Here is a 57,671-nt window from a genome sequence, read left to right on the forward strand (position 1 = left end):
CACTTAGATCTCTGATTTTGTATTTGTCTGTTGTCGAGTGCCTAATGCCTTGGCAACAGATTTCCTCTGTATTTATGAAGTAGTGCTTCACCTCATCTGTGGTGATGACATCGTTTATATATAAAAAGGCAAAATCATGAATTGGATTACTGAAAACAAACTTCCTCTAGGGAGCTGGATGGAAGCGTTTGTTGACTGGCTGACTTTCAATGCAGCGGGTTTCTTTGATGCTGTTTCAGTTTCTTTGGAGTGGATGATTATCTCTATGGTAGAGATATTCCAGTGGTTTCCTCCCTTTGTACCTATGGCTATGACCGCCGCGATTGCTTGGTGGTTGCATCGCAGTATTCCACTAGTCATTTTTGTAGTCGCCGCTTTGTTATTGATTCTTAATCTTGGTTATTGGCAGGAAATGCTGGAGACTTTTGTACTCGTATTAGCGGCTACAACACTGTCGGTTGCTATGGGTATCCCAATTGGAATCGTGGCAGCCCACAAGCCTTGGGTTTACACTATTTTGCGGCCGATTCTTGATTTAATGCAGACTATACCTACATTTGTGTATCTTATCCCGACCCTCGTTTTGTTTGGTCTGGGTGTTGTTCCTGGTTTGATATCAACCATCATATTTGCGGTCGCTGCTCCCATTCGCTTGACCTATCTCGGTATTAGCCGTGTCCCTGACGATTTAATTGAGGCCGGCAAGGCATTTGGAGCGACACCATTCAAGTTGCTTTATAAAGTTGAGTTGCCTGCTGCGATGCCAAATATTATGGCGGGTGTGACCCAGTGTATTATGTTATCTCTTTCTATGGTGGTAATCGCTGCACTTGTGGGCGCTGATGGTTTAGGAAAACCAGTAATTCGCGCATTGAATACGGTCAATATTTCTCAAGGCTTTGAGGCAGGTCTGGCTATCGTGCTGGTGGCTATTATTCTTGATCGCATCTGCAAAGCGCCCGGCGCTAAAGAGGAAGGTTAATCATGGCAGCAATTAGTATTCGTAATGTAGATGTCGTATTTGGCGATTCTATTAAGCAAAGCTTGGCGTTGCTTGATAAGGGCAGTACTCGACAAGAAATCATTGATACTACCGGCGATGTTGTGGGTGTGGATAATGCGTGTATTGAAGTTCAAGAAGGTGAAATTTGTGTATTAATGGGATTGTCTGGCTCTGGTAAGTCCAGCCTTTTACGTGCGGTGAATGGTTTAAACTCAGTGAGCCGAGGAGAGCTGTTGGTGCAAGATGGCGATCAAATGGTGGATATTGCCACTTGCGATGCCGACAAGTTGCGACATATGCGCACCAGTAAAGTATCGATGGTCTTCCAGAATTTTGCTTTAATGCCGTGGATGAGCGTGGTAGATAATGTTGCTTTTGGCTTAGATATGAAAGGCATGGGTAAGCAAGAGCGCCGTGCCAAAGCGATGGAGAAGCTAGAGATGGTGGGCTTATCTGAATGGAAGGATAAGCTCCCGCACGAATTGTCTGGAGGTATGAGGCAGCGTGTAGGTCTTGCACGTGCGTTTGCGATGGATAGCGATATATTGCTGATGGATGAGCCTTTTTCGGCGCTCGATCCGTTAATTCGTAGTCAGCTTCAAGATGAGCTAATTGAACTGCAGCAGCGTTTGAATAAAACCATTTTGTTCGTTAGTCACGATTTAGATGAGGCGCTTAAAATCGGTACTCATATAGCGATTATGGAATCAGCCAAAATTATTCAACACGGTAAACCAGAAGAGATAGTTCTGAATCCAAAAACACCTTATGTTGCTGACTTTGTGGCTCATACTAATCCTTTGAATGTGCTGTGTGGTCGCTCTTTGATGTCGGATAGTAGTGATCTAGAGGTCTCGGGTGATCAGTGGGTGCTGAACCAACACGACAACACGTTTATTAGTCTTGATAACGAAGGGAAAGTGGCCAGCGCTTCTCGTCAAGAGTTACCCCTGACGCTACATCATTGGCATGAAGGTGAGAATATAGAACAGCTAGCAGAGGGATTGCTAGTGATGGCGTCACCGGATGTTTCAATGCGCTCTGCAATTGAAATCCGCTATAAAACAGGCTTGCCATTACTCCTTGAAGAAAACGGGCGCTTGGTGGGTATGTTGTCAGATAAAGATTTTTACCATGCGTTGTTAGGGAGGCACTTCACGGTTGATGAGGCCTGAAGCATTAGAGTACTTTGTAAGAGCCTGGTGTAGCTTGGCTCTTACATTTTGTGGTTGCTAGATTGGTTGTTGTTAGATCGATGTTTAGCAATAACCTCTGCAGGAAGCTGCTGCTCTAAATAATCGATAATCAAGCGCTGCGCCAAATTGCTATCAATGCCTGTAGGTGTTAGCGCGCCTCGTAGCCAGATGCCATCAATAAGAGCGGCGATACTTTGCGCTACAATCAAGGCTCTATCGGCGGGTAACACTTGTTTTAACTCGAGAATCAAGTGCGACAATAGCCTTTTTTCGTTGACGCGTTGTAAACGATAGAGCGCCGGGTCATGCATCGCTAAAGACCAGAACGCCAGCCAGGTTTTAACAACTTTAGGCTCTAGCTGTCGGGGGTCAAAGTTTCCGCCGACAATTGCTTTAATTCGACCCACAACATCATCTTTTGGGGCTTCTTGTAAGCGGATTTTAACGCCGTGAGAAAGCTGCTGAAGTACTGAGCGCATTGTTGCTTCGAGTAAGCCGTTTTTACCGCCGAAGTAATGGTTAATAATCGCAGGAGACACCCCTGCATAACTGCTAATCATCGCGACACTGGCTTTATGTAACCCAACAGAGTTGATTGCCTCCATTGTGGCATTAATCAGCTGTGGCTTTCTTATTTCTGGCATTCCAACTTTAGGCATTAGCATTTTTCTCGCTTAATCTTGAAGGGGAATTTGCCTTTCACATGGTTTACTGTCAAGTGCGATGTCTTGGATAGTCAATAAAAGAGTGAAAGTAGGTCGTTTAAGCAAACTGAAATATGTAGTGATGTTAGCCCCTATTATAGGTTGCTTTCCTTCACACGAAGCATAATCATAAGCCGAGTAATAACCTTGCGCTGCGGGTGTTTTTTTACGGTCGATGTACTAGAATAAGCGCGCGTTAAGGATAATGAATATATAGGGAGTCGCAACGTGCGATTAATAACATCAAGTAAGCTACGTCGTACAATGTTGAGTACGATAGTTATATTAACTGCATTATCTGCTGTTGGTTGTACATCTTCACAACAAAAAACTGAGTACTCGTTATCCACCTCACAAGAACACCTGCTAATTCCGGCAGACATCGCGGAGTTTCTTAGTCATTCCGCAACGGATAGTAGCGCTGCCTTTGCGCGCTCGCCTTGGGGTGACAATATTACCCTTTCTGCGCAAGCTCCTTATTTTTCTGCCAGTGGTGCTGAATGCCGTCAGCTTATAGTTGAAAAAGCTATTAGTAGTACTGGGCTTGCCTGCACGCAGAACAATCAAGATTGGTATAAATCACGCGCCCTAACGGCAGGCGTTACGCAGTAATCTGATCGGCTTTGATCAGTTTTAATGTCATTAGAAAAGTGAAAAATTATGCATTCAACGGCGTTGTATTTAAAAGTTTCCGCATCACGTCTTTTTAAAAAGCACCATCTTTTAAGTGGTGTATTAGCCACGCTATTGCTCACTACAGCCCCTGTTAATGTTGCGCAGGCTATCTCGATCAATACGGGCACTGGCGGGCTGGATACAGAAGAGCAAGCCGCTGCCATTTCTGCAGTAGTCGTCGATACTCCAAATACTAATTGGAAAACAGGTACTTACGGCCATAATCGAAGGGGCCGCGATTCTGAAAGTGATTCGGTACTGCCTTATGGCGAACACCTTTTTACGGGTGGCTTTCGTGGTGTGCGGGCCGACGGCCTTAATCCAGATTATAAAATTGCCCCTGGAGATTTGATAACACTACGTTTATGGGGTGCTATTGAAGTTGAAAGAGTATTACCGGTTGATGCTCAAGGTTATATTTTTATACCTTCGGTTGGCCCGGTTAAAGTACAAGGCGCTTCCCAGAAGAGCTTGAATAGCCGAGTTAAGTCTTCGGTACAGTCTATCTATCCTGAAAACGTAAATGTGTACACTAATTTGCAAGGTGTGCAGCCGGTAGCGGTGTTTGTTACGGGTGAAGTTCAAAACCCTGGCCGCTATGCAGGAACACCCAATGACTCTGTTCTGTATTTTTTGGATCAGGCCGGTGGAATTGATGCGCAGCTAGGTAGTTTTCGCTCTATCCGCGTTATTCGTAATAAGAAAACCATTAAAACAGCAGACCTGTACCGCTTTATGAAAGAAGGGCAGCTGCCTACATTGCAGTTTCACGATGGAGATACGGTTGTTGTAGGGCGTCGACAAGCAGCAGTAACAGTGGCGGGCGATGTTGAACGAGAACTGCAGTACGAGTTAACCCGCAAAGAAAATACGGGTAAGAGCTTACTTCAATACGCGAGAACCAAACCGGGTATTACCCATGTATTGGTTCGTGGTGTTCGCAATGATGGGCTTTTAGCAAAATATTACACATTAGCTGCTTTTGAAACAGCACGTTTAAAAAATGGCGATGAAGTACTGTTTAGCGCAGATCAGCAGGATGAAACGATTGTTATACAGGTAGAGGGTAGTTATTACGGTCCTTCGCGTTATGCCGTACCTAACGATGCTACATTGACTCAATTATTGAATAACATCCAAGTACCTAAGGCGCTCACTGATACTAGTAGTATATCTCTCCGGCGTTTAAGTGTTGCCGCTAGGCAAAAAGCCTCTTTAGAAGAAAGCCTGCGCCGCCTAGAAACAACATACTTGGGTGCGCCTTCGTCAACCCCGGATGAGGCTTCTATCCGTGTAAAAGAAGCAGAACTAATATCCAGCTTTGTAAAACGTGCTGCCTTGATCGAGCCTAATGGACGTATGGTGGTTGCTAATGATGGCTCAGTCGCTGATATTCGCTTACAAGATGGCGATGTAATTACTATCCCAGAAATGTCTGACTCGCTGCTAATTAGTGGCGAGGTATTAGTTCCTCAAGCAACTGTTTATCATGCCAGCAATGACGTAATGGATTACATCGAGCGCTCGGGTGGCTTTACTCAGCATGCAGACAGAAATAACATTCTTGTTGTACGTCTCAACGGTGAAGTTCGCAAAGCAGCCGATGTGGACTTGCAAGCCGGTGATGAAATTTTGGTATTGCCGGCGGTACCCACCAAAAATTTACAGTTAGCAACCAGCTTGACGCAAATCATTTACCAGTTAGCGATTGCTGCTAAAGTCGCGATAGATTTGTAGATGAACAGTTCATACCAGCGTAGATCTACATGGCAAGTGACATGCAGCGTATGGCATGCACTTTTTTTACGCGAGGCTCTTGCTAGGACAATGTCAGACAGAATGGCATGGTTTTGGATACTTGCTGAGCCAGCTGCTATGGTCTTGATAATGATAGTTATACGTACTGTTATATTAGGAAGAAACACACATATAGCAGGCGCTGAGTACATTCCTTGGTTTATTGTTGGATTATTTGGCTTTTATTTGTTTCGAGAGAATATGATGCGTTTATTGAACGCTATTACGGCAAATAAAGCTCTATTTGCTTATAGGCAAGTAAAACCAATAGATACTGTTTTAGTAAGGTCTTGCTTAGAAAGCTTAATAAGAACTGTAGTATTTATCATTTTTATTGTTTTAGGAGGAGTTATTGGTTTTGGTTTAATACCAGAGGAACCAATTATGGCTATTGGCTATTGGCTGTTGCTTTGGGTGTTAGGTTTGGGTGTTGGACTGATAGGATCAGTTGTTTCAGTTCTAGTCCCGGAAATTGGTCGAGTTATAAAAATCATGTCATTTCCTCTTTTAATGGTTTCAGGTGTTCTCTTTCCAATAAACTATTTGCCTTATGAGCTGCAACAATATTTATTATTTAATCCAATCGTGCATGGAATTGAGTTGTTACGATCTGCTTTTTTCGATTCCTATAAAGTTTTGCCAAACGTGAGTGTTTTATATTTATCACTATGGAATTTGTCGCTGTTATTAATTGGATTGGTTTTACATATTAAATTTGAACTGAAGCTTAAAGCAAAATGATAATAGTTAAGAATTTATCTAAGCGCTATCACAACCATCATGGTAGTAAATGGGTTTTAAAGGATGTGAATTTCACAATACCAAGTAATGTCAGTGTCGGTCTTATTGGCGGTAACGGTGCTGGGAAGTCAACCTTGTTAAGAATTATATCTGGCATGGACTCTCCGGATAAAGGGGAAGTAATACGTGAATGCAAAGTATCTTGGCCTATTGGGTTATCCGGCGGCTTTCAGGGTTCGATGACAGGGCGTCAAAATGTAAAATTTGTTGCCAGGGTGCATGGTTGTGATGACATAGGAGCTTTGATTAGCAAAGTTCAGAGTTTTGCTGAGATAGGAGAGTCGTTTGATGAACCTGTTAAAACCTACTCCTCTGGAATGAAGTCTCGGTTAGCATTTGGGTTGTCGTTAGCATTTGATTTCGATGTTTTTCTTTCCGATGAAGCGACTTCCGTAGGTGATCAAGCTTTCAGGAAAAAGGCGTCAGACACATTCAAAAGTAAAGTTGGGGAATCAAGCATAATTATTGTGTCTCATGCCGAAGATATATTAAGAGAGTTATGTAGTGCAGGGATTTGGCTGAAGGAAGGGCAGGCGATATGGTTTGACGATATTAATACCGCTATAGATGAGTACAATGTTTATTCGGGCATTCCGCCGATTGAAGTAAGAAGAGAGCTCAGGCGAGCAGCTAGGCGTAATAAGTTATAATAAACTAACCTTGTATAATTTTTGAGTTACAAATGAAAAAAACATTTAAAAAGAATTTTATTTTATCAATTTGCGTATTGAGCTCATTATTAGTAGCTATTTATTGGTCATTTATCGCGAGTGATATTTATATATCTAAAGCAAATATTGTACTGGAAACACCTAGTGTGAGTATTGGCGAATCTGTGAGTTTTCAGTCGTTGCTTTCTGGAAGTAGTAATAAAAGCAGCGATATGCTAATGCTCAAAGAGTATATTTTATCTGTTGATATGATGAGGAAAGTTGAGGAAGAGTTTGGCTTTAGAGAGCATTACTCGAATAAAAATATAGATTTTTTTAGTCGTTTGAAGCATAAGATAGGAACAATCGAAGAAGATCATGAGTATTATAAAAAAAGAATATCTGTGAATTTAGATGACTACTCTCAAGTTTTACGGATTGAAGTAGAAGGATTTGAGCCTGAGTATGCCTATGAAATAGCAAATTTTATAATAAAAAATGGCGAGTATAAGATTAACAGCTTGGGGCAGGTATTGGCAGAAGAACAGGTAGCATTTCTTGAAAAGCAGGTCTTTGGTTTAAATAAAAAAATGGAGAATGCAAGATCAGATTTGCTTGCATATCAAAATATCCATGGGCTAGTTTCACCTATTGGCGCAATCAATAATATTAATACAATAATTGTAGGACTTGAATCAGCGTTATCGAATCTAGAAGCTGAGCTGAAAGCCTTAATGACTTATCAAAGCTCTAAATCAAGTGAAGTTATTTTTCTTAAAAATAAGATATCTGCATTAAGTGAGCAAATTAACCTTGAGAAAAATAAAATTGTAAAAAATAATGAAAATGCACTTAATTTCATATCATCTGAATATCAAAACTTAGAGTTGAAATTTAATTTTTCCAGAGATACTTATGGGGCCGCGCTTGTCGCTTTAGAAAGCACAAGGATAGAGTCAGTAAGAAAGCTTAAACAGTTATATGTTTTGCAAACACCAACGTATCCTGAGTACCCTATAAAACCAATGCGTCTATATAATACTTTTATGTATATATTAGTGACGTTACTGTTTTATTTTATTGTTCAAATGTTGTTTATGATAATAAGAGATCATAATGACTGATAATTTATTTTTGTAGAGTCGAAGAGGATCTTCGATTTATAGAAATGTCTGTACTATCAAAGAAAAAACGAGAAAGCGATAAGAAATAATTTTTAGATGCGTTGTTATATGGTCTGATTTTTTAATTAGTGATTTTTAATTAAATGGAAAAGGTGAATGTTGTGGAGTTTAATTTAATTACTGTTATGGGGCTTGGGTATATTGGTTTGCCCACAGCTGCTATGTTTGCTTCTCGAAAAAAAGAAGTGATTGGCGTGGATATTAATGAGCATGCAGTTAATACGATTAATAGCGGTAAAATACATATAGTGGAACCTGAATTAGATATGGTTGTACACGCCGCGGTAACCGAAGGGTATTTAAAAGCTACAACTAAGCCTTCGGAATCTGACGCATTCTTAATCGCTGTGCCTACTCCTTTCAAAGGTGATCATGAACCTGATCTTAGTTATATTAAAGCTGCTAGTAAAGCGATAGCGCCGGCTTTAAAAAAAGATTGTTTAGTTATACTTGAATCAACATCACCAGTTGGTACTACAGAAAAAATGGCTGCTTGGTTAGCAGAAGCTAGACCTGATCTAACGTTTCCTTTAGGTGGTGATGAGAATTCAGATGTTTTGATTGCCTACTGTCCCGAAAGAGTCCTACCTGGACATGTCATGAGGGAATTAATAGAGAACGATAGGATAATAGGTGGCCTTTCGAAAAAATCTTCTACTGCTGCTGTTGATCTTTATAAAACATTTGTAGATGGCGAGTGTATTGTCACTAATGCAAGAACAGCAGAAATGTGTAAACTGACAGAGAATAGTTTTCGAGATGTGAATATCGCATTTGCAAATGAACTTTCGATGATTTGTGATAAACAGGATGTCAATGTTTGGGAATTAATTGCGTTAGCAAATAGACACCCGAGAGTAGATATACTACAACCTGGTTGCGGGGTTGGCGGCCACTGTATTGCTGTAGATCCATGGTTTATAGTGAGTTCTTCTCCTGAAGATGCCAATATCATACGAATGGCACGTGAAATAAATGATAAAAAACCAAAATGGGTTGTAGAGAAAGCAAACGAAATAGTTAAAAACAAACTAATTGAAAACCCTGCATTGAAGACTGAAGATATAGTTATCGCTTGTTTAGGTCTTGCTTTTAAACCTGATATAGATGATTTAAGAGAAAGTCCAGCCTTAATGATAACGAAGGAAATAATTGAAAAACATGCAGGAAAAGTCATTATAGTAGAGCCAAATATCACTAAGCTACCTCAAGATTTAGAGGGTAAATGTGAGTTGTATGAACTGGTACCTGCCCTTGCTGAATCAGATATAGTGGTCTTGCTCGTTGATCACAAAGGTTTTAAAAATCTAGATAAAAGCATGTATAGTGATGTTAAAGTGCTAGATACCAGAGGGATTTGGTAGGTTGTAAGCTTTTAGCCCATATGAAATTTTATATGGGCACTTAATATTTATAATTGAAGTGGCATTATGTTTTTTGAAAAATTCAAATCTGCATTAAAAAAATTATATTGGAAGTATAATAAACTCAGCAAAGGCACTGGCTTACTTAGACTAAATACTAAGCAACGTGACTTATCTTTAAAACATCTTAGTTTTAATATTAAACGGCTTCAAAAAGGTGAGTCTTATAGGATTGTAGGGGTTGTTTTTGTAGAGGGGGTAGCTATAGAGAAAGCTGCTATATTGTCGGTTTCCTTTTTTGACAAAAATGGAACTTTTATATCTATGGGGGAGAAGAGTATTGGTTTTAAACCATCCCCAAAGTACGGTAACTACAAGTATTTGCAAGGATCAGATGGTGGGGAGCCTTATGATATTATTATTCCAGTACCTGATTTATCAGTTCAATGTAAGATAAAAATAATCTCTAAAAGTGGCATTAAATCTTTTTTAAAGCCCGGTGCATATATTGAGAAAATTGAGTTAAAACATAGAAGGGCACTCACTAAGTTAGTTTCTATTATTGATGAAAATGTCGTTTCTGGTAGTCCAATAAATATATCTACTATCTCATCTTTGTTAGAACCTGTCTTAAAGGATAAAGATAGAGGTTTTATCTTGGTCAAAAGTTTTGAGTATTATATGACGACACGCCCAGAGGTTGCATGTTATCTGGGGTGGCTCGCTTGGAGAAGCACAAGAAATTCAGATATCCAGAAACTTGTTAGGTCCCAGTTAACCCATCTTGGGAAAATGTTTGAAACAAAACAGTTTCTGGACGAAATTGAGGAGGTTATGGTTTTTCCTCCTAAACTAAGTTTATCTCGTCGAATAGGCGATGAAATTGAGAAAATGGAAGAAGGCTTTGTATATGCTGCCACTGAAATGAACTTGGCATATGAACCTAATAAAGAAGTGCTGTATCTACTTCATAACTGTCTTCCATATAATTCGGGAGGATATGCAACAAGAACTCATGGCTTGTTAAAAGGAATAGACGAGGTTAGCGATTTTAAGGTTCATGGCCTCTCTAGGCCAGGGTATCCCACTGATCATAAAAAACATATTAGTTTTAAGTTACCAGTCGTAATACCAGACTCTGACTTAATTGATGGTATCTATTATTTTAGGTGTAATCAAAAAATAAGAAAGTCGAGTCTGACGCTTTCAGAATATGTTGAATTCTTCTCAAAAGAAATTATTAATTTGGCGAAAAAACATAAAATTTCTATTATTCATGCCGCATCAAATTACCCTAATGGCATAGCCGCCAATATTGCAGCAAAACAGCTAGGTATTCGTTCTATCTATGAAGTGCGTGGTTTATGGGAGATTACAAGGTTATCAAGGCAGAAGGAATGGGATAAAACAGAACAATTTGCTTTTACCGCGAAAATGGAAGCTGAAGCTTGTCGTGGTGCCGATGCTGTATTTACAATAACCGATGCTCTAAAGAAAATAATGATAGATAGAGGAGTGGAAGGGAATAAAATATCTATTGTTCCTAACTGTGTTCATTCTAATAAATTTTCACCTCTTGAGCCTGATCTAAAGTTGGCTTCCGAGTTAGGTATCAGTAAAGATGATACTGTGATTGGTTATATAGGGTCTATAGTCAACTATGAAGGGCTTGATACACTTTTATATGCATTAGCAAAATTAAAAAGTAGGGGTGTAAACTCTTTCAAATTTTTATTAGTGGGTGATGGTGCTGAGCTGGGTTATTTACGTTCATTAATTCATGACTTGTTATTAACCGATGATGTTATCATTACAGGAAGAGTAGCTCATGAGTTAGTGCAGAGTTATTATTCGCTGGTTGAAATAGCCCCATTTCCCAGGAAGCCATATCTTGTATGTGAGGCAGTATCGCCATTGAAGCCGTTTGAAGCAATGGCTTCTGAGAAAGCCGTCATAGTTTCAAGTTGTGATGCCTTAACAGAAATTGTTGAGCATGGAAAAAATGGTCTGGTCTTTCAGAAAGGGTCTGTAGAAGCTTTAGCTGACTCTTTACAGTTATTATTAGAAGACCGTAATTTAATGAGAAATTTAAGTTTGGCTGGTCGTGAATGGGTTTGTTCGGAACGAGACTGGAAGAATTCTTCTCAAGTAGTTTCAGAAGTATATGAAAAGTTATTTGCAAGTTTACAATAAGCTTTAGTTTTTTAGGAAATAGTCATGTCTAATCAAGCCGGAAATAACCTTTTCTATGGTATTCAAAATGTTAGTTTAGTGGATAGAAAGTGTTATCTTCATAGGATTTTTCCATATGGTGATTATACTGATAAATTTGACGATTTGATAAATTCTAGGGTTTTTTTACCAAGACGAGACTGTAAGCCATTTTATATTAGTTTTCCAGTTGACTGGGAGGCTACTGCTCATATGAAAGATAGAAACTGGCGTATGCAGCTACAGGGCTGGTCTGTTTTTCATCCTATAATGAATTTTTTTGATGAGTTTGATGATAAAAGAAAAGTATTAAATTACTTCTTCGAGTTTGCTAATGATTGGTGGAACTCATATGGAAATGATCTAAATGATATTACTACAAGTCGAATGCCTGAAAGCTATGCTTGGTATGATATGTCTGTTGGATTTAGGGCTTTGGTAATAGGTTTTTTTGTTAATAGAATTCAATATTTTAATTTAGAAATTTCGCAGGATGAAAAGGAACTTGTTGAAAAATTAATTTCAAAACATATTGCTAATCTTTCAGCAGAAAAAACTTTTAGTTTAAATAACCACGGAATGTTTCAAATACAAGGCTTGATGTGCCTTTTAAATTGCTATGGAAGTAATTTATATAGTTTAGAAAAATTATATGCTTTTAAAAAAATGGAAGAGTTAATTCAAGCTCAATTTGATGAAAATGGCATACATTTAGAGCATTCACCTCATTATCATTTTTTTGCACTTTCAACCTTTGAATCATTATATGCGTCTGGATGGTATGATGAGAATAAAAGCATTAAAAAGTTGCTTGTTTTAGCTACAGAACGGCTAAAATGGCTAGTAGACCCTAAAAAGCGACCTATTTGTGTTGGTGATTCCATACTAACAGTACAAAAAAAAGTCGTATTCCCTGAGTCTGATAATAAATATGAAATTTCTGATTTTAAATCAAGTGGGTACTCAGTAGTTCGTTCGTCATGGAGTACTGCTCCACATGAATCATCAATGTTATTTATGAATGGGGCTTATCATAGTAAAGCCCATAAACATAGAGACTGCTTGACCTTTGATTGGTTCGATAATGGAGAGCGAATTATTTGTGATAGTGGTAAATATGGATATAGAAGTGATAAGTATAGAAATTATTTTCTTTCTAGTAGAGCGCATAACACAGTTGAAATTGATGGGTTTGATATATTAAAAATTAAAAGTTATGGATCTATTTTATCTGAAGTTGAGGAAGTTGATGATGGAGTATTCAAGCTATCAGGTTTTTTGAATTATCCTGCTATAAAGCATAAAAGGGATTTGTATTTTAAGCCAGGAAGCTGGGTTGTCATATTAGATGATCTTGAATTTGTGCGAGCAAGAAAATTTAAGCAATGGTTGCATCTAAATAAAGACTACCGTTTAGTTAGTTCTAGTGGAAATAATCTTTTATTTGTTGGCGAAAATAATAGAACTCTTTTTGTTGATTGCTTGAACTCTGAATTAGAATCTTCAATACATTGTGGTGATGAAGGTCAGATGCAAGGCTTTCTGTGTGAAAAGGATTTAGTTTTCATGCCGTCGGTTGCCCTAGGGTTTGAAGGATTTGGAAAAGCTAAAAAGATAGTAACAGTGTTATCCTTAGGGGATAAAGGTAGGGAGGAAGGCAAACATTTTGCCAGCTTTTTTTTTGAAAAAAAGAAGCGACCTATTATTAAAGATGCCGTTATCAATATTCAAAGGTTGTTGCCAAATATTCCGCATTATATCGAAGATGACTATCAAAAAATAAAGTTGGTTCCTGGTAAATCAACTAATAGCACTATCGTTGATAATGTGAGGATTAATTTTTTCTCTGATATTAAGTCGTCAAATAAATTACTAGTTATGTTACCTGGTGCATCTTCTCGAGCAAGAGGGCATATCGATTTTCAGCGACATAGTTGGTCTGATGACTTCTCCAACTTTGATGTACTCTCTTTTACAGACCCTTCTTTGAAAGAAGAGAATGATATTTCTATTGCTTGGTTCCAGCATACAGTAGAGAGTTTTGGTATTACTGCATTATCAAAACTTATTTCTAGTTTTGTAGAGTCAAAGAAATATCTAATGGAAAATATCATTTTCTTTGGTTCATCGGGTGGAGGCTTTACATCACTCAAACTGGCAAATGATTTTCCTCGAACTTTGATTATTTCTATAAATCCGCAGATATACTTGTATAACTACAGTAAAATCCACTTCGATAAAATGTTACAAACTTGTTACGCTGGCTTGGATTATTCTGAAGTCATAAATAAGTATAAAAACCGTTTAGAAGTAGATATTGATTACACAAAAAGAATTGCTCCAATATATATATATCAAAATATTCATGATACAAAGCATCTTAATAAGCATCTAAAACCTTATATAAATAAAAACCCATCTATTTATTGCAGCGAAAGTGATATCGATGAGTCATTAGGTAAACCTAATGCGTTAAATGTTATCTATTATGATGATTTAGATTCCGGTCATAAACCACCAAGCTCTGACAAAACGCTATGTATGATTAAGTCAGTTACATCAAAGCTTTCTTTTTAAAATATGAGTAATTAATGAACTATAGTCGAAAACCAAAAATCGCATTAATTTCTGATGAGCTAACAAGAACTTGTTTACATAACGATTCTGTATTTAATGACATCACGCCGTTAAATTATAGGTTTTATTTTAAGTTTGGTCGGCCTGATTTTTTACTGGTTGAGTCTTCATGGTCCGGTTATAAAAGTAAATGGAAATATAAAATTGCGGCTTATGATATAAAGTATAAAAGAAATAATAATTCTCTTTTAAAATTATTGGATTTAGCAAAAAGTAAAGGTATACCTACAGTTTTCTGGAATAAAGAAGATGGTGTTCATTTTGAACGATTTATCGATAGTGCACGTCATTTTGACCATATATTTACGGTCGACGAAAATTGTGTTTCTAGATATCGAGCAGTTGTTCCAGCATCGACTAGTGTTAATGTGCTAATGTTTCCTGTTCAACCTCGTTATCACTTTTTTCAAGGTTTTAATTTTAAAGATAACTGTGCTAATTTTATTGGTAGTTATAGTCACCATATTCATGATGAAAGGCGTCGTAGACAAGACTTTCTACTTAAGGCAGCCAGCGATACCTTAGGACTACGGGTTTATGATAGGAACTCTAAAAGGTCTTCGGCTAACTATCGTTACCCAAACTTAAAAAATATGGAAGTAAACTCTGCAGTATCTAATGATAAAACTGCAGAAATTTATCGTAAGCATCTAGTATCGCTTAATGTTAATACAGTTGATGACTCACCTACAATGTACTCTCGCAGACTTATTGAGATCATTGCTTGTGGAGGTATTGCTGTCACTACTCCTGCACAGTCTGTTGATATCTTTTTTCGTGACTATTGTCACGTAGTAGATGATTACGAACATGCATATGAATTGTTCTCTCGTTTGAGAAATGGCCCTTCAAGTCTTGATTTAGATCGCGCTAGAGCAGGTGCGGAATATGTATCAACACATCATACTTGGAGACACCGACTAGATGAAATTTGTAAAGTTATTGGTTTATAGCGTTCAACCAGTACTTAATGCATAATTTGGTTATTAATATTAGAGATTTTGAAAAAATGCAGATTTTGAAGCTTTTATTTTTTCAAATCAAACTCTAGGAATTGCTAATTATTTTAGTTAACTATAAGGATTAATTTTTCATTTGAATTTACGATTGATATAGTTGCTTTCGTTGAACTTTTAATCTATGGGCTAGAGTATTTTGAAAAAGATTCATAATAGTTGGGCTGCCCTTGGTTTTTCTTCTTGGAAAGAAAAATTCATCCCTAGCTTTTTAGAACAAAAATCTGAAATTGATTTTTTATCTATTCAAAAGTTACCCACTGAGGTACTAACCCAATACTCGAACATTATTGTCTGGTCTAGCCGCCTTACCCCTGAACTAGAGAGTTTCTGTTTGCAAATGGATTTACCTTTGTGGCGAATGGAAGATGGCTTTATTCGCTCTGTGGGACTTGGTGCTGACTTAGTTCGCCCTATATCATTAGTGAAGGACTCTTGTGGTATCTATTATGATGCTACTCGTCCCTCAGATTTAGAAATTCTCTTAAATACTTATGTCTTTAATGAGAATTTATTGCGACGGGCCAAACGTGTCCGCACCCAGTTAGTTGAGTTAAAGCTGTCTAAATATAACGTTGGTATTTCAACAGCGCTTGTTTTGCCAGATGATCGAACAGTTATTTTGGTTCCAGGCCAAGTTGAGACAGATGCATCTATTGCTAAAGGTTCTCCGGTTATCAAAACAAATCAGGATTTGTTAGCAGTTGTCAGAAAAGGAAACCCTGAGGCCTTTATTATTTATAAACCTCACCCAGATGTTTTGAGCGGTGGCCGTCTTGGTGAATTGGCAACTAGTGTAGATACGTTACACGATTTAATTGTTACTGATATGTCGATTACTGATCTGTTTGATGTGGTTGATGAAATTCATACGATGAGCTCGTTGACTGGTTTTGAGGGATTATTGAGAGAGAAGAAGGTTTTTACCTACGGCATGCCTTTTTATGCAGGGTGGGGGCTTACTGTCGATTATTTATCGTGTGATCGCCGCAGCAAACAGTTATCACTCGACCAATTAGTTGCTGCAACTTTAATTTTATATCCTATTTATGTTGATCCTCATTCCGGCGATGTTGTCGATATTGAAACGGCTATTATCTTGCTTATGAAAAAACTAGATAATCCACAAGGCCCTAGTTTTAAAACGCGTATTAAACGATTGATTAACAATATATTATTCAAAAAACGTGAGTAGCTGATATATGCTTAATGAATTAAAAATAATTATCCGTCAAGCTGGCTATGTTGTTCTAGATATCTACCATTCGGGATATGAAGTTTCAAATAAAGCAGATCTTAGCCCTGTCACAGATGCTGATATAGCCGCGCATAACATATTGCTTAAAGGCTTAAGAGCTCTAACTCCTGATATACCTATATTATCTGAAGAGTCTTATGATGCTGAAAATACAGAACGCTTAAATTGGCCAACGTTTTGGTTAGTAGACCCTCTGGATGGTACAAAAGAGTTTATCAAAAGAAACGGTGAATTCACTATCAATATTGCATTAATAGTCGAAGGTGTACCTGTCTTAGGTTTGGTTTATGCTCCAGTAACAAACACCTTATATTGGGGGCAAGAAGGTAAAGGAGCATATAAGCAAATTAGCGGTGCTCTTCCAATAACCATTCATGTAGCACCAGTACCTAAAAATGCGGCTGGATGGCGAGTGGTCGGAAGCCGTTCTCATCAATCTGATCGATTTTATGCATTTATGCAAGCATTGCCTGATGCTGATATTGTTGCAATTGGAAGTTCGCTAAAATTGTGTTTAGTTGCAGAAGGTAGTGCTGATTTATATCCTCGTTTAAGCCCTACGAGTGAGTGGGATACAGCCGCAGGGCATGCTGTCTTGTTAGCCGCTGGAGGTCAGCTGGTTGAATGGCCATCGCTAAAGCCACTGCTATACAATGTGCACGTGGATACTATACTCAATCCTGATTTTATGGCGTGTGCTAAGCCAAGCTCTTTATGGGCATCAATAGGTAACGATGAATAAAGTTGGCGCCTTTTCTGTTGGCATAGCTAGTATTTTACATCTTGATAAAGTCCTTGATGCGGAACTTGTTTACCTGCCTCCTCTCTTGCGCAAGCGAACACAGTGCGATGCAATAGCGGGTTGGGGAATGAAACCATCGGCGGCCTCTGCAAGGCAGTTTGCAAAAGATCATAACTTGCCTTATGTCGCGCTTGAAGATGGCTTCTTACGCTCATTAGGTTTGGGTGTACATGGGAATCTTGAGCATAGCTTTATTGCAGATTCTGTGGGCATTTACTATGACGCCTCGTGTCCTTCAGAGCTTGAGGGCTTGATTTTAGCTTCATCTCAGCTCGATTCTGTTGCCATGGAACGATCAAAATTGGCAATTGAACAATTAGGCCAGCATCGTTTAAGTAAATATAATGCCGCTCCGGATTATCCCGTCTCTCGAGTGCGCTCAGGTTCAGCAGTATTGGTTGTAGACCAAACATACGGCGACATCTCTGTGCAGCTTGGCCAAGGCTCGCCTGAAACTTTTTTGATGATGCTAAAAACGGCTGTTAAGAACCATCCCGATGCAGAAATATTAGTTAAAGTGCACCCTGATGTACTCGCAGGAAAGAAAAAAGGCTATCTTTTAGAATACGCACAGCAGATGAGTTGCACACTTATTTCAGAGGATGTTAACCCTTGGGCTTTTTTTGATGTTGTTTCAGATGTGTACGTAGTTACTAGTCATTTGGGGTTTGAGGCGTTAGTTGCAGGTAAAAAAGTACATTGTTTTGGTATGCCTTATTATGCGGGCTGGGAGCTAACTCAAGACTATCAAGTGTGTGAGCGCCGCGATGTAAGTTGTTCATTGGAGCAACTGTTCTATGCTGTTTATGTTCAGTATTGTCGCTATCTAAACCCTTATACTGGTGAGCGTTGCCAGCTTGAAGATACGATTGAGCTTTTAGCTTTGCAAAAACGTCATCTGGAAAAGTATCGGGGGCATTGGGTCGCACTTAATGTCAGCGGCTTTGAGCGTAAAATGTTAAAAGGCGTATTGGGTTTTGGGGCAACGGTTGAATTTAGGAAACAGGCGAATAATTTATTAAGTGACTTTTCAACAGAAAACCAAAATGAGCGTGGTTTTATTTTTACTAATAATCAAGCTACTAAAGGTTCCGCTACTACTGATAAAGATGTTGTATTAGCCGTTGCTAACAACAAAGCAAAACTAAAGCTAAAACTAGGCTCTCTTCAATTGAAAGAGCTGGGTAATAGTTGGTTACATCCATTATCTGTTGAAGTCGATGAGAGCCTAGCAGGACAACTTAGTGTAGATTTAATTTATATTGATCCGGAAAGCGGCAATATTATTGATGTTATAACAGCAACAAAGTTATTTGATAAGAGGTTGTCTTACTTCGATAGTGTGAGTTTTTGGGCACGCTGTAAGCGCCTTACACGTTATATCTATCTCACTGTGTGAGACAAGCCTCTAGAATTAGTATCGACTAGCGTTTATTAGGAACAGTATGAAAATTGTAATAACCGGTGCTACTGGTTCAATTGGTGGTGCGCTAGCTCGGGTTTATGCAAAAGAGGGGCATTCCTTGATTTTACAAGGGCGTAAAGCCGATCAGCTAGCGGTGTTACGTGATGAGTGTTTAGCCTTAGGTGGAACGGTGTCGGTTGTAAGTTTTGACCTTAGCGACTTGGTGCAAACGCGCCGTTGGTGTGATGAGCTTGTTACTGCAGGCGCGCCAGACCTGGTTATTGCTAATGCCGGAATGAATATTAATACCGGTGAAGATCAGTCTGGTGAGCAGTGGGAGCAGATGGAGGCTTTGCTGGATCTTAATGTTAAATCAACCCTAATGTTGGTCCATCATATGGCATTAGCGATGAAGGAGCGTAAAGCAGGGCAGTTAGTATTAGTTAGTTCCTTAGCTGCTTATTATGGTTTGCCCGTTACACCCACTTATAGTGCCAGCAAGGCTGCGCTTAAAGCATATGGCGAAGGTGTTCGTGGCTGGCTAGCACCGCATAATGTGGGTGTCTCTGTGGTTATGCCAGGCTATGTGTCTTCAAAAATGTGCCATGCTATGCCAGGGCCTAAGCCGTTTATGTGGACGCCAGAGCGTGCAGCACAGGTTATTCAGCAGGCAGTAACTAAAAATCGTGCACGTATTAGTTTTCCGTTTCCTCTCAATTTTGGCTGTTGGTGGTTAGCTGTTTTGCCATCAGCTATTTCGCAACGCATTGTAAAGTGGATGGACTATGGAGGCTGAGTTCTTGTCAGTACTTGCTGTGCCGCTATTTGTTGGTTTGTTGCTCTCTTTTGCTATGGAGTGGCTACTTGAGCCTAGAGCGGCTGCTTTTTGGCGGCGTCCACTTCCCATTTTATGCTTACATTTAGGCAGTTTTGTACTGCTATTAAGCATATCACTTTTACTATTTTGGCGCCCTTGGTTTGCTTTGGGTGTTGTGTTGGCGTTCCAGCTATTATTGGTTTTAGTGAATAATGCCAAATATCATTCTATGCGTGAGCCGTTTCTGATCTACGATTTTGAATACTTTACCGATGCGATTAAACACCCGCGTTTGTATCTGCCTTTTTTTGGTATTTATAAGGCGATTCTAGCGGCTATCGGATTTTTAGGCTTAGTGGCTTTAGGGTTAAGCCTTGAGACCTCTTTATTGGTTGAAGGCAGTTTTCTTAATGGGACCTTGCTCTTTGGGTTAATGGCGCTGTTCTCATCTGTGTTGATTGGTGTGAGTATTTCATTTAATCAGATTCAAATGACACTGGCGCCAGAAAAGGATTATTTGAAAGTAGGCCAGGTTGCTTTTATATGGCTATATGTCTTAGAACATTTACGTTTTAAGCCCTCTAAGGAAGCTGTTCAGTGGAGTATTGGTCACCAGGATGGCAGTAAACAAGACGATATAGATGCGTTACGCTTGCCTAATGTAGTTGCCGTGCAGAGTGAATCTTTTTTTGATGTACGTAAAGATTACGATCTTTTAAAGCCTGATGTGTTGGCCAAATATGACCAGATTTGCCAAGAGTCTGTCCAGTTTGGGCGTTTGTCTGTCCCTGCATGGGGAGCCAACACAATAAGAACTGAGAGCGCCTTTTTAACCGGTTTATCTGCTAGTCATTTTGGCGTTCATCAGTTTAGTCCTTATCGCTATTTCATGAAAAATAAGCAATTCACATTAGCGCATGCATTAAAAGAAAAGGGTTACCGTACGGTGTGTATTCATCCTTATCATGCAAGCTTTTATATGCGCGACGAGTTGTATCCGCAATTAGGCTTTGATGATTTTATTGATATTAACGCTTTTTCTAATGAGCAAAAACAAGGGCAATATACCGGTGATGTCGCGGTTGCCCAGAAGGTTGGCGAGCTGCTAAAAGAGACGGACCAGCCTTTATTTGTGTTTGTTATTACCATGGAAAATCATGGCCCGTTGCATTTAGAGCAGCCACTAGATGCTGATAAAAAGCTTTTTTATAAAGAAAATAAACAGCCCGATGGTTGTAATGATTTAACGATATATGCGCGCCATTTAAGTAATGCAGACCAGATGGCTTCTATGCTGCGCCAGCAGCTACATAATGACGCCAGAGAAGGTGTACTGTGCTGGTATGGTGACCATGTTCCTATTATGGCGGATGTGTATAGCGCTTTAGGAGAGCCTAGTGGGCTAACCGATTACTTTGTGTGGAGCTCAAGGCTCGATGAGCTGCAGGCAAATACTGCAAGCTCAGGCGAGGTGAGTATGGATGTCTCAGGCTTAGTGCCTTTAGTCTTGGAGCAGGTGACTCGTTTATCGACTATTGATGAAAAATTGGCTAGCTAAAAATAAAACTATAGGTCATTAGAAGCGAGGTGGATGCTGTTCTAATAGCTTTTCTAATGGGCATACCGGCATCTGTAAGCGTTTAATGGCTTCTTCAACACCTAGCGTAATACCTGACTCACTGTAAAAGCCGCCATTGATTTGCGTCGTATGAATGACGGTATTACGAAATAGCCTAAATAGTTTGCCGTCTGGCTTATCTATATCATTCCAAAACTGATCGAGCGTACATTGTGCGGTCAAACCTGGTAGGTTAAAAATTGGGTCCGATAGCGCTAGCGTTCTACAGTTATGGATTAATGCGGAGTTACCAACAGTACTGTTGACGGTAACAAGCCCTTCACAATGATTCAATAAAGTAGGAAGGTGTCCGCTCTCCAAATAGACCACTTTGCCTTCAATGCCCATCTTTTTCTCAAAGCCAGATATGATCTTACTAAAGTTAGTAAACCCAGTATCTAAAGGGTGGTTTTTAATCAGTAATATTGAGTCTTTGGGTGCGAAGTGAGCAAATGAGCGCATGACTTCTTGTATCACTGTAGCCATATCTCCATAGGCAGAGTGGCGTTGAATCTGACTATCGCTATCTAACTGAAGAGGTAATATAAAGAAGGGCTTTTTGCTAGATAGCAGAGAGCCTATTCGTTTTTTATCTCGATGCTCGTAATAAGGCATCTTGGCAAAGCGGTATCCCCAGCCGGCCAGTTCTATACCAGAAATATGTGGGCGATGTGTATGATAGCCCTTATAGGAAACAGGGTTTACGATATTAGGGAAGTGATAACCTATTTCATGAGCGGCTAACATCAAGGTAGGGTTTTTAACTGGCTGCCCATCTTTGTAGGAGGGAATGCCTTCGCCGACTTCACGATACCAGTCTGGGTCTTTGGGCAGGCGTGAATGACCATTAATTCCGTCTTCTTCCATCGTTAGCCAGTTAGGCCGAAAATAACCCTCTTCGAATATATGTAAACGAATAGCATATTTTTTTGCGAGGTATACCGCGGGGGAGTTCACTGGGCGGGTGTCGCCTACCATAATGATATCGGTAATCTGATGAGTGCTGAGTTTGTCTTCTAAATACTCAGGCAGCTCAGAAGCATTCCCGCGAAAATTCCACGCGGGTTTGTTTTTCCCCCAATACACAAAGTCGCCCGCGTTGAAGTTTATCCGGTGTACTTGTGCACCTAATGATAAAATTTTATCGGTTAATCGTGAAAAGAATGGGCTTGTCGGGCCTTGAAGAAATAGGAACGTCCTGTGTTTCACTGAATAAGTAGCCCGCTAAGCGTTAAAGAAGAGATTTTAAAGTGTCTAGTGTGTACTTGATTTGTTCTTCGCTGTGCTCGCATGATAAAAAGAAACGTAGTCGGGCACTTCTTTCTGGTACCGCAGGGTACAGAATAGGCTGAACGTTAATACCTTTTTCAAGCATAGCAGCAGATGCATTTGCGGCTTTGACTGAGCTACCTAAAATTATAGGGATGATTGCTATGCCAACACTCTCACCGGTATTGAGCCCTAAGGCTTTGGCTTGTTGAATAAAGCTTTGTGAAATTGATCTGAGCTTCTGTATCCGTTGTGGCTCTTTATGAATAAGTTGTAATGAAGCCAGTGCGGCGGCGGCTGTTGGTGCCGGTAAACCAACACTGTATAGGAAGCCAGGAGATAAATAGCGAAGGTTTTCTACTAAGGCAGCAGAGCCTGCAATATAGCCTCCACAGCCGGATAAGGTTTTACTTAACGTGCCCATCCAGATGTCGACATCTTGGCCTGCAATGCCTGCTTCTTCACGTAGTCCTTTTCCTGTTTCTCCTAGTACGCCAAACGAATGGGCTTCATCGACCATCAAAAAGGCCTGATGTTGGCGTTTGATTTCAACTAAGCGGGCAAGATCAGGATGGTCTCCATCCATGCTATAGAGGCCTTCTACGACGATAAGCACCTGCTCATACTGGCCTCGATGTTCGATTAAAAGCTTATCTAATGCATCCAGGTTGTTGTGTGCAAAAGGGATGCGCTTGGCACCAGAAAGCTGAGAACCAACCACAGAACTGTTGTGGATATATTCATCATGGATGATGAGGTCTTTAGGGCCGAATAAATATCCAATAGTAGATACATTGGTCGCATGGCCACTTACATACACAAGCGCGTCTTCTACTTGATATGTAGAGGCGATAGCGTGTTCTAACTCTTGATGAATAGGGCGCTCGCCCGAAACAATACGGCTAGCAGAGACAGATGTACCGTACTGAGTGATTGCATCGATGGCTGCTTGGTTTACATCAGGGTGCCCTGATAAATCAAGATAGTTGTAACTGGCAAAGTTTATAACACTCTTGTCATCAATAAGTGTTGTTGCCCCGGCTGTACCTTGGTGTACTTTGAAAAAAGGGCTGGGTACACCGAGTGTTTTTGCACTGCTTTTAATTATTTGAAGCTGTTTATAGCCAGGGTGCTGCTCAAAGCTTGTGTACTTACTTAACTTACTATTTGTGCCTTTGGAAGCGACAGGTTTCCAGCCAGCAGACTCTGCTTTCTTTAATTTTTTATCCAGTGTTTGTTGGATGAGCTTTTGTTTTAGGCTTTTTGCCAAATTCATAGAGCTCATTCTTGGCTGTCTCCCTCTGCCGAGTGTTGGCTGAGTACGTGTTTAGCCATATCGTCACTTTCTTGGTGTTCGCCCCGTAGCTGTGAAACCAAGCGTGCACTTAGCTTCGTCAGTGTTGGTGTTTCGCTAAGCGCCATAACCGAAATGGTTACACCTAATAGCGACTCAATAGCAGACATCAGTTCAACACCCATTAATGAATCGAGGCCCATATCGTACATTGAGCGGTTGATATCGAGTTTCTCTTCCGAGATCATCAGAATTTGGCTCAACTTTGAAGTCAATAGCGCCAGAATCGTATCGGTTAGCTCTACATCACTCATTGCCAGTAATTCAGATAACTCTAGACGGTTGTCATCTTCGTTGTCGTTATCATTACTAGTTAATGCCACTTCTCTGAATTTAGCTTGGTCAGATGTTGGCAAGAAGCGATTGAGTGATCCCCAGTCGAACTCCAGTACTCCCATGCTGCCAACATTATTGATGATCATTTGCTCAAGAGCATTCAGTGCTATATCTGAAGCGAGTGCTTTACCACCAATACGGCTTTGTAGAGCGTCTTTTATTTTTTCGTTACGAGCAAGAAAGCCTACATCGTCAATGGCTCCCCAGCGAGGGCAGGTAGCTGGTTTACCGCGTAATATTCTGTTTGCGGTTAAGGCTTCTAGCCAGTGATTGGCGGCCACGTAGCTACTTTGTCCAGGGTTGCCCAGTAAGGTGGTAGCAGAAGAATAGAGTACAAAGAACTCAAGATCGAGATTGTCAGTTAACTCGTCTAGCCATTTAGCACCTGCAATTTTAGGCGTCAGTACTCGGTCGATTTGCTCGTTGCTTAAGTTGGCTGCTAGGCTGTCTTCTATAACGGCAGCTGCATGAACAAGGCCTTTAATCGGCGGCATTGTTTCAGCAGCTTTTATCAGTAAAGTAGATAGCGCATCGCGGTTACTTACGTCACATGCTGCAGCCATGACGTTAATGTTTTGCTGCTTAAATTCAGCTAATGCGTTTTTAGCTTCATCTGAACTGGCGCCACTGCGGCTAATTAATACAAGATTTTTTGCCCCTCGAGATACTAACCATTGGGCTGTTTTTAGGCCAAAGCCTCCCAGGCCTCCGGTAACAAGGTAGCTGGCGTTTTCAGATAAATTAAGCTGCTTTATTTGAGGCGCTTTATTAGATGCTTTCGTTAGAACTTCTTGTTCATATGAAACAACAATTTTACCGATCTGCTTAGCTTGTTGCATAAATCTAAATGCATCAACAACATGGTTAGCATCAAATCTTGTATAAGGAAGAGGAAATAGTATTTCATCTTTAAAGAGCTGCATCATCTCTTGAAATAGGCGGTGCGTTAACACTGGTTTTTCTTGCATCAGTTGGTCGGCATCAATGCCGAAGTAGCTGATGTTATTACGAAACGGACGCAAACCTATTTGCGTATTTTCATAAAAGTCGCGTTTACCTAATTCAAGGAAACGGCCGAAAGGTTTTAATACTCTAAAGTTCTGATTTATCGCTTCTCCTGCTAATGAATTCAGAACAACATCTACTCCACGCTCGCCAGTCTCAAGAAGAATCTCTTCGGCATAAGTCAGGGAGCGAGAATCGTAAATATGCTCAATACCCATCATTTTAAGGAAGTCGCGCTTACTATCGGAACCAACGGTGGCATAAATTTCAGCGCCAAGCCATTGAGCAATTTGTATCGCCGCTATACCGACACCACCCGCAGCACCATGAATAAGTACTTTTTCACCAGGCTCTACGCGACCCAAATAATGCATCGCATAATAAACGGTAAAGAAGGTGCTTGGTATGGTGGCTGCTGCTTCAAAGCTAATACCCTGAGGGATATGAGCAATGGCGCTTGCTTGGGTTACTACCGAGTTACTGAAGCTGGCAGGGCCAAAGCCGACGACTAGATCACCTACGTTGTAATCTTGTACGCTATTGCCTACTTCTGTGACTTCACCCGCAAACTCAAAACCTAACGTGGGGCCCGCAAAACCATTTTCAATCGCTTCATCAGATAATAGACCTAGCGTGTACATAATATCGCGAAAGTTCAGGCCGGTTGCCTTGATGTCGACGCGGATATCTTGTTCGCCAATAGTGGGTGTTGGCTTGGTAAACCAGTGAAGGTTTTTTAACTGGCCAGGAAGTTCGAAGCCCAGATAGAAGTCTTGTTTTTGTTTGGTAGCCTGAGACTCATGGTCATCATGCCCAATTGACTCTTTTCTCAAACGAGGAGCGTAGCGGTAACCCTGCTTATCGAGGAAAAGCTCGTGCTCATCACCTGGATTAAGGTATTCAGCGTGTAGAGCATTAAGCTGGTTAGCTGAAATAGGTAATGAAGGGATGTCGATCAGGCGGATACTTGCCTGAGTTGCTTCGTTCATAAGGGTGCGAGTAAAGCCCCATAGAGCAGCATCACCAGAAGTCATAGATTTGTTAAACTGAGCGTTCGCGTCATCGCATGGATAAGTACTGGCAACTCCCTGAGTTATTACCCACAAGGTAATTGGATGCGAAGCGCCTTGCGTGGCATTAAAGAGCGTGTTTAGTGCCTTGCAGCGAGAGGATATCTGCTCAATGCTACTGCATTCATTTAAGCCTGACAGGAATAGAATATTTTCGGGGTTGGCTGTGTCTTGCTCCGCCCATGTAGATAGGAGGGACGTAGGAGTTGTTTCTGCCAAGGCTTGTGTTGAGAGGTTCTGCAGTTGTAAAGCAGAACTTTGTGAAGCTAAGAACATTTTACTTTCATTCACAAGAGTATTGTCTTCGTCATGTATAACTAACCATGATTGTGCTTCTGCTGATGCGCTTATTATTGTATTTGTCTCTTTTGCAGGAGCTTGCCCACAAATAATACTGACCGAGCTGTTATTGTAACTTTCAACAACATGTAAGTTTTGGAGGTCAAACGCTGCAAAAAATTCTAACCACTCGTTAGCGCTGTGTTGCTGGCTGTTGTGTTCAGGCCACCATTGAGCGTTGCCTGCCATTAACAAGTCAATCCAGTCAGCAGGTGTTGGTGCTACCAATAGAACCGTAGCGTTACTGTCTGTGAGCAACTGTAGATGACGCATGAAGATGCCTAGGTCGTTTTGGCATGCTCCATTAAGGTTGATAATAACTAATTGATGATAAAGGCTATTATCAGTATCTAGATCTAACAGTGATTGTGTCCTGAATAACGGATAATCTTCTTGTAGGTGCTCTGCTTTATCAATTGCATCTGAGTTTAGGCTGCAAAAAGTATAATCGCTGCGTGTAAAGTCGAGCTTTGCGCAAAGGTGGCGAGCAAATTCAGGAGATTCAATACCCGCTTCGAGGATTCTTACTCGTTGCCCTAGTTGCTGCTCTTTCAGTTGCTCAACTAGCTGGACTAGCTGCGAGCTTATATCATGGACAATCAGTGAGTTTTGGCGAGCTTTAAGCAGCTCTCCATACGTTGTTACATCAAGGCCCAATTGTTCGCATGAGCGTTCAGCGTTGAGTAGCTCTTCTAGATGTAGACCAAAACGTCCCAGTGTTTGTGTAATATAAAAGTAATCTGGGTAGTCGCGCGCCATCATCTGCCAAATAACGTCGGCAGGTATGGTATCGTCAGCACTTTGATGAATAACCTGCCATTGTTCTTCAGTTGCTTTTATCATCTCCCTTTCTAGGGCGTAATGAATGATATAAGCAAACAGTTGCCCTGCATCAGGGCTTAATAGGCTGAGTTGTTCTTTATAGGCATGAGTGAGATTATTTGCTTGCTCAATTTTACTCAGTGCTTCGTAGACAAAAGCAGAACCTAGTGCTTCAAATAGTGGCTCTATCTCTTGAGTGTATTGTTGTGATTTAGCTGATGAGGCGGCTGTTAGTGTATCGCTAATCTGTGCCGTAATATCTGGCAGTGTAAGGCTTCCTACTACATGGGCTGGCGCTGCTGTTAAGTGATAATCGAGAAAGTCTACCCGTTGAGCGGCCGACTTGTTTACGCGTACTGCTCTAAAGCGAGCTTCTTTTAGCGCAGCAATTTGAACACCATTTTCATCAAATAGTGAGAACTCAGCAGTAATTGAATGAGGTGAGCGCTTCAGTAATGAGGCTTTTGCTATATGTAGTTTATGCTCACCTGTACGTACAAAGATTCGCCCAATTCTTGTTGGCACATAAGCAATGCCTTGGTTGGCTGCTATTTGGTCTTTCAAAAAGTGGATGATCAGCTGGAAAGCACAATCGAGCTGCCCCGGATGCAAGATGTATTCTGGATGCTGCTGTGGTGTAAATACCGCGACAACGTCAGAGCTGTTTACCCAGCCATGGCTAATCGTTTGAAACGCAGGGCCGTAGTTGAGCCCTGCCGCACGGTTGAATTCAAGGTGAGAACTAAGGGAGAAATCAACATCGTGTGTCGGCAGTGAAGGCGCTTGGTCTGATAAATGTAATGTTGTTGGCGCTTTAAGGTAACGCCCTGTTGCGTTCTCTGACCATGCTTCACCGTTAACGTATTCGCGGCTATTAATGGTGATATGCCCGCTATCCTGATGAAGCGCTACACGTATCTTTTTACAGCTATTATCATCGAGCAATAGTGGTGTCTTGATTTCAAATTCTTCAAGTTCAATGACGGGGTTTTCTGCTTTGGCTGTTATATCGATTGCTGCAAACATTAGCTCAGCAAAGCCCGCACCAGGAAAGACTACATTATCCCCTACCGCATGATCTACTAACCATGGGTGCGCTCCAGTATCGAGTGTATTTTCCCATGTATTTTCCATCTGTTTGGTGGGGTAACCAAGTAGAGGGTGTTGCTTCTGACGCGTTAGCATGCCACTAGCTTCCGCTGTGGTTTTATGCCAGAAGTGTTCGCGTTGCCATGGGTAAGCAGGTGTTTCGATAAGCTCGCCAGTCACAGGGAAGAGCTTCGCTATTTCTATTGATTGCTCATCACTCATGTTAATGATGACGCTTGATAATGTACGTTCAATGTTATCAAGGGAGTCATTGTTTTTATTGATAGTTCCTAACGCCAGACCATCATGATCAGTATTTTTTAGTGCATCATTTAGATAGCTTTTAAGAACAGGGTGGGCTCCCACTTCAATAAAAGTAGTAATACCTTCGTTAATAAGGCCTTCTATTGAGTTCTGGAACTGCACCGGCTTTCTAATATTATCCCACCAATAACTTGCACCTAATTTTGAGCCTGATAGAAGGCCACCTGTGACAGTGGAGTAAAAGGGGAGTGTGCTGGTTTTTGCATTAACCTGTGTCAGGCTATCAATCACTTGTGATTTAACACTGTCCATGGCGGAGCTATGAAATGCGTAGTTAAGGTTTAGGCGACGATAGAAGATATCGTGCTCTTGTAATAAACCTTCGAAGGTCGATAGCTGCTCGGGATTACCCGCTAAGGTAATACCTTTAAAACTATTGACGCCTGCGAGCTCAACTTTTTCAAGGTTGTGCTCTTTTAACCATGCACTTGCCGTGTTTGCATCTAGCCCCGCTGCTGTCATTTCTCCTAAACCAGCAGTAAGTCCCTGATATTTACTGCGATAGTAAATAACATGGACGGCATCTTCTAGAGAAAGTGCTCCACTTGCCCAAGCGGCAGCTACTTCCCCAACACTGTGCCCGGTTACGGCTTTAGGGAAAATCATCTGTTCCCTAAGCACTTCAGTTATACCTACCTGAAGTGCAAATAATGCGGGTTGTGCTATCTCGGTTTGTGCAAAGCGTTCCCTTCCATTATTACCTGCTAGTTCGTCGCTGAGTGAGTAGCCGGCAAGAGGTTGGAATATAGAATCGACTTTTTCAACAGCCGCCCGAAAAGTATCAGAGGTGCTTAAGAGGGTGCGGCCCATGGTTTCCCATTGGCAACCATTGCCTGAGTAAACGAATGCAATATCTGAGCTTGGTTTGTCTAGATAAAAAGGCGGTGTTTCTTCTGCTATCAAGGCACGCAGTTTTCTTAAAACGCTTGGTTTATCGCTAGCCCACGTTACATGTGCGATTGAGTGCCGCTCTTTACGGAAAAAGTAATGGTAGGCAGTATCGTAAAAAGAGGTGCTGTCTAACTCAAGCAGTGCAATTGTTTGCTTGAGAGAGTCTTGAAGTGCCTGACTGTCGCGCGCACTTACAATCAGAGGTAAAGTTGATGTCTGTTCTAGTGCTTCTATTAAGTGCTTAGTGGTAGTCGGTACTTGTGGTGGGGACTGTAATATGACATGTGCATTGGCGCCACCAAAGCCAAAAGAGTTAACACCGATAGTGAGCACACCTTGTTTTGGTAAAGGCATGTTTTCAGTAACAACACGAATATTCCACTCATCAAAATGGATATTCGGGTTGGGATTTTTCATACTGATCGTTGCAGGTACCAGTCTATGCTTTAGCGAGTAAAGAGCTTTAGCTAGTCCTGCTACTCCAGAAGCTGTTTCCATATGACCGAGATTACTTTTTACCGAGCCAATAGGTAATGGAGTGCTTCTTTGTTCACCTAAAGCAAGGCTTATCGCGCGTGTTTCGATGGGGTCGCCAACGGGAGTACCTGTACCGTGTGCTTCAAGATAATTTATTTGCTCAGCCGAAATACCTGCATTTTCATAGGTTTTCGTCATTAAGTTTGCTTGAGCATCTGGGTTGGGTAGCGTTAATCCAGACTTGTAGCCGTCTGTATTAACACCAGAGCCAGCAACCACCGCCATAATGTCATCGCCATCTCTTAGCGCAGCATCATGATCTTTGAGGAAGAACAACCCGCCTCCCTCAGAACGAACATAGCCATCAGCCGCTTCATCAAAAACCTGGCAACGTCCAGTGGGGGAAAGCATGGTAGCTTTCGAGAAGGCGATAAAACCATAAGGATGCAAGTGAAGGGATATACCGCCGGCTAATGCTTGTTCAATTTCTCCTGCGCGAATTGCTTGGCATGCCTGGTGAAAAGCAACCATAGATGAAGAACAGGCAGTATCGATGGATAAGCTCGGGCCGTGGAGATCTAGCAAGTAGGATATGCGGTTTGCAGCGATGCTTGTGGTGTTACCCGTGGAGATAGAGGAATCACCAATTGTTAGATCTTCTGCGAAGCGGTATGCGTAATCAGAGCCAGAAATCCCAATAAAAACACCGCAGTCGCTCCCTCTGATGCTTGAAGGAGAGTGGCCAGTGCTTTCAATTGCTTCCCATGCCAGCTCAAGTAATATTCTTTGCTGAGGATCGATCAGCGATGCTTCCCGAGGGGATATACCGAAAAAACTAGCGTCAAAGCCAGATACGTCACCTATTGAACCAGCTGCAAACGTATAACTGGTGCCTGGATGCTTTTTATCGGGGTGCTGATAAGCATCAAAAGACCAACGGCCTTCTTCGACTTGTGTAACGAGGTCTTTATTATCTACAAGATTATTCCAGATAGAGTTATCAGGTGAGCTAGGAAACCTAAATGATGCGCCAATAATAGCAATACGTTTTTCCATAACTTAAGCTCTATCCTCGGTAAAAAAATCTGACCGTAATTGTACGTAAAAGCCTATAATATTACAGGAATTTTACTTCGTTTTTTTTGTTTTTTAAGAACAGATTCTTATAGTAAGTTGTGTTTAGCTATAATCTGTCCTTAACTAGTAATATCAGGAACTACTTATGCTCTTTTGTTCTATGGATTGTAGCCATGTAAATCTACTCCCTGTAGGATTAGAGAATAAGTATTTTATCCGAGCATTCGACTGGAAATGGAATAGAGCGTAGTGCAGTCAACTTTCAAAACGAGCCTTATTTTGCTTAGTACGCTTCTTGCGTGCGCCACTCATGTGTCAGCAGCCTCCTATCAGCCAAAGCCTCAAACTTGTCGTGCCGATGGCGGGTTCAAAATAGTTAACTCTGTTGGTTCTGTTGCTAGCTTGCGACTAGGTAAAAATTACGAGCAGGGTGAGGGTGTTAATAGAGATATTAATCAAGCATTTGAATGGTACTGTAATGCGGCAATGCAAAAAAATGCCGACGCACAGCTCAAGACTGCTTTGCTTTTATTAGAAGGCAAAGGTATTAAAAGAGACGTTAGCAAAGGAATGTACTGGCTAAACACTGCAGCTAATAATGGCAGTCACGATGCTGAGTTAGCATTAGGGATTTTGTTAGTCGATACAGACGCTATTCGCAGTGCGGTTCTCTTTAAGCGAGCTGCTGCAGGCGGTAATTTATATGCGAATCATCGCCTTGCAGAGCTCTATTATTATGGAATGGGAGTGCCCCAGAACTACCGTAAAGCTCAAGAGTTATCTGAACTTGGCGTAGCTGCTGGGTTTGAGAAAAGTAAAGAGCTGCTAACACGGATACAGATAAAGCAGACTTCAGGGGTGTTTAAATCGCAAGAGCCTGTGCCTTCTGTTGAATCAGTCGCTCTCATTAAACAGCCACCTGCGCTTAAAGAAGAGTCACAAAAAAGTAACAGTTTATTGCAGAGTTTTTTGGCCATCCTGCCGTCACTGCCTAATTTTAATACTGAATCGTCAACGGCGGGTGGTAATGAGGTAACTGTTATTACCTCTGAAGCAAGCTCTGTTTCCGTACAGCAAGTAAAGCAGGTCGACGTTGCCTTAGTTAACCCAGTAATAGTTAAGCCATCTGTTGTTAGAGAGGCTACAGTGATAACGGCTGCGCCACCTATAGTGAATGTTGTTACTTTAAATAAGTCCGTTGCTGAAAATAAAGTTGTTCCAGGTAAAATAGTGACAGAAAATGGAGGAGGCTTAAGTAAGAAAGAGCCTTCTTTACACAAAGAGCTAGAAGATCAGTTGGTAAAAGCAGCAAATAAAGAGCAGGGTGAAACTCACAGTGCAATTGCTAATGAGTCTGTGAATAAACGAATTAAGCTAACTCAGCCTGCAGTTGTAGTGAAAAATTCTTCAGCGGTGAATAAATCAAGAGTCGTTGATGTGATCCAGCCTACGGCTCAAAAGGCTGGCTCAAAAGTATCTGAAGCAAATATTACAAGCTTGGTACGTGGTTCTGAGTGGGTTAATAAGCAGCCGGATATGCGTTATGCTATCCAGCTTGTGCAAGCCAGCCAGCTTAGTGGGATTGTGAAATTCATTAAGAAACATGAATTGGATGATAGTTCATATTACATCCATGCATTACAGGATGGCCAGTACCGCTACATATTGCTGTATGGCAACTACCCGAATAACCGAACAAGTAAAAAAATAGCAAAAACATTGCCGGATGCGGTTCAAAAGGCAGGCTATTGGATCAGAACCTTTGGTGATTTGCGTCGTAGTTATACAATAAGCCCTTAAGCTGTTTCCCTGGAGATTTTATGGGTGGCAGCGTTGTACACTCCATACAAAAAACCTCAACTCTCCTGATAGCGATAGTCGTGCTGTCTATGATGGCTGTGCTTGTTTATCAGAGCAATGACATGGCCCAGCGCTCTATCAACATAAAAGAACGCGAAATACAGTTGGCGTCGTTAGTTAAAGTTTTAGAGCTGTCTGTTGTTAAGCTTCAATATAACCTAGCAGATTTTCGATCGATTAAGGGTTCTCAAAATTGGGATACGCGTTTAAATACGGCTGCTGAGACGGCGCTTGATTTTCGTATTGCAGCACAAAAGATGCGTATGCAAGATAGCGAGCATGCGTTTTTGTACGATTCTTTATTACCTACTTTTCATGAGTTTTATAGAGTGGGGTTACACATGGCTCGGGCCTATATTGATGGCGGGCCAGAGGTTGCAGTTCTTTTTTCCGGCCAGTTTGGTGTGACAGCTAATGCCATGAATGTAAAAGTAGGTGCTATCGCTAAGCGCTTGCAGTTAAGTACTGAAAAGAGCCTTGCTGAGTCGGCTTTTGCCGCGCGAATTCATGTTTGGACTTGTATCGTTTTTGGCGTTGTTTTTATATTGCTTCTAGTACGCTGTGGTTTGTTTTTTTGGAAGCGGTGGGTTACGCCTGTTAATCAGCTCGGTGATTCCCTGTCATCGTTGACTGCTGATATACAAAAGAACCGCATCAATGCTCCGTTAGCAAAACCTAATGATTTTACCAATGAGAGCATCGCTAAGGTTTATACCGCTATTGATGACCTAATGTCACATTATGATGAAAAGCTAGGTAGTTTGCAGCTAGAGCTGCAGTCTTTGGCGTTTGTACGCCAAGCACTCGATGCTTCGCATGCTTGTGTTATGTTGACTGATGAGCGTTTTACCATCTTGTATGCGAATAGTTCATTGGTTCAGCTTTTTCAAAATCAACGTAAGGCTTTCGTAGCAGAATTTGGTGAGCTTGATTCTGTTAGTTTAGTAGGGAAGCAGTTAGATCTATTTCGTCGTAACCCAGAAAAGCGTGCAGCAGTGTTAGGACGCTTATCTCATCGTATGCGGGCTCGTATTCCTGTGTCTAACCGTATGATGACGCTGGTGGTTACGTTACTCGAAGGTGCGGGAAGCTCGCCCGGCTTTTTGATTGAGTGGCAAGACGTTACGCATGAATTTAAAGTTGAGCAGCAGATAAAGTTATTGGTGGCGTCTGCCGCTAAAGGCGACTTATCTAAACGCGTTTCCACTGACTCTTTAAAAGAACTTGCCCCACGCTCATTTCTTGGTCATGTGAGTCGTGAACTAAATGAGCTTATGGAAATCGCCACTCTGGCTGTGGATGAGGTGCAAGGTTCTTTATGCTCGCTTATTGAGGGCCATACAGAGGGTAGCGTTGAAAGTGAGCTGCCTGGCAGGTTTGGTGAACTTTCTGAGAGTGTCAGTGTGTTATCTGATCATTTAAATATACTGTTAATAGAGAAAAAAGAGCTTTCTAAGTGGGCTGCTTTTAATGCTCAGAGTGTTTTTAAGGTTTCTCGAGAGTTACAAGGTAATGCTCAACAGCAGTCTGGATCAGTTGGTCCTGTTTGTTTTGAAGCTGAAAAGTTATTAGCCCTGACTCAAAAAGTAAAAAAATCAGCGCTTTCGCTTAATAGCGGAATTAACCAAGCTGAGTTAAAGGCGCAGCAGGCAAGGCAATTCATAGAACGGCTTGTTGAGTCGTATCAGCAAATGAATAAGTCCAATGTAAACATTACTGATGCGGTTGATATGGTCGAGCAAGTAGCATTTCAAGCAAACTTGCTGGCGTTAAATGCCGCTGTTGAAGCTGCGCGAGCAGGAGAGCAAGGAAAAAGCTTTGCGGTAGTTGCATCAGAAGTGAGAGTTCAAGCTATGCGTGCTGCTAAAGCTGCAGCTGATATCAAATCTTATGTTAATAGTAATATTGAGCACGTAGAAAGTGGTATTGAAAATGCAGATGCTTGGAGCTCCTCTATTCTTGAATTGTTATCAATATTCTCTGTTGCAGAAAGTGATGAGTTTAGTCGCTCGTTATCGGAGCAGCTAGAAGGTGTTGAGCAGTTAAAAGGGTCGGTTAGTAATATGGGCTCTTTAGTGGATCAAAATAGAACCTTGATAGAGTCTTTGTCAGATTCTGCAGAGTCAATGAAGTACCAATCTGAGCGTTTAAAATACTTACATGAATAGCGCGAGGGCGTGAGTTAAGTTTCGTATTTATTAAATGAGAAAGGAGCCTTGTAGGCTCCTTTTTTTATTTTGCGCTGTTAACTGGTCAATCAGTGCGATTGCTTGTTATTTATATCAAGTTGTATATAAAAACTGTGGCTACAGCGGCAGGCGTGATAAAGCGCAATATAAACATAAAGATCTTGAAGCCGAAGCCATTGTGTATATCTAATTGGTTTTCAATAGCCTGTTTATTCATAAACCAACCGACAAAGATGGCAATGAATAGGCCGCCCAATGGCATCATTAAGTTAGCTGTCACGTAATCAAGTAGGTCAAAGATAGTTTTATTTTCAAATACTGGAATAAAATTAAGAGGGTGCACGTCTGCCCACTCATTGAATGACAGGATTGTAAATAAGCCTAAGACCCAGATTGATATGCCGCCAATTAGCGTGCCTGATAAACGGCCAATACCTTTTTGTTCTTCTAGCCACTCTACTACCGGCTCAAGCAGCGATATGGCAGAGGTTACCGCTGCGACAACGAGCAGTGCAAAAAACAGCGTTCCGAAAAGTACGCCGCCTGTCATTTGCCCGAAGGCAAGAGGAAGTGTTTGGAAAATCAACCCAGGGCCAGATCCTGGCTCAAGGCCGTTTGCGAACACTAACGGGAAGATAGCTAGGCCTGCTAATAGAGCCACTGCGGTATCGACGACAGAAACAGCAACGGCTGTTTTAACGATGGAGACATTTTTAGGAAGATAAGAGCCATATGCCATCATGACACCCATGCCAAGGCTTAAGGTAAAGAAGGCATGCCCAAGTGCCGTTAAAACGCCCTCGGTAGTTAATTTAGAGAAGTCTGGTTGAAATAGAAAAGCGAAGCCTTGTGCAAAATCGCCGCTGCTTAATGCGTAGCCAACCATTACTAGTAATAGAATAAAAAGTATTGGCATCAAGATGTTGATGGCTTTTTCCATGCCAGAGCGAATACCGCCAGCAACAATAGTGATAACCAGCACCATAAAGACAGAGTGCCAGATTAGTAGTGTCCACGGGTCAGAAAGTAAGCCGCCAAATAATGCACCAATACTATCGGCGTTACTGCCTGTGAAAATACCCCCTGCAGATTGGCCAACGTAGGATAATGCCCATCCGCCGATGACCGAGTAGAAAGAAAGAATCAAGAACGATGCTGTAATTCCCAGCCAGCCTATCCAGGTCCAGCGTGATGATAGACCGTCACGTTGAGTCAGCATGCGTAAGGAGTTGATAGGGCTGCGTCCGCCGCGGCGACCAATCATTACTTCTGCAATCATGATCGGCATACCGATAAGCGCTATGCACAGTAGGTATACCAATACAAAAGCACCGCCACCGTTTTCGCCCGTGATATAAGGGAATTTCCAGATGTTACCAAGGCCTACAGCAGATCCACTGGCGGCTAAAATAAAGGCAAGGCGCGAAGACCACATAGGGCTGTCTTTACGCGCTTCGCTAACAGAAGCGTCTTCCGTGTAGGTTTGACTAGTTTGTGTCACGACTTTTTCTCCACTAATTTATTTTTATTGTGTTTTTGTTTTTTTATACCGTTATCTTCTTTGGAAGCGTTCTTCTGCCAGCGTATTGGCGATCAAGCCCGTAGGTAGGTTGCTGGTATCGCTGCGCAGAAATATTTCATTCAATGTGTCTGCAATGCTTTCTATATGTTGTGATACCTTTTGTGGTGTGTGGCCAACGCGATCATAGAAGATGTCGATAATGCCACCGGCATTAATAGCAAAGTCAGGTGCGTATAAAATCCCGCGCTCTTTCAGCATCATGTCATGTCGTGATGCTGCTAATTGGTTGTTAGAGGCACCTGCAATAACTGACGCTTTAATATTGGGTATGCTGTCGTCATTAAGGACTGCGCCTAATGCGCAGGGCGCTAGTACGTCAACATCAAGGGTTAGAATTTCTTTTGACGAGACAGCAGTAGCACCTAGTTGCTTGACTGCTTTGTCAACATATTCTTGATGAATGTCGTTCACATAAAGCGTCGCGCCTGCTTCGCGTAAGTGCTCAGCGAGGCGATAACCAACATTTCCTACACCTTGAATAGCGACGGATAAGCCTTTTAGGCTGTCTGTTCCTAAGCGATGTTTTACTGCAGCTTTTAGGCCAATAAAAGTACCATAAGCTGTGGCGGGTGACGGGTCTCCGTTTGATAGCTGCCCATCAATACCTGGGCGTTCGGTAATACCCGCAACATACTCTGTGTTACGGCTCATGACTTTAAGATCAGGGACGCTGGTGCCTGAGTCTTCAGCTGCTATATAACGGCCGCCGATGCTTTCTAGGCAGCGGCCCATCATCTCAAGTAGGGCTTCGGTTTTATGCTGGCGTGGATTGCCAATAATGACAGACTTTCCGCCTCCTAATGCAAGGTTCGCCAATGCTGATTTATAAGTCATCCCTTTAGATAAGCGTAAAGCGTCTGTTAGCGCTTCTTCATCAGAGGCATAGTCCCACATGCGGCAGCCGCCAAGAGCAGGGCCGCGGTTGGAGTTGTGTACAGCGACAATAGCTTTTAGACCGGAAGCTTCGTCGTGGAAAAAGTTAACTTGCTCATGGTGATCAAATTCAATGTGGCTAAAAACTGACATATTTACCTCGTATCCTTAACTGTTTTTTTAGTACTCAGGCTTGTGCGCTAATTAGATCAACCTTGCTGTTTTTTTCTGTTTGCAGCTCTGTATGTAATGCTTGACGTTTAGCCTTGGCTTTAAGGTAGTTTTCTTCTTTTACTGGGCCATATCCTCGAATCATGCCGGGGATCTCTGCTAGTTGTTGGGCTGCGCTGTAGTTGAAATTGTGGCCGTCACTGGTATTCAGCGCTTTTTCTATCAGGTTTATATCGGTTTCATAGTCACGAATGATCTGTTTTTCTAAGCGGCGGTCTTCGCTCCATGCAAAGATGTCCATAGGCGTGCCACGTAGGCTTTTCATCCGCGCGAGCAAGCGGAAGACGGGTAAGATTTTTTGGCTGAAAACACGTTTTCTTGGCCGTCCTGTGTGCTTGTCTTTTCGAGCAATAAGTGGCGGGGCAAGGTTAAACTCTAGCGTAAAGCCTCCTTCGAACTGTTCTTCTAATTGATGTTTGAATGCTTCAGAGGTTAGCTGTCGAGCAACTTCATATTCATCTTTATAGGCAAGTACTTTGCTATAGTTTTCTGCAATAGCGCGGCTTATGTGAGTTTTTTTGGTGTGCTTTTTTTCGGTGCGGCTAAATTGTGAAAGACGCTTATGATAGCGTTGCGCAAGCGCTGCATTTTGGTATTGCGTTAGGTGTAAGAGCTCTTTCTCTATTTGCTCTTCTAAAGAGGGTAGCATGCGAACCATTTGTACTGTCGGAGCAGGCTTAACGACTTGTGTGACATTATCTAAATCGTGAGCAGCGCAACGGCCCCATAAAAAAGCCTTGAGATTGGTATCAACAGACGCACCGTTGAGCTTGATCGCTTCTTCTATTGATTCACGGCTTAAAGGTAATAGACCTTTCTGACAGGCATAACCAATTGTGAAGAGGTTTACTGCCATACCGTCGCCCATTAGGTCTGTTGCTAGTTGGGTAGCGTCAAAGCAGAAGGTGCCTTCAGGGCGCGCTGTTGCTTCAATAACAGCTTGCATCTCTTTATTTGGCACTTGCAGGTCAGGATCGCGGGTAAAAGCAGCTGGCATAGTGTCGTGGTTATTAACAATCGCAAAGCTACGTTTGCTGTCTAGCTTACCGAGAGCTTCTTCGCTGGCACCGACCATGAGATCAAAGCCTATCAGCAGATCTGTTTCGCCTGCAGGGATACGTACTGTGTGTAGTTGCGCTTGTGTAGGTGCAATGCGAATGTGGCTCATAACGGCGCCAAATTTTTGTGCCAGACCGATTTGATCGAGTACACCAACTCCTTTTTCTTCTAAATGCGCAGCCATGCCCAGTAATGCACTGACGGTTACTACACCGGTTCCGCCTACACCTGTCAGTAGAATGTTGTAAGGTTTGTTGATGGCTGCTGTAATTGGTTCTGGTAAGTTCTCTGCTGGAGGTGTTGCATTCAAACCTGCGGCTTTTCGTAAAGTTCCGCCTTTAACGGTAACAAAGCTTGGACAAAAACCACGGATGCAGCTGAAGTCTTTGTTGCATGATGACTGGTCTATTTGACGTTTGCGGCCGCGTTCAGTCTGTTTGGGTAGCACTGATAAGCAGTTTGATTGCACACCGCAGTCGCCGCAGCCTTCACATATTTCGCTGTTAATAACGACGCGTTTTTCAGGGTCAGACATTTGGCCGCGTTTACGGCGTCGGCGTTTTTCAGCGGCGCAAGTTTGATCATAGATAAGAGCGGTGCAGCCCTGGGTTTCGCGAAACTCGCGTTGAACGGCATCTAAATCATCACGATGGTGGAAGGTGACGCCATCGGCGAAGTCTGCTCGGCTCGTGTATTTGTATGGCTCATCACTGACAATAGCCAAGCGGCGAACACCTTCACCAAAGAGTTGGTGGGTGATTTGTTGGACAGTTAGCTGTCCATCTACGGGTTGGCCACCGGTCATAGCAACCGCATCGTTGTAGAGGATTTTGTAGGTGATATTCACTTCAGCAGCCACCGAGGCGCGTATTGCGAGTAGCCCCGAATGGAAGTAAGTTCCATCACCTAAGTTTTGGAAAACATGTTGATTGTTAGTAAAAGGTGCTTGGCCAATCCAGGTAGCGCCTTCGCCGCCCATTTGAGTAAAAGTTTCAGTGCCACGGTCCATCCAAGTAGCCATATAGTGGCAGCCTATGCCGCCTAAAGCTTTGCTGCCTTCAGGTACGCGAGTCGATGTATTGTGCGGGCATCCCGAGCAAAAATGCGGGGTGCGTTCTACCAGTGAGCGTGGTTGGGCAAGTTCGGCTTCTTTGGCGCATAGAAATGCTAAGCGTGATGCAACCTGTTCACTTTGGTAAAAAGGCGCAATGCGCGAAGCGATAGCTCTGGCAATCATTGCAGGCGTAAGTTCGCCCAGTGTTGTTAGTAACTCTTGGCCATTCTCATCGCGCTTGCCAACAATCCTTGGGCGGGCATCGTCCTGCCAGCTATATAAGTAATCTTTAATCTGATCTTCAATGATGCCGCGTTTTTCTTCAATTAACAGCAGTTCGGGGGCGTCTTTGGCGAACTCTCTAATACCTACGGGCTCTAGTGGCCAAACCATACCTACCTTATAGAGTTTGATGCCTAGTTCGCTGGCTTTCTCGTGAGTGATGCTCAGATCATCCAGTGCTTGGAGTACATCCATGTAAGATTTACCAGTCGTGACAATACCTAAGCGCGGTGCTTGGCTGGTAATTACTGTCTTATCTAGCTGGTTAATACGGCAGAATTCTTGTGCAGCTTTTAGCTTATAGGTATGTAAACGGGCTTCTTGTTGCATTGGCTTATCTGGCCAGCGAGCGTTAATGCCTTCAGGAGGTAATTCAAAATCATCAGGGGTTTTTATATTGATGCGGTCCAAGTCTAGGTCTGCAGATACTGATGAATCGAGTAGTTCTGCTAATGTCTTAAAGCCAACCCAGCAGCCACTAAAGCGAGACATCGCCCAGCCATACAAGCCAAAATCCAACATTTCCTGAATGCCTGAAGGATAAAGCACAGGTATCATCGCATCGACAAAAGCGTAGTCGCTCTGATGGGGGAGTGTTGAGGATTTGCAGGCGTGGTCATCTCCAGCTACGGCCAGTACGCCGCCAAATTGCGAGGAGCCAAATGCATTGGCATGCTTTAGTACATCTCCAGTGCGATCAACACCAGGGCCTTTTCCGTACCATAAACCAAATACACCATCATATTTAGCACCCTCAAATACATTAACTTGCTGAGAACCCCAAACGGATGTCGCACCTAGGTCTTCATTGATACCTGGCTGGAAAAAGATATTATGTGTTGCTAGGTATTTTTTTGCTTGCCACAGTGTTTTGTCAAAACCGCCTAGAGGGGAGCCGCGATACCCTGAGATGAACCCTGCAGTGTTCAACCCTTGCAACTTATCGCGCTGTGCTTGCAGCATGGGTAAGCGTGCTAAGGCTTGGCTGCCTGTTAGGTAAACGCGTCCAGAATCTAATTCCCACTTATCATTGAGTGTTACATCTTTCATGGGTGTACTCCCTTTATACGGAAACATCACACATCAATTCGTATTTTGCAGGGCTGTATTGCGCTTGCTTGGTGATTAGCAAGTGAAACAACCAGAGCTAACGCCTGAATTGACGAATGACGTTTCTTAGACCTTGATTAAGGTCAAAATCAAAAAAGAAACGATCAAAAGCCGAAAGCAGCCAGACGTTAAGAAAAAAGTGTTTGGTTCGATATATTTCGAGAGCTAATTACTAAACACGAGCTGAGTCGAGACTCTGCTTGATTAGAGATCTTTGATGAAAATGTGAATAGTGCTTTGCAAGGATGGCAAGCAGAGTGATGCGGTTGGGTTGTCATTTTAATACCTCAAACAAATACTGGATCTCAGTACTAGTTCACTTATTGTTATTTTTATCCGGCCTGTAGGCAGGTTTATATTTGCTGCTCTTGTGAAGCATTGGATGCAAAGATAGGTGATCTTTTAATCAAGGTCAATAGCTATGAACACGGGATAACCTAAAAGAAAAAGCTATTGAGTTTGCTGGGCGGTATCTTTCCGGTTGTTCCGAAAAGTTCCGATGATGTTGTAGAGCGCATTCTCGCATCAACAAAGTTTCGACTAATACGGATAAGTGAAGCCCGTATTAGTCGAAGCTTTAAAATTAATTTTACTTATAAAATGCCTACTCTTCTAATTGAAACGGCGTTGCCGTGATTCAATTAAAATAGCTGTGACTATTTATATTCTTCATATCGACCTGGCGCGATAATGTGTTGAGGGTCGATGGCATGTTTAAATTTTGCTATTACATCAGAGTAGGCCGGTTCTGCTTTTGGTAATTTCCCCATAGCATGCGTCGATAGTCGGTAGGGGTAATACCCTTTATCAATTAGCTTTTCTAAGAGTTCATCGTGACACTTGAGTGCTCGTTCTTCTTCTTCTGGAAAATCACGATCATAAGCAATGGCGATAACGCTATCGATACAACGTTGGGTCAATAGTGTCATGGAAATTGCCGGATCAAAACCAAAGCTTAATAATGTTGTTTCTATTATTTCTTCAAGAGCACTCGCGTGTTCACCAGTCATAGGGGCTATCGGTGCCAACCATAATAAACCACAGCGGTCCTTGTTTGGATCAGCTTGGTCTGGTGCGGGTGCGGGGTGTTTTTTTCGCCAATAGGTACTCGGTATAAATGTATTGCTAGGCACTCCGCGTTTAAGGTTAATAACAGGTATTATCATTTCTAACGCTTTCTCTAAATCAATACCGGTAATCCATTGGTAGGGGCGTGCGATGTAGCTTGCGATTTTAAGGGTTCGATCGTCAATAAAATGAAGTTTTTTAGAGGGTATGTGGCGCAACGCTCTTTTAAGTTTTTTGCGTGCAAGTGCAACTTCTGCGCGTGTGCCATAAAGGGCTCCAGATGCGTTCCATCCGCCGACGTTTTTTTCCTTACTTTTTTTCGCGAGCCAGTCTCTGGGTAGAGGAGTGATGTTGTTTACTTCATGCCATGGGTATTGTCCGAAGGCCGAAATGGCTTTATCGGCATTAACAATATGCATAGCACTTTTAACGGTGCCATCTAAGCGTAAAGGCCTAAGAGAGTCTACTAAATTTGGCAGTTCAACTTTGTCCACGCTACAAAAAAAGGCTTGTGAATACTCGGGAGCGGGCATTAACCAAATAGTCATTTGGGTAACAATGCCAAAATTAGATTGGCTGAAAATTCCGTCAAGGTATGCACCAACCCCCCAGTGATATACTTCAGAAGCTTGGGCATTTGGGAAACGACCAAAACCAGTATGGAAACATTCTCCGTTGGCTAGTACTACTTCTAATCCTGATACTTTACTGAAATGATCGCCGTATTCTGTATGTCCAAACCCACGTTCTAGTGTATTACCAATAATACTACACTCAGCAGAGGCTCCGGTTGCATCCATCCATAAATCGGCATGTTCTGATTGAAGAAATTCATAAAGCTGTTTTTGCGTTACACCAGGTTCAAGTGTTACATATGCCAGCTCTTTACTTAGTTTGATAATACGATTCATTGAGCTGAGATCTACAATGACACATCCGTCTGTTACGGGTACGCTTGAGCCATATCCCCAGTTTTTTCCTGTGCTGATTGGGTATAGAGGGGTGTTATATTGGTTGGCTATTTTTGTAATCTGCTGTACTTGTTCTCTATTTGTCGGCTTTAGTATGGCTGAGATACGCTGTTCTGTTTCGTATGTTGCTGTTTCATATTGTTCTAGTGTTTTTTGGTCTGTAATGATTTGGTTTGGCGTTAGGATCTGGGCCCACTGCTCAAGAGATTTTTCTATAAAGAGGGACATCAGTGTCTCCGATATTTATTATCTTTTAGTACAGTATTCCACTACTCGATTGTTTTGGGTAGTTCGTTTAATGTTTTATAGATGATTTTGAGTGGGAAGGGATGGTGGCGTGGTGTGATGAAAATGCTAGTGTTGGAGTTTGCATATCGTTAGATTAAGCCCATTGCGAGCTATAAGTTTAAAAAAAATGAAAAACCCGGCATGTACCGGGTTTGTTGTCTTTTGTCAGGTTCTTTGTGTTGCAGGCTTATGGCCTCTGGCATTTTCACCAGAACGTTGTCCATCTCTATGGCCCGGTTTAGGTTTCTTTGGGCGTTTAGGATGTGCTGGGCGCTGTAAGCGAGATGTTGGCAATGCATTGACTGGTTTAAATCCTTGGATCTCTTTGCGTTCTAGAAGAGCGCCAGTCAATCGTTCAATAGCAGCAAGCAGCTTGAACTCATCTGCACAGACAAGCGAAATAGCTTGCCCCGTGGCGCCTGCGCGGCCTGTGCGTCCAATACGATGCACGTAATCTTCTGCAACGTTAGGTAGGTCGTAATTTACAACCTGTGGTAGCTGATCTATATCAAGTCCGCGGGCTGCGATATCAGTGGCTACAAGTACTTGAATTGAGTAGTCCTTAAAGTCGGCCAAAGCTCTGGTGCGTGCCCCTTGGCTTTTGTTGCCATGAATGGCTGCAGACTTGATTTTGGCTGCTTCTAATTGCTTCGTTAACTTATTAGCACCATGCTTTGTTTTGGTGAAAACAAGCACTTGGCTCCATTGATGTTCTTTTATTAGCTGTATAAGCAGAGCAGCTTTTCTGTTTTTATCAACAGGAGAGACCCATTGTTCTACTGTTGTTGCCGTTGTATTGCGTGGACTGACTGAGATCTCAACAGGGTTATTAACTAAACCTTTTGCGAGGCTGCGGATCTCGTCAGAGAAGGTCGCTGAAAACATTAAATTTTGGCGCTTCTTGGGTAACAAGGCAATGATTTTGCGAATGTCATTGATGAAACCCATATCGAGCATTCGGTCGGCTTCGTCAAGAATTAGTACTTCGAGTTGGTCAAATTTAACTGCTTTCTGGTTGTATAGGTCCATGAGGCGGCCAGGAGTTGCAACAAGTATATCGACTCCTTTACGCAATCTCATCATTTGCGGGTTTATCTTAACGCCGCCAAAAACAACGGTGGAGTGTAGAGGTAAGTTTTTACCGTACATCTCAACACTTTCGCTTACCTGTGCAGCCAGCTCTCTTGTTGGTGTGAGAACCAATGCGCGAACTTGGTTTGAGCGAGGGCGGTTGCCCTTAGATAGCAGCTCCAGCAGGGGTAATGTAAAGCCTGCTGTTTTACCTGTGCCTGTTTGTGCGGCGGCCATGACATCTTTGCCTTCGAGTACGGCTGGTATTGCCTGGGCTTGGATGGGAGATGGCGTGGTGTAACCTTTTTCAGCAACAGCTTCTAGTAAAGGTGCGGATAGGCCCAGGGAGGCAAAGCTCATAGATTATCTCTTGTTGGTGTTTTACAGATTGGTTTACAGATTGTTTCCACTTTAAAAAGCGGTGCTGAAGCTTACAGGATCTGCAGCTTGAGTGCTATTAAATCCTAGCCAGGCCCTGAGTAATTGTGGCTCTAGGTATTACAAGAGAAGCTCATCAATAAAGCAGCCCGCCCATGGGGTAAAATCCATTACAGTAAGTAATGCCTATATTATGGGTAGCTAAATCTGTAGCCAGCGAGAAACCAACAACAAATGTAATATTATAGGAACAGGTGCAATGAGGTTTGCTCGGGGGGTAAATCGAAGTACTATATACAAGCCACCCTAAATCAATTGAACTTGCTGTTAATTTATCCTCAAATTACCAGTCGTAGGCAATTGATTTGCTGTTAATCCGGCATCACTCCGGCTGCGATAAAAACGATTTTGATCGGTCATATCTGGAACACGTCTCTCCGGATCAAAACTGAATTGTCCCGTTGGCTCTACAAAAATATTCCCAGAGACCCTGACTGAGTCTACAGAAGTTCGCCATGTAAATAGCTGTGTAGATCCATATTTTGCTGAACGCTCATCGGAGGATCGATCACGGTCTATCACAATCCAGTTGCCAGTCAATGACACTCTGGAAGGCTGTGCTGAATCGCCGCATGCCTTGGATTCAGTACCAACACTAATAAGATCAATATTGTCGGCATTTGCTCCATGCTGCAGCACGCTATCTTTTATTTCTAGCTTTCCTCCACAAGGAAAGTCGATTGTACGGGAGTGATACCCATTCAAACCGGCAATAACACTTCCCTCTATCAAAGTATCTACCGCACGGCTTTTGACGATATGCCCATCACCAAATGGCCGGCGTATTATTGAGTTACGAATAACGACCCGATCAATAGATCCAGCATAAAAACCATGGCCTAATGTCGATGACTTATCTTTCCAGCCAGTATTCTCGATGAGGCTATCTTCTAAAATTAACTCGCCTCCACGATTATCTGTAAGAACCCCAATAACGGTACGGTCAATATGAGCACGTTTCACGACCAAGTTGAAATCTCGTCCTTCTGCTTTTATACCCGCGCAGTTGCCACGTTGGCAGTTTGCCTTCACACCTTCACCATGAAAGTCCTCAATCACCACGCGGCAATGATTACAGGAAACATTGATAATTCCTTTGGAGTTAGCAATGCCTCTGAGAGAAACGCCTTTCAGCCCCAATGTTAGTGATTTATTGACAAATAAACCTTGAGGATAAATACCTGGCGGGATAATTATTTTACTGCCCGGTTTTGCATTATTGATCAGCTTCTGAGCATCATGCTTTGAATACTCGGAGTACTTTGGCTTATTCGGGTGTTTATAGGCCCAAACTCCCGTTTCATGGGTGGATAGGCCAATAAACAGCTCTTCCTTCTCTAAATAGACCCATTTGCCGTAGACACGGTGGTCCCCTTTTAATGGGCCGTTAACTCCCCAAGGTAGTGTTCTCCATACTTTATCGCCATCTGGATCAAATACAGACACATCAGCAGTGCCATTCCAAGAATAGAGCTTTCCGTCGTTTGCTATTGCAAGCGATTTCCCATTGGGAAAACCTGTTTTATATTTCCTTAAAAATTTGCCGGTGCTGCTTGAAAAAGCTAATAACGCTGTGCTGTGCAATGACCATACGATATCTCTCTTTTTATCGAATACTTTTGTTCCATCACCCCAGTCAGCCTGTGAAGTAAAAGGTTTGAGTGAGGATAAATCAGCTACCTTTGGCGCATATTTTTGAGTACGAAAACTGGACCCAAAAACAATGTCTCCATTCGAAAGTTGTGCGGTTGCCGGATAACCTTGTTGTATTTTTTTTTCCCGAAGTTCATTGGCATTAAAAACCCTCCTCCAAGTCAAAGCGGGAACCCCGTTTCTCGACTTATACAAATCGGGATTAAATTCATACCAGCCGAAAGTGGTGGCTCTGTTCCCCAATATTGTTGGACTATTTTTAAACTTGTCCTCTATGTCCTCAAAACAAGACCCGTTTGCTGCCCCCATGACATACAAGAATAGAGTTCTTGTTTGGGCGCTGTATATCAATCCATCATAATTATGGGCACTAGCTGGCACAGTGCGAAAATCGGGCACCCAGCATAGGCGTCGCCATGGCTTTTTTTTCCTTACATTGTAGTCTGTTAATACATACAGTTTATCGAGAGGTGATGAATCAGTCAGCCTTGACCACTTGCCTAGACTTAAATCGAATTCGTAAACCTCATTGCCTCCATAATCAGCATGGCCGCCCCCCATAAAATAAAAGTTGTACCTAGCTGAATCAAAGGCAGCACTATTCCATGCTTGCAGAACCGATCGCGGCCCAACCACCATATGTGTTTTATTTTCAACTTTGGGGGGCCACGCTGCAGATATGGAAGGGTGTTGCTGGTTGGAGCGAATCTCACACCAGCCGCCGAGCTGAGATTCTAGTTTTTTAGAGCACTCATTCAGGTTTCCGCCCTTCACTGTAGGATAGAGCTTCGTAGAAAAATCGACAGCCCAAGTTATCTTTGTAATCGATAACAATATAGCCAATAGAAAAATAAAACGCATAACCACTTCCTGAAAGGTGCAATTAAGATAATGAGTGACGGGCTCAGTAGTCGCCTGATGGGAGTGCTGCAAAATTGTCCTCTCGTTTGCTACCGAGGCTGTCTCTGATTTCAGTCTATCCATAGCGCATTAGCACTGCCTAGAGTATATTTCCTAGCTGCAAAACGGTACCACATCAATTTCTAGTGAGGTATTAAACCTCAAGTTTTAAATGTTTTTTTGCTGCTTTAAGCACTTCTGGGTCGGCTTCTGGAGGAGAGAGGTTTATATCCTTTTCCAGTGCTTTAACAACGGTTTTAAGGACTTTTATGCGCGCATACCATTTATGGTTAGCGGCAATAGGGTGCCAAGGTGATGAGGTTGTTGAGGTCTCTTCAAACATTTGATTGATAGCTTTGTCGTATTCAGGCCAGCGTTGACGGTTTCTGATGTCTTCTTCGGTTAGCTTCCAGCGTTTGATAGGGTTGCTGAGTCGTTCGGCAAATCGTTTGAGTTGCTCTTTGGGTGATATGTGCATGAATATTTTTATGATTCTTGCATCGTCATCAGTTAATAAGCGTTCAAATTCGTTGATCTCTTGATACGCCCGTTGCCACTGATTCTCTTCAGCAAAGCCCTCAACTCTTTCTACTAATACACGGCCATACCATGAGCGATCAAATATAGCGATTTCGCCAGGGGCGGGTAGACGTGTTTGGAAACGATAAAGGTAATGTTTACCTTGTTCTTCTTTTTCAGGTGCGCCAATAGGGTGTACTTGGAAGCCGCGAGGGTCGAGTCGCTCTGTTAGTCGGCGAATAGCCCCGCCTTTGCCACTGGCGTCCCAGCCTTCAAAAACAATGATGGCGCGCTTGTTAGTGTGAAAGTAAGCCTGCTGGACATAAAGAAGTCTTTGTTGCCATTTTTTAAGGTTTTTTTCATATTTGCTTTTGGAGGCAATAGTGGACTTCTTAAAAGAAAGCGATGAAAGGGTAGGGATATTTTTTTCTAAATTTATTTCGGATGGTTGCTGCATTGCTATCTCACTCATCGAGTTTGTTATGAGTGTAGCAGTGTTGAAGGCTATCTCAATACATAGTCTTTCTAGAGTGTAATAGTTGAATTTCACAAAAAGAGATTTCTTTAACGCGGAGCTTCAAGAGTGGTGCCGGCACCAAGAGTCGAACTCGGGACCTACTGATTACAAGTCAGTTGCTCTACCAGCTGAGCTATACCGGCACTGCATGAAGTGGACGTATAGTAATGAGATGGAGTGTTGAGATCAACCCCTTAAAACAAAATAACTCGAAATAAATTAGTAAGATAAGCGAATTGTTCAAACAGAGAACAATTCGCCATGTAATGAATTATTTTTCGAGTGGGATGCGGATTTTTTGGCCAGGGTAAATGAGATCAGGGTCTTTAATGACTTCTTTGTTCGCTTCAAAAATTTTTGTGTAGTCGTTACCGTTGCCTAAATATTTTTGTGCGATAGCCCATAATGAGTCACCTGATTCGATGGTGTAGTACTCAACATTAGCAGCGGTTTTATCTTCGAGCTGCAAAGCATCGGCTTTTACTTCTTGAATACCTTGAACATTACCTGCCATTAAAATCGCTTTTTCATACGCGGCTTGGTCTTTTGCTGATCCTGATACAGTCGCTACTCCATCGGCAACCGTCACTGTTAGGCCTTCAACACCTGGGTTATCAGACTCAATGTGTTTCTGGATTTCATCTGCAGGGTCATCATCTGAACCGAAGAGTTTTTTCCCAAGGTTTGAAGCAAAATCAAATAGGCTCATAACAGATTCCTTTGTAAGCGTTGCATAAGTTAATGCTTATGATTCCATATTGAATCTGAACATTAGCTGGCCAGCCGAGATAATACTAGTGAGCTAGCTAATATATGCACATAAAAAAAGCCCCTGCAAGCAGGGGCTAAAAACAACTCAATAGGAAAGAGTTGAAAGTAGGGATGTGATAGCTACGTGGTTTCGTGAATGCAACACGAATGTCTCTATCGGTTAACACTATCGATTTTTATTGTGCGCTGCACAATTATACTTTAGTATAATGTTATTAAGGTGTTGATATATATAAATATTTAAATAATGTTGTGAATTGTGCATTGCATTTATATTCAGTTAATCTTGTGTTCTTTCGTTATGTTTTACGCGAAAAATATGAGCGGGATATGTACCTATGATACGAACTTCTTTCGCAAAAAAATCAAGCTCTTGAAGTGCGTATTGCATTTTTTTCTGTTCAGGGTGGCCTTCAACGTCCAAGTGAAAGCTGGTTGCTTGCATTGTATCTGAAGCCATATAACTTTCTAATTTGACAGCGTTGACTCCATTCGTTGCAAAGCCGCCTAAGCCTTTGTACAAGGCGGCTGGTAAATTGCGAACGGTAAACATGATCGTGGTTATAAAAGTAATATCAGGCTCTAATTTCGGCATATGACTATCTTTTGCCAAAATAACAAAACGAGTGGTATTGCCGGTCTTGTCTTGAAAGTTTTCTCTGAGGATGTCTAAATCATAAAGCTCTGCGGCAAGGCTAGAGGCAATCGCTGCATGACCAGGCTCTTCGATGCTTAATAATGCTTCGGCTGCACCTGCTGTGTCGAGGCTTGCAACTTGCGCTAAATTTAAGCTTTTAATATTGCTGTCACACTGTGCCAGTGCTTGGGGGTGTGAGGAAACTGTTCGTAAATCTGATATTTTAGTACCTTTCTTGGCAACTAGGCAGTGGTTTACCGGCTCGAAATGTTCGCTAATAATATGAAGCTGCGTTTTAGGCATGAGACGGTAAATTTCTTCTACTCGGCCAGCTGTTGAATTTTCCAAAGGGATCATGGCAAGTTGAGCTTCGCCGCGCTCAACCATAAACATCGCATCAGCAAAGCTCTCACAGGCAAATGCTTCCATCTTTGGATAAACATGGTGGCATGATAAGTGAGAGTAGGCGCCTTTATGGCCCTGATAAGCGATGATATTGGTACTCATGATAGTGTAGTTTCCGTCAGTCAGTTGTTGATCCGTTAATCGCTCATTATGTCACAGGCTGGTATACAGGTTGAATCTTTCTAAGTGATAATCTATTGAGTTTTCTAAGATATTATTAGCGTATAGGGGTAAAGGTTTGCAGATAAAGCGATCAGTTATCATATTTATTATTGCTGCTTTGTTTAGCATGGTCGTTTCTTGGCAGGCATATATTTATACGCGTGGTTGGGGCCTCGTTCAAATCCATCAGCATGGATCTTCAAGATTGTTAGATACCATCAGTGCGTTACGTGTAGCTATTGATCAGTATCGGTATTTACCCTTTCTGCTCTCGCAAAACCATGATGTAAAAGACCTTCTCGTGCAATCTAACCCCAACAAAGTGATCAAGGTTAGCCGCTATTTAGAGCAAACTAACTTGGTTGCGGGCTCTGCTGCGTTGATTATCCTCGACCTTAAAGGAGAAGTGGTTGCTTATAGCAACTGGCGAGAAAGAGGTGTAACAGCACGGCGTTACTATCAAAAAGCACCATTCTTTCTTCAAGCATTAGCGGGAGAGCAGGGGCGTTACTTTATGCTTGATGATAGCGCCACTCAGCCTTCTTACTATCTATCTGCCCCTATTTATCATAGACAAGAGTTGATTGGTGTGTCTGTTATGAAGTTGGATGTGAGTGCGCTTAAAGAGCAGCTTTCTCTTGAGTATGCATTTTATGTTGCTGATCAACATGGGCAGTTACTGTTCACTAGCTTGTCATTATTACAAGCATCTGGGTTACCTCGTTCTGCACTGAAAAACTCTGAAATATCAGGTTCTGAATTAAAAAAAACGGTAAGCGTGTGGCCGCAGGACTCAGTAATAGATGAAAAGTTGTTCGATGATCGTGAAATTTCAATCTGGAGGTTAGAAGGTAAAGAGCAGCTAAATGAGTCGGTGGTGCTCGATGACCTTAAGTGGGAAGTGGGTGTTCTTAGCCCTATAAAAGCAGCTGAGCAAAGAGCTATTTATGCCGGTTTTACTGTTGCGGGTGGGTGTTTGGCATTTGCGTTGCTAGTTTTATATTTACGAGAGTACCGATTAAAACGGCGCTCCCAAGCCCTAGTGCTTAGAGCACAGCGAGATAGTGAGCAGCGACAGCGCTATATTATCAATACAGCACAGGTTGGCTTGATCACTGTGGATAAACAAGGCGCAATCGTTTTTGTTAACCCGATGGTTATGCAGCAGTTTGGTATTTCTTTATCCTTGATCATGGGGCGGCCATTAACGGCATTGTTTGCTGATATTGATCAGTTCACACCTTTAAAGCGTTGGTTAGAAGGTCTGTCGCATGGTGAGTTTACGCCTATAACAGGGTATGAAGTAGTTGGGCGTCGCTCTGATGGTTCGGTTTTTCCTGTGCTTTTTTCAATAAGGATGATGACCGCCGCACCTGAAGTTAGTTATCTGGTGACCATGATAGATATCACCCGACGTAAGCGTTTGGAATACAAGTTGCGAGAAGTAAATGAATCGCTAGAGACCAAAGTTTTACAGCGAACACAGGCTCTTGAGGCTGCACAAAATGAGCTGATTCAAGCTGAAAAGTTAGCCGCTTTGGGGAGAATGTCGACGGCTATGGTGCATGAGTTAAATCAGCCTTTAACGGCTATGCGTAACTACTTGGCAATAATACGTCGATTGGTAGATCAGCCTGATTTGCAGAATGAAAATTTGAATAGGGTGAATGGCTTAGTCGATAAAATGGCGATGATTACAGGTCAACTTAAAACCTTTGCTTATAAAAGTGCAGGTAATGCAGGTCTCGTTGAGTTGGTTTTTTCAATTGAACATATTCTTGGGCAGTATCAAGTAAGGTTTGCAGAGCAGTCCATTGATTGCTGTTTTGAACATGAGTTACCGCATTATTGGGTCCATGGTGATGAAGTACGTATCGAACAAGTGTTAGTTAATTTGATTACTAATGCCTGTGACGCCATGCTGCAGTTACCTTCTGGCAAGATTTCTATGGCTCTTCGTTTGCTTTGTCATGGCCGACAAAATACTGAACAAGGTTTGGAGAACCCTTGTCATAATTGGGTGGTGCTTGATATATGTGATACCGGAGAGGGCGCGACCGATGAGCAGTTAGCACACATGTTTGAGCCATTTTATACGACAAAGAGTATGGGGGATGGTCTTGGTTTGGGCTTGTCTATTGTACAGGGTATTGTTCGTGATTTAGGTGGAGTAGTGGGTGTGGTTCGTAATCAAGAGCAGGGGTTATGTTTTACAGTGTCCTTGCCGCTGGCTAAAAACACAGAGGAGGTTTGATTGGATATTCGAGGGCATGTGATTTTAGTTGATGATGAGGCAATGGTGCGCCAGTCAACAGAGCAGTGGCTAAAGGTTTGTGGGTTTTCAGTAGAAAGTTTTTCCTGTGCCGAAAGCGCTTTGCAAGCAATCGATGAGAATTTTTCTGGTGTAGTTGTCACTGATGTGAAGATGCCAGGCATGGATGGGCTTGAATTATTGCGTGAAGCCTTGATGAAAGTCTCGGGTATGCCGGTTATTTTATTAACTGCTCACGGTGATGTTGATATGGCAATAAGTGCTATGCGAAAAGGTGCGTATGATTTTATTGAAAAACCTTATGTTCCTGAGCGCTTAGCAGAAACAGTTCAGCGTGCTTGTGAAAAGCGCCGACTGATATTAGAAAATAACAAATTGCAACAAAACCTTGCCTCTCTATCAGGAGTGGACGCTAGAATCATTGGTGTTTCTCCCGCAATTCAACGCTTAAAACGCGAGTTAGTGAAATTGGCAGAGCAAGATACACATGTCATTGTTTATGGTGAGACCGGCACTGGTAAAGAGCTGGTTGCCCAGTGCTTGCATGAATACAGCCATCGTAAGAAACACAATTTTGTTCCGATAAATTGTGGTGCAATTCCAGAGTCGTTGATTGAAAGTGAGTTATTTGGACATGAGGCAGGAGCATTTACCAGTGCGGCAAAAAGGCGGGTAGGTAAGTTTGAATATTCTGATAAGGGTACATTGTTTCTTGATGAAATTGAGAGCATGCCTGCTAATTTGCAGATTAAGCTGCTGCGTGCTTTCCAAGAAGGTGTTATTGAGCGCTTAGGATCAAATACCGCTATTGAGGTTGACCTTCGTGTAATTGCTGCGTCAAAAGTTGATTTGAGAGATGATGACAATTTTAGAGAGGATCTGTTTTATCGTTTAAGTATTTCTCAGTTACATATCCCCCCTTTGCGAGAGCGGCTAGAAGATGTGCCTCTGTTGTTTAACCACTATTTGAAAATCGTTGCCTCAGACCATGATAAAAACCCACGGACGCTGTCTGTCCATGATCACTCTACTCTGATGAGTTATCAGTGGCCGGGTAATGTTCGGGAGCTGAAAAATATAGCCATTCGTTTTTCGTTGGATCCTGACCTGTCTGTTGCTGATATTCTTATGGCGTCTGAAGGAATGTCTCATGGGAGTGAAATTCTTTCTAAACAACTGTCGTTAGCAATACAGGTAGCCAATTTTGAAGCGGACGTTATTCGTGATGCGCTAGGCTTTCATCAAGGTAATATCAAACTAACAATGGAGCAGTTGGATTTACCACGTCGTACGCTTAATCAAAAAATGATTCGTTATGGCATTAACCGTAATGATTTCAAAAGTAAGTCGTTATAGTCGTGATCTAAACGGCCAGCTCCAGTGTATTTTTAACCGGTTTCTAAAATAGGCAATAAATAGCGCATTGTTCTAGAAGTAGCTCTCTACGCAGGCTAATACTCTTGTAAAAGCCTGTAGTTTCGTGGGCTCTGCCCACTAAGCCATTTATTGCCTATTGGTGTTGGAGTATGAGCAATAAAATGCTCATTTTAAATAAAAAACTATTAAAAATAAAAAATATATTTAAAAATCAAAAGCTTATGTTTTTTGGCCTGTTACCTGCTTTATATGTTTTGTATCCAAGCTGCATTTATAACAATCATAAAAAGGTGACAGAATGAAAATCAGTAAACGTACATTGGTTAAAACACTTTCCATGGCGATTGCACTTAGCACGGTAGCGGGTGCCACAGGCCTTGCTCAGGCAGCCGAGAAGCGCTCTTATATCTTAGCGACGGCTTCAACAGGTGGGACGTACTATCCAGTTGGTGTGGCTTTAGCAACCTTGGCAAAGGTTAAATTGGAGCCAAAACATAAGATTTCGATGTCTGCTATCAACTCAGCAGGATCTGGGGAAAATATTAAGTTGTTGGGTGAGAACGAAGCACAGTTTGCCATTCTTCAAGGTTTATATGGTGCGTGGGCATGGGAGGGCGAAGGTAAACTGAAAGCGAATGGCCCACAAAAAAATCTACGCTCTGTTTCCATGCTGTGGCAAAACGTTGAGCAGTTTGTGGTTAAGAGCCAGTATGCAAAATCGGGCACAATTGATGACCTTAATGCATTGGATGGAGAGAAGTTCTCAATAGGTAAAAAGAACTCAGGAACAGAAGGTTCTGGGCGTGAAATATTGAAAAACTTAGGAACTGATGCCGAAAAATTCAACTTTGCTTACATGGGATACGGGTCATCAGCTGATGCACTACAAAACGGAACCATTGAAGGGATGAATATTCCATCAGGTGTGCCTACTTCGGCGATCACTCGTGCTTATGCTGCGATGGGTAGTGATATCACGGTGCTTGACTTTACTGATGAACAAATAGAAAAAGCAAATGGTGGGTACAAGCTTTGGACACGGTTTAACATCCCTGCCAATACTTACCCAGGTCAGACAAAAGAGATCAATACCATGGCACAGCCTAATTTTTTGGCCGTTCGCGATGATGTCTCAGAAGATGATGTTTATATGTTGACCAAAACGTTTTATGAAAATCTTCCCTTCTTAAACGGTATTCACAAGGCAACCAAAGCGATGGCGCTAGATAAAGCGATTGCTGGATTACCATTGCCTTTGCATCCTGGTGCTGCGCGTTATTACAAAGAGATGGGGCTAACTATTCCTGCTCACCTGATCGCTAACTGATCATCTCATTAGGTGCGGCTGTTATTCTGTCGCACCGGTTTTTCTTTTGTCTTTATAAAACCAAGGTGAGTAATTATGACTCAGGCATCATCTGTTTCTGCACAGGACACTGCGGAAAAATTAAAAAAACTGGAGTTAGCGCAGCGGGATGATGCCAGCCCAATAGGTCGCTTTATCTACTGGGCAGGTGTATGTTTTGCCATTGCTCATATCTACTTTAATACATTGGGTACCTTGTCAGAATTGTGGGTTTCGGCCCTACATTTTGGTGGCTTTGCTTTACTTTGCTCACTGATGTTTCCCATGGTTAAAGGGCCTAGTGGCGCTAAAAAATCAGTTCTATTTTTGGATATTCTGATCGGTGTGGCTGCCGTAGTCTGTGCTTTGTATTTGATTGGCTTTGAAGACGCGTTGTATGAGCGTGGTGTGAAGTTTTCAAACTTGGATTGGGTGTTTTCAATTCTTGCTATCGGTATTGCGTTAGAGCTGACAAGAAGAACCACAGGTTGGTTTATTCCTTGCATGATCTTGTTTGCACTCACTTATGTGTTTTGGTGGGGGCCGTACATTGACGGTATGTTCGGTTTTGCCGGGCTTAGCCTTGAAACGGTTATGTATCGTAGTTATTTTTCATCAGAAGGGATGTTTGGGCAGATTGCCCGTATTTCATGGACCTATGTTTTCATGTTCATTCTCTTTGGAGCCTTCTTAGTAAAGTCTGGCGCAGGAGAATTTATTATTGAATTATCCCGCTGTGCTGCAGGACGCTTTGTTGGAGGTCCTGGTTTTGTTGCTGTTCTAGGTTCGGGTTTGATGGGTTCTGTTTCAGGCTCCTCTGTTGCTAATACAGTATCAACGGGTGTTATTACTATCCCGCTAATGCGAAAGGCAGGTTTTCCTGCACGTTTTGCTGCCGGTGTAGAAGCGGCTGCTTCTACAGGCGGGCAGTTAATGCCTCCAGTGATGGGAGCTGGTGCCTTTATTATGGCGTCGTATACTCAAATTCCTTATGTAGACATTATTGCAATCGCTGCTTTACCTGCGTTGTTATATTTTATGTCAGTAGGTTTTTACGTGCGTGTTGAAGCGCAACGTAGTCACGCTCAAGCTGTAGAGTTAGATACTCGACCCGTTAAAGATGTATTAAAAGAAGGGTGGCATTTCTTACTACCACTAGGTGTTCTAGTAGGTTTGCTTATCTATGGTTTTACACCGACTTACGCGGCGGGCATTTCTATTTTGTCTGTCATTGTCTCTTCTTGGTTATCGAAAAACCCAATGGGTATTAAGGATATCCTAGATGCCTTGGCGCAAGGCTCAAAAAATATGGCAACAACCGCTATCTTGTTGATTGCTGTAGGCTTAGTTGTGAATGTTGTGGCGATGACAGGGATTGGTAATACTTTTTCTCTGATGGTCACTGAGTGGGCGGGAGGTAGCTTATTAATTACCTTGGTATTAGTGGCGCTGGCATCCCTAGTGTTAGGGATGGGTTTGCCCGTTACTGCTGCTTATATTGTATTAGCGACGCTATCGGCCCCAGCGCTTTATAGCCTGATGGCAGAAATGCAGTTGGTTCAGTTAATTATGGATGGCACTCTACCCGAAGTGGCAAAAACGATCTTTATGCTAGTCGATATGGATAAAGTTGCTTTATTGGCTGCGCCGATGTCTGAAGTGGATGCATTAGCGCTGGTTGATATGATTCCTACTGATTTAAAGGGGCAATTGTTACAGCAAGCGATTGATCCTACTTCTCTGGCTATGTTGCTTCTTTCTGCTCATATGATCATTTTTTGGCTGTCCCAAGATTCAAATGTTACCCCTCCCGTGTGTTTGACTGCTTTTGCTGCAGCGGCTATTG

Annotated in this window: 36 protein-coding genes and 1 tRNA gene (2 of these 37 cut by a window edge); 23 read left to right on the plus strand and 14 right to left on the minus strand. The window is 42.1% G+C overall.

The window, feature by feature from the left end:
• The 3 genes from G511_RS0108425 to choV form a co-directional block, all read left to right on the plus strand.
• Positions 1 to 15 carry the end of a choline ABC transporter substrate-binding protein gene (locus G511_RS0108425; protein ID WP_036551714.1) on the plus strand. Its footprint begins 903 nt before the window's first position, so 15 of the gene's 918 nt are visible here — the last part of the coding sequence; the start codon falls outside the window, past its left edge; its stop codon occupies positions 13 to 15.
• 121 nt (positions 16 to 136) lie between these two features.
• The gene (gene choW, locus G511_RS0108430; RefSeq protein WP_028469253.1) at positions 137 to 982 is read left to right on the plus strand and encodes a choline ABC transporter permease subunit; all 846 of its coding nucleotides are present in this window, start codon (positions 137 to 139) and stop codon (positions 980 to 982) included.
• A 2-nt stretch (positions 983 to 984) separates the two neighbouring features.
• Positions 985 to 2,178: a choline ABC transporter ATP-binding protein gene (gene choV, locus G511_RS0108435; protein ID WP_028469254.1), complete on the plus strand. Its 1,194-nt coding sequence runs from the start codon at positions 985 to 987 to the stop codon at positions 2,176 to 2,178.
• Between the two features lie 41 nt (positions 2,179 to 2,219).
• Here the strand turns inward: choV and betI are convergent, their stop codons facing one another.
• Positions 2,220 to 2,858, minus strand: coding sequence for a transcriptional regulator BetI (gene betI / locus G511_RS0108440; protein WP_028469255.1), 639 nt, complete (start codon positions 2,856 to 2,858; stop codon positions 2,220 to 2,222).
• A 273-nt stretch (positions 2,859 to 3,131) separates the two neighbouring features.
• On the opposite strand from betI, the gene G511_RS22230 reads away from it, so the two are divergent.
• From G511_RS22230 to G511_RS22250, 14 genes are all read left to right on the plus strand, one after another.
• Complete coding sequence (locus G511_RS22230) at positions 3,132 to 3,515, plus strand: DVU3141 family protein (RefSeq protein ID WP_051221745.1); 384 nt, start codon at positions 3,132 to 3,134, stop codon at positions 3,513 to 3,515.
• Positions 3,516 to 3,563: 48 nt separating this feature from the next.
• Positions 3,564 to 5,315 carry a polysaccharide biosynthesis/export family protein gene (locus tag G511_RS0108450; RefSeq protein ID WP_084629047.1) on the plus strand — a complete coding sequence of 584 codons (1,752 nt, stop codon included), beginning with the start codon at positions 3,564 to 3,566 and terminating at the stop codon, positions 5,313 to 5,315.
• Between the two features lie 90 nt (positions 5,316 to 5,405).
• Entirely contained in the window at positions 5,406 to 6,116 is a 711-nt protein-coding gene (locus G511_RS0108455) for an ABC transporter permease (protein ID WP_245573866.1), read from the plus strand.
• Positions 6,117 to 6,181: 65 nt separating this feature from the next.
• Positions 6,182 to 6,826 carry an ABC transporter ATP-binding protein gene (locus tag G511_RS0108460; RefSeq protein ID WP_245573868.1) on the plus strand — a complete coding sequence of 215 codons (645 nt, stop codon included), beginning with the start codon at positions 6,182 to 6,184 and terminating at the stop codon, positions 6,824 to 6,826.
• A 32-nt stretch (positions 6,827 to 6,858) separates the two neighbouring features.
• A complete protein-coding gene (locus G511_RS0108465) occupies positions 6,859 to 7,950 on the plus strand; it encodes a KpsE/RkpR family capsule polysaccharide export protein (protein WP_028469259.1) in 1,092 nt (363 codons plus the stop codon).
• A gap of 161 nt (positions 7,951 to 8,111) precedes the next feature.
• On the plus strand, positions 8,112 to 9,374 hold the full coding sequence (wecC, locus tag G511_RS0108470; RefSeq protein WP_028469260.1) for a UDP-N-acetyl-D-mannosamine dehydrogenase: 1,263 nt from the start codon (positions 8,112 to 8,114) through the stop codon (positions 9,372 to 9,374).
• A gap of 66 nt (positions 9,375 to 9,440) precedes the next feature.
• The gene (locus tag G511_RS23800; RefSeq protein ID WP_051221746.1) at positions 9,441 to 11,567 is read left to right on the plus strand and encodes a glycosyltransferase family 4 protein; all 2,127 of its coding nucleotides are present in this window, start codon (positions 9,441 to 9,443) and stop codon (positions 11,565 to 11,567) included.
• A 24-nt stretch (positions 11,568 to 11,591) separates the two neighbouring features.
• Positions 11,592 to 14,162, plus strand: a complete 2,571-nt coding sequence (locus G511_RS0108480) for an alginate lyase family protein (protein WP_028469261.1) — start codon at positions 11,592 to 11,594, stop codon at positions 14,160 to 14,162.
• Positions 14,163 to 14,176: 14 nt separating this feature from the next.
• Positions 14,177 to 15,175, plus strand: coding sequence for a CgeB family protein (locus G511_RS0108485; RefSeq protein ID WP_028469262.1), 999 nt, complete (start codon positions 14,177 to 14,179; stop codon positions 15,173 to 15,175).
• Between the two features lie 202 nt (positions 15,176 to 15,377).
• A complete protein-coding gene (locus G511_RS22240; RefSeq protein WP_051221747.1) occupies positions 15,378 to 16,433 on the plus strand; it encodes a capsular polysaccharide export protein, LipB/KpsS family in 1,056 nt (351 codons plus the stop codon).
• A gap of 7 nt (positions 16,434 to 16,440) precedes the next feature.
• Positions 16,441 to 17,238: a 3'(2'),5'-bisphosphate nucleotidase CysQ gene (gene cysQ / locus G511_RS0108495; RefSeq protein ID WP_028469263.1), complete on the plus strand. Its 798-nt coding sequence runs from the start codon at positions 16,441 to 16,443 to the stop codon at positions 17,236 to 17,238.
• On the plus strand, positions 17,231 to 18,697 hold the full coding sequence (locus G511_RS22245) for a capsular polysaccharide export protein, LipB/KpsS family (protein ID WP_051221748.1): 1,467 nt from the start codon (positions 17,231 to 17,233) through the stop codon (positions 18,695 to 18,697). The genes cysQ and G511_RS22245 overlap by 8 nt, the downstream gene beginning before the upstream one ends.
• A gap of 46 nt (positions 18,698 to 18,743) precedes the next feature.
• Positions 18,744 to 19,499, plus strand: a complete 756-nt coding sequence (locus G511_RS0108505; protein WP_036551686.1) for an SDR family NAD(P)-dependent oxidoreductase — start codon at positions 18,744 to 18,746, stop codon at positions 19,497 to 19,499.
• Entirely contained in the window at positions 19,489 to 21,078 is a 1,590-nt protein-coding gene (locus G511_RS22250; RefSeq protein ID WP_051221750.1) for an LTA synthase family protein, read from the plus strand. The genes G511_RS0108505 and G511_RS22250 overlap by 11 nt, the downstream gene beginning before the upstream one ends.
• Before the next feature lie 18 nt (positions 21,079 to 21,096).
• Here the strand turns inward: G511_RS22250 and G511_RS0108515 are convergent, their stop codons facing one another.
• The 3 genes from G511_RS0108515 to G511_RS22255 are packed head-to-tail and all read right to left on the minus strand — an operon-like array spanning position 21,097 to position 31,170.
• Positions 21,097 to 22,347: a capsule biosynthesis protein gene (locus G511_RS0108515; protein WP_028469265.1), complete on the minus strand. Its 1,251-nt coding sequence runs from the start codon at positions 22,345 to 22,347 to the stop codon at positions 21,097 to 21,099.
• Positions 22,348 to 22,369: 22 nt separating this feature from the next.
• Positions 22,370 to 23,692: an aminotransferase class I/II-fold pyridoxal phosphate-dependent enzyme gene (locus G511_RS0108520; RefSeq protein WP_036551688.1), complete on the minus strand. Its 1,323-nt coding sequence runs from the start codon at positions 23,690 to 23,692 to the stop codon at positions 22,370 to 22,372.
• Complete coding sequence (locus tag G511_RS22255) at positions 23,689 to 31,170, minus strand: type I polyketide synthase (protein ID WP_051221754.1); 7,482 nt, start codon at positions 31,168 to 31,170, stop codon at positions 23,689 to 23,691. The genes G511_RS0108520 and G511_RS22255 overlap by 4 nt, the downstream gene beginning before the upstream one ends.
• Before the next feature lie 270 nt (positions 31,171 to 31,440).
• On the opposite strand from G511_RS22255, the gene G511_RS0108530 reads away from it, so the two are divergent.
• Together G511_RS0108530 and G511_RS0108535 are read left to right on the plus strand one after the other, a co-directional pair.
• Positions 31,441 to 32,991, plus strand: a complete 1,551-nt coding sequence (locus tag G511_RS0108530) for an SEL1-like repeat protein (RefSeq protein ID WP_028469267.1) — start codon at positions 31,441 to 31,443, stop codon at positions 32,989 to 32,991.
• A 20-nt stretch (positions 32,992 to 33,011) separates the two neighbouring features.
• The gene (locus G511_RS0108535; protein WP_028469268.1) at positions 33,012 to 35,219 is read left to right on the plus strand and encodes a methyl-accepting chemotaxis protein; all 2,208 of its coding nucleotides are present in this window, start codon (positions 33,012 to 33,014) and stop codon (positions 35,217 to 35,219) included.
• Between the two features lie 109 nt (positions 35,220 to 35,328).
• Here the strand turns inward: G511_RS0108535 and G511_RS0108540 are convergent, their stop codons facing one another.
• The 10 genes from G511_RS0108540 to G511_RS0108585 form a co-directional block, all read right to left on the minus strand.
• On the minus strand, positions 35,329 to 36,675 hold the full coding sequence (locus tag G511_RS0108540; protein WP_051221762.1) for a sodium-dependent transporter: 1,347 nt from the start codon (positions 36,673 to 36,675) through the stop codon (positions 35,329 to 35,331).
• A 117-nt stretch (positions 36,676 to 36,792) separates the two neighbouring features.
• Complete coding sequence (locus G511_RS0108545) at positions 36,793 to 37,848, minus strand: Leu/Phe/Val dehydrogenase (protein WP_028469270.1); 1,056 nt, start codon at positions 37,846 to 37,848, stop codon at positions 36,793 to 36,795.
• Positions 37,849 to 37,882: 34 nt separating this feature from the next.
• Complete coding sequence (locus G511_RS0108550) at positions 37,883 to 41,371, minus strand: indolepyruvate ferredoxin oxidoreductase family protein (protein WP_028469271.1); 3,489 nt, start codon at positions 41,369 to 41,371, stop codon at positions 37,883 to 37,885.
• 716 nt (positions 41,372 to 42,087) lie between these two features.
• Entirely contained in the window at positions 42,088 to 43,698 is a 1,611-nt protein-coding gene (locus tag G511_RS0108555) for an FAD-binding oxidoreductase (RefSeq protein ID WP_036551690.1), read from the minus strand.
• A 225-nt stretch (positions 43,699 to 43,923) separates the two neighbouring features.
• Positions 43,924 to 45,189 (minus strand): DEAD/DEAH box helicase, encoded by a 1,266-nt coding sequence (locus G511_RS22260; RefSeq protein WP_036551691.1) that lies wholly within the window; start codon positions 45,187 to 45,189, stop codon positions 43,924 to 43,926.
• A gap of 345 nt (positions 45,190 to 45,534) precedes the next feature.
• On the minus strand, positions 45,535 to 47,781 hold the full coding sequence (locus tag G511_RS0108565) for a right-handed parallel beta-helix repeat-containing protein (protein WP_156905180.1): 2,247 nt from the start codon (positions 47,779 to 47,781) through the stop codon (positions 45,535 to 45,537).
• 193 nt (positions 47,782 to 47,974) lie between these two features.
• Positions 47,975 to 48,796 carry a polyphosphate kinase 2 family protein gene (locus G511_RS0108570; protein ID WP_028469274.1) on the minus strand — a complete coding sequence of 274 codons (822 nt, stop codon included), beginning with the start codon at positions 48,794 to 48,796 and terminating at the stop codon, positions 47,975 to 47,977.
• A gap of 127 nt (positions 48,797 to 48,923) precedes the next feature.
• Positions 48,924 to 48,999, minus strand: a tRNA-Thr gene (locus G511_RS0108575).
• Positions 49,000 to 49,127: 128 nt separating this feature from the next.
• Positions 49,128 to 49,565: a peptidoglycan-binding protein LysM gene (gene lysM, locus G511_RS0108580; protein WP_028469275.1), complete on the minus strand. Its 438-nt coding sequence runs from the start codon at positions 49,563 to 49,565 to the stop codon at positions 49,128 to 49,130.
• 342 nt (positions 49,566 to 49,907) lie between these two features.
• A complete protein-coding gene (locus G511_RS0108585) occupies positions 49,908 to 50,771 on the minus strand; it encodes a prephenate dehydratase (RefSeq protein ID WP_028469276.1) in 864 nt (287 codons plus the stop codon).
• A 136-nt stretch (positions 50,772 to 50,907) separates the two neighbouring features.
• Between G511_RS0108585 and G511_RS0108590 the strand changes: the two genes are divergently transcribed.
• The 4 genes from G511_RS0108590 to G511_RS0108610 all read left to right on the plus strand — a co-directional run.
• Positions 50,908 to 53,085, plus strand: coding sequence for a sensor histidine kinase (locus G511_RS0108590; protein ID WP_028469277.1), 2,178 nt, complete (start codon positions 50,908 to 50,910; stop codon positions 53,083 to 53,085).
• Entirely contained in the window at positions 53,086 to 54,459 is a 1,374-nt protein-coding gene (locus G511_RS0108595; protein WP_028469278.1) for a sigma-54-dependent transcriptional regulator, read from the plus strand.
• A 319-nt stretch (positions 54,460 to 54,778) separates the two neighbouring features.
• Complete coding sequence (locus G511_RS0108605) at positions 54,779 to 55,807, plus strand: TAXI family TRAP transporter solute-binding subunit (protein WP_028469279.1); 1,029 nt, start codon at positions 54,779 to 54,781, stop codon at positions 55,805 to 55,807.
• A gap of 75 nt (positions 55,808 to 55,882) precedes the next feature.
• On the plus strand, positions 55,883 to 57,671 hold the 5' portion of the coding sequence (locus tag G511_RS0108610) for a TRAP transporter permease (protein WP_028469280.1). 347 nt of this gene lie beyond the right edge of the window; 1,789 of the gene's 2,136 nt are visible here — the first part of the coding sequence; the start codon lies at positions 55,883 to 55,885; its stop codon lies off the right edge, out of view.

The sequence above is a fragment of the Neptunomonas japonica DSM 18939 genome, from assembly GCF_000422765.1.
Classification (GTDB): Bacteria; Pseudomonadota; Gammaproteobacteria; order Pseudomonadales; family Balneatricaceae; genus Neptunomonas; species Neptunomonas japonica.

Coding starts and splice junctions, on each gene's coding strand:
- choW (WP_028469253.1), top strand. CDS start 137: ATGAATTGGATTACTGAAAACAAACTTCCTCTAGGGAGCTGGATGGAA.
- choV (WP_028469254.1), top strand. CDS start 985: ATGGCAGCAATTAGTATTCGTAATGTAGATGTCGTATTTGGCGATTCT.
- betI (WP_028469255.1), bottom strand. CDS start 2,858: ATGCCTAAAGTTGGAATGCCAGAAATAAGAAAGCCACAGCTGATTAAT.
- G511_RS0108450 (WP_084629047.1), top strand. CDS start 3,564: ATGCATTCAACGGCGTTGTATTTAAAAGTTTCCGCATCACGTCTTTTT.
- G511_RS0108455 (WP_245573866.1), top strand. CDS start 5,406: ATGTCAGACAGAATGGCATGGTTTTGGATACTTGCTGAGCCAGCTGCT.
- G511_RS0108465 (WP_028469259.1), top strand. CDS start 6,859: ATGAAAAAAACATTTAAAAAGAATTTTATTTTATCAATTTGCGTATTG.
- G511_RS23800 (WP_051221746.1), top strand. CDS start 9,441: ATGTTTTTTGAAAAATTCAAATCTGCATTAAAAAAATTATATTGGAAG.
- G511_RS0108480 (WP_028469261.1), top strand. CDS start 11,592: ATGTCTAATCAAGCCGGAAATAACCTTTTCTATGGTATTCAAAATGTT.
- G511_RS0108485 (WP_028469262.1), top strand. CDS start 14,177: ATGAACTATAGTCGAAAACCAAAAATCGCATTAATTTCTGATGAGCTA.
- cysQ (WP_028469263.1), top strand. CDS start 16,441: ATGCTTAATGAATTAAAAATAATTATCCGTCAAGCTGGCTATGTTGTT.
- G511_RS22245 (WP_051221748.1), top strand. CDS start 17,231: ATGAATAAAGTTGGCGCCTTTTCTGTTGGCATAGCTAGTATTTTACAT.
- G511_RS0108505 (WP_036551686.1), top strand. CDS start 18,744: ATGAAAATTGTAATAACCGGTGCTACTGGTTCAATTGGTGGTGCGCTA.
- G511_RS22250 (WP_051221750.1), top strand. CDS start 19,489: ATGGAGGCTGAGTTCTTGTCAGTACTTGCTGTGCCGCTATTTGTTGGT.
- G511_RS0108520 (WP_036551688.1), bottom strand. CDS start 23,692: ATGAGCTCTATGAATTTGGCAAAAAGCCTAAAACAAAAGCTCATCCAA.
- G511_RS22255 (WP_051221754.1), bottom strand. CDS start 31,170: ATGGAAAAACGTATTGCTATTATTGGCGCATCATTTAGGTTTCCTAGC.
- G511_RS0108535 (WP_028469268.1), top strand. CDS start 33,012: ATGGGTGGCAGCGTTGTACACTCCATACAAAAAACCTCAACTCTCCTG.
- G511_RS0108540 (WP_051221762.1), bottom strand. CDS start 36,675: ATGTGGTCTTCGCGCCTTGCCTTTATTTTAGCCGCCAGTGGATCTGCT.
- G511_RS0108545 (WP_028469270.1), bottom strand. CDS start 37,848: ATGTCAGTTTTTAGCCACATTGAATTTGATCACCATGAGCAAGTTAAC.
- G511_RS0108550 (WP_028469271.1), bottom strand. CDS start 41,371: ATGAAAGATGTAACACTCAATGATAAGTGGGAATTAGATTCTGGACGC.
- G511_RS0108555 (WP_036551690.1), bottom strand. CDS start 43,698: ATGTCCCTCTTTATAGAAAAATCTCTTGAGCAGTGGGCCCAGATCCTA.
- G511_RS22260 (WP_036551691.1), bottom strand. CDS start 45,189: ATGAGCTTTGCCTCCCTGGGCCTATCCGCACCTTTACTAGAAGCTGTT.
- G511_RS0108565 (WP_156905180.1), bottom strand. CDS start 47,781: ATGCGTTTTATTTTTCTATTGGCTATATTGTTATCGATTACAAAGATA.
- G511_RS0108570 (WP_028469274.1), bottom strand. CDS start 48,796: ATGCAGCAACCATCCGAAATAAATTTAGAAAAAAATATCCCTACCCTT.
- lysM (WP_028469275.1), bottom strand. CDS start 49,565: ATGAGCCTATTTGATTTTGCTTCAAACCTTGGGAAAAAACTCTTCGGT.
- G511_RS0108585 (WP_028469276.1), bottom strand. CDS start 50,771: ATGAGTACCAATATCATCGCTTATCAGGGCCATAAAGGCGCCTACTCT.
- G511_RS0108605 (WP_028469279.1), top strand. CDS start 54,779: ATGAAAATCAGTAAACGTACATTGGTTAAAACACTTTCCATGGCGATT.